Source organism: Rhizobium terricola (assembly GCF_012927355.1).
Classification (GTDB): Bacteria; Pseudomonadota; Alphaproteobacteria; order Rhizobiales; family Rhizobiaceae; genus Allorhizobium; species Allorhizobium terricola.
Genome location: NZ_JABBGK010000001.1, coordinates 1934383 through 1990157, shown reverse-complemented (window position 1 = coordinate 1990157; position 55775 = coordinate 1934383). Strand labels below are relative to the sequence as shown.

General features: G+C 64.8%; 53 protein-coding genes (2 of these 53 only partly in view). 23 read left to right on the top strand and 30 right to left on the bottom strand.

The features are described 5' to 3' along the window. From HHL25_RS09530 to HHL25_RS09490, 9 genes are all read left to right on the top strand, one after another. Positions 1–874 carry the 3' portion of a sensor histidine kinase gene (locus HHL25_RS09530; RefSeq protein ID WP_169589435.1) on the top strand. It extends 533 nt beyond the left edge of the window, so 874 of the gene's 1407 nt are visible here — the last part of the coding sequence; its start codon lies off the left edge, out of view; it ends in the stop codon at positions 872–874. Positions 875–989: 115 nt separating this feature from the next. After that, positions 990–1415, top strand: a complete 426-nt coding sequence (locus HHL25_RS09525) for a hypothetical protein (RefSeq protein WP_169589432.1) — start codon at positions 990–992, stop codon at positions 1413–1415. Between the two features lie 117 nt (positions 1416–1532). Beyond that, positions 1533–2702 carry a c-type cytochrome biogenesis protein CcmI gene (ccmI, locus tag HHL25_RS09520; protein ID WP_169589430.1) on the top strand — a complete coding sequence of 390 codons (1170 nt, stop codon included), beginning with the start codon at positions 1533–1535 and terminating at the stop codon, positions 2700–2702. Then, positions 2699–3145, top strand: a complete 447-nt coding sequence (ccmE, locus tag HHL25_RS09515; protein WP_169589428.1) for a cytochrome c maturation protein CcmE — start codon at positions 2699–2701, stop codon at positions 3143–3145. The genes ccmI and ccmE overlap by 4 nt, the downstream gene beginning before the upstream one ends. Continuing rightward, positions 3142–5133, top strand: a complete 1992-nt coding sequence (locus tag HHL25_RS09510) for a heme lyase CcmF/NrfE family subunit (protein ID WP_169589426.1) — start codon at positions 3142–3144, stop codon at positions 5131–5133. The genes ccmE and HHL25_RS09510 overlap by 4 nt, the downstream gene beginning before the upstream one ends. Positions 5134–5282: 149 nt before the next feature. Next, on the top strand, positions 5283–5780 hold the full coding sequence (locus HHL25_RS09505; RefSeq protein WP_169589424.1) for a cytochrome c-type biogenesis protein: 498 nt from the start codon (positions 5283–5285) through the stop codon (positions 5778–5780). A 154-nt stretch (positions 5781–5934) separates the two neighbouring features. Beyond that, positions 5935–7506: a Do family serine endopeptidase gene (locus tag HHL25_RS09500; RefSeq protein ID WP_169589422.1), complete on the top strand. Its 1572-nt coding sequence runs from the start codon at positions 5935–5937 to the stop codon at positions 7504–7506. Positions 7507–7652: 146 nt separating this feature from the next. Next, positions 7653–8354: a response regulator transcription factor gene (locus HHL25_RS09495; RefSeq protein WP_315853052.1), complete on the top strand. Its 702-nt coding sequence runs from the start codon at positions 7653–7655 to the stop codon at positions 8352–8354. Between the two features lie 7 nt (positions 8355–8361). Then, a complete protein-coding gene (locus HHL25_RS09490) occupies positions 8362–9792 on the top strand; it encodes a sensor histidine kinase (protein WP_169589418.1) in 1431 nt (476 codons plus the stop codon). A gap of 22 nt (positions 9793–9814) precedes the next feature. Here HHL25_RS09490 and HHL25_RS09485 read toward each other — a convergent pair whose 3' ends face one another. Genes HHL25_RS09485 through HHL25_RS09470 form a run of 4 tightly spaced genes read right to left on the bottom strand, consistent with a single transcriptional unit; the run spans position 9815 to position 12917 of the window. Further along, on the bottom strand, positions 9815–10051 hold the full coding sequence (locus tag HHL25_RS09485; protein WP_169589415.1) for a FeoC-like transcriptional regulator: 237 nt from the start codon (positions 10049–10051) through the stop codon (positions 9815–9817). Then, positions 10051–12375 carry a Fe(2+) transporter permease subunit FeoB gene (gene feoB, locus HHL25_RS09480; protein ID WP_169589413.1) on the bottom strand — a complete coding sequence of 775 codons (2325 nt, stop codon included), beginning with the start codon at positions 12373–12375 and terminating at the stop codon, positions 10051–10053. Before feoB ends, HHL25_RS09485 begins: the two co-directional genes overlap by 1 nt. A gap of 39 nt (positions 12376–12414) precedes the next feature. Beyond that, entirely contained in the window at positions 12415–12663 is a 249-nt protein-coding gene (locus HHL25_RS09475) for a FeoA family protein (RefSeq protein WP_169589411.1), read from the bottom strand. Between the two features lie 5 nt (positions 12664–12668). Next, positions 12669–12917, bottom strand: coding sequence for a FeoA family protein (locus HHL25_RS09470; protein WP_205927743.1), 249 nt, complete (start codon positions 12915–12917; stop codon positions 12669–12671). 295 nt (positions 12918–13212) lie between these two features. On the opposite strand from HHL25_RS09470, the gene HHL25_RS09465 reads away from it, so the two are divergent. Continuing rightward, a complete protein-coding gene (locus HHL25_RS09465; RefSeq protein ID WP_169589407.1) occupies positions 13213–16170 on the top strand; it encodes a bifunctional [glutamine synthetase] adenylyltransferase/[glutamine synthetase]-adenylyl-L-tyrosine phosphorylase in 2958 nt (985 codons plus the stop codon). Between the two features lie 134 nt (positions 16171–16304). Beyond that, entirely contained in the window at positions 16305–18278 is a 1974-nt protein-coding gene (locus HHL25_RS09460) for a putative bifunctional diguanylate cyclase/phosphodiesterase (protein WP_246701716.1), read from the top strand. A 40-nt stretch (positions 18279–18318) separates the two neighbouring features. Here the strand turns inward: HHL25_RS09460 and HHL25_RS09455 are convergent, their stop codons facing one another. Then, the gene (locus HHL25_RS09455) at positions 18319–20661 is read right to left on the bottom strand and encodes an ATP-binding protein (RefSeq protein WP_169589404.1); all 2343 of its coding nucleotides are present in this window, start codon (positions 20659–20661) and stop codon (positions 18319–18321) included. Between the two features lie 244 nt (positions 20662–20905). Here HHL25_RS09455 and HHL25_RS09450 point away from each other — a divergent pair, with 244 nt between their 5' ends. Next, on the top strand, positions 20906–21772 hold the full coding sequence (locus tag HHL25_RS09450; protein ID WP_169589402.1) for a DUF4344 domain-containing metallopeptidase: 867 nt from the start codon (positions 20906–20908) through the stop codon (positions 21770–21772). A gap of 59 nt (positions 21773–21831) precedes the next feature. On the opposite strand, the gene pepN is transcribed toward HHL25_RS09450, so the two are convergent. Both pepN and HHL25_RS23625 read right to left on the bottom strand, forming a co-directional pair. Beyond that, positions 21832–24483: an aminopeptidase N gene (gene pepN / locus HHL25_RS09445; RefSeq protein ID WP_169589400.1), complete on the bottom strand. Its 2652-nt coding sequence runs from the start codon at positions 24481–24483 to the stop codon at positions 21832–21834. Between the two features lie 248 nt (positions 24484–24731). After that, positions 24732–25841, bottom strand: coding sequence for a methyl-accepting chemotaxis protein (locus tag HHL25_RS23625; protein ID WP_169589398.1), 1110 nt, complete (start codon positions 25839–25841; stop codon positions 24732–24734). Between the two features lie 348 nt (positions 25842–26189). Between HHL25_RS23625 and HHL25_RS09435 the strand changes: the two genes are divergently transcribed. Then, positions 26190–27128: a DMT family transporter gene (locus HHL25_RS09435; protein ID WP_169589396.1), complete on the top strand. Its 939-nt coding sequence runs from the start codon at positions 26190–26192 to the stop codon at positions 27126–27128. Between the two features lie 14 nt (positions 27129–27142). Here the strand turns inward: HHL25_RS09435 and HHL25_RS09430 are convergent, their stop codons facing one another. Then, positions 27143–28408: an MFS transporter gene (locus HHL25_RS09430; protein WP_169589394.1), complete on the bottom strand. Its 1266-nt coding sequence runs from the start codon at positions 28406–28408 to the stop codon at positions 27143–27145. Positions 28409–28764: 356 nt separating this feature from the next. On the opposite strand from HHL25_RS09430, the gene HHL25_RS09425 reads away from it, so the two are divergent. After that, a complete protein-coding gene (locus HHL25_RS09425) occupies positions 28765–29667 on the top strand; it encodes a hypothetical protein (protein ID WP_169589392.1) in 903 nt (300 codons plus the stop codon). 49 nt (positions 29668–29716) lie between these two features. Here the strand turns inward: HHL25_RS09425 and HHL25_RS09420 are convergent, their stop codons facing one another. The 8 genes from HHL25_RS09420 to HHL25_RS09385 all read right to left on the bottom strand — a co-directional run bounded on the left by HHL25_RS09420 (position 29717) and on the right by HHL25_RS09385 (position 35083). Then, positions 29717–29875: a hypothetical protein gene (locus HHL25_RS09420; protein ID WP_169589390.1), complete on the bottom strand. Its 159-nt coding sequence runs from the start codon at positions 29873–29875 to the stop codon at positions 29717–29719. Positions 29876–29999: 124 nt separating this feature from the next. Further along, positions 30000–30191 (bottom strand): hypothetical protein, encoded by a 192-nt coding sequence (locus HHL25_RS09415; protein ID WP_169589388.1) that lies wholly within the window; start codon positions 30189–30191, stop codon positions 30000–30002. A gap of 153 nt (positions 30192–30344) precedes the next feature. Continuing rightward, positions 30345–31217, bottom strand: a complete 873-nt coding sequence (locus tag HHL25_RS09410) for a uracil-DNA glycosylase (RefSeq protein ID WP_169589386.1) — start codon at positions 31215–31217, stop codon at positions 30345–30347. A gap of 349 nt (positions 31218–31566) precedes the next feature. After that, the gene (locus HHL25_RS09405) at positions 31567–32859 is read right to left on the bottom strand and encodes an Hsp70 family protein (RefSeq protein WP_169589384.1); all 1293 of its coding nucleotides are present in this window, start codon (positions 32857–32859) and stop codon (positions 31567–31569) included. A 248-nt stretch (positions 32860–33107) separates the two neighbouring features. After that, the gene (locus HHL25_RS09400) at positions 33108–33314 is read right to left on the bottom strand and encodes a hypothetical protein (protein ID WP_169589382.1); all 207 of its coding nucleotides are present in this window, start codon (positions 33312–33314) and stop codon (positions 33108–33110) included. A 98-nt stretch (positions 33315–33412) separates the two neighbouring features. Next, positions 33413–33649, bottom strand: coding sequence for a hypothetical protein (locus tag HHL25_RS09395; RefSeq protein ID WP_169589380.1), 237 nt, complete (start codon positions 33647–33649; stop codon positions 33413–33415). Between the two features lie 143 nt (positions 33650–33792). Beyond that, positions 33793–34017 carry a hypothetical protein gene (locus tag HHL25_RS09390; protein ID WP_169589378.1) on the bottom strand — a complete coding sequence of 75 codons (225 nt, stop codon included), beginning with the start codon at positions 34015–34017 and terminating at the stop codon, positions 33793–33795. 181 nt (positions 34018–34198) lie between these two features. Continuing rightward, positions 34199–35083 (bottom strand): LysR family transcriptional regulator, encoded by an 885-nt coding sequence (locus HHL25_RS09385; RefSeq protein WP_169589377.1) that lies wholly within the window; start codon positions 35081–35083, stop codon positions 34199–34201. Positions 35084–35186: 103 nt separating this feature from the next. On the opposite strand from HHL25_RS09385, the gene blaOXA reads away from it, so the two are divergent. Then, positions 35187–36008, top strand: a complete 822-nt coding sequence (gene blaOXA, locus HHL25_RS09380; RefSeq protein ID WP_169589375.1) for a class D beta-lactamase — start codon at positions 35187–35189, stop codon at positions 36006–36008. Positions 36009–36129: 121 nt separating this feature from the next. Here blaOXA and HHL25_RS09375 read toward each other — a convergent pair whose 3' ends face one another. From HHL25_RS09375 to HHL25_RS09345, 7 genes are all read right to left on the bottom strand, one after another. After that, positions 36130–36918 (bottom strand): SDR family oxidoreductase, encoded by a 789-nt coding sequence (locus HHL25_RS09375; RefSeq protein WP_169589373.1) that lies wholly within the window; start codon positions 36916–36918, stop codon positions 36130–36132. Positions 36919–37029: 111 nt separating this feature from the next. Continuing rightward, positions 37030–37944 carry a LysR substrate-binding domain-containing protein gene (locus HHL25_RS09370; RefSeq protein WP_169589372.1) on the bottom strand — a complete coding sequence of 305 codons (915 nt, stop codon included), beginning with the start codon at positions 37942–37944 and terminating at the stop codon, positions 37030–37032. 71 nt (positions 37945–38015) lie between these two features. Next, the gene (locus HHL25_RS09365) at positions 38016–38927 is read right to left on the bottom strand and encodes an NAD(P)-dependent oxidoreductase (protein WP_205927742.1); all 912 of its coding nucleotides are present in this window, start codon (positions 38925–38927) and stop codon (positions 38016–38018) included. A 111-nt stretch (positions 38928–39038) separates the two neighbouring features. Then, positions 39039–39269: a hypothetical protein gene (locus HHL25_RS09360; protein ID WP_169589370.1), complete on the bottom strand. Its 231-nt coding sequence runs from the start codon at positions 39267–39269 to the stop codon at positions 39039–39041. Between the two features lie 80 nt (positions 39270–39349). Next, on the bottom strand, positions 39350–40102 hold the full coding sequence (locus tag HHL25_RS09355; RefSeq protein WP_169589368.1) for an AraC family transcriptional regulator: 753 nt from the start codon (positions 40100–40102) through the stop codon (positions 39350–39352). Between the two features lie 4 nt (positions 40103–40106). Further along, positions 40107–40409: a putative quinol monooxygenase gene (locus HHL25_RS09350; protein ID WP_169589366.1), complete on the bottom strand. Its 303-nt coding sequence runs from the start codon at positions 40407–40409 to the stop codon at positions 40107–40109. 146 nt (positions 40410–40555) lie between these two features. Next, complete coding sequence (locus HHL25_RS09345) at positions 40556–41965, bottom strand: FAD-binding oxidoreductase (protein ID WP_169589364.1); 1410 nt, start codon at positions 41963–41965, stop codon at positions 40556–40558. 290 nt (positions 41966–42255) lie between these two features. Here HHL25_RS09345 and HHL25_RS09340 point away from each other — a divergent pair, with 290 nt between their 5' ends. After that, entirely contained in the window at positions 42256–43917 is a 1662-nt protein-coding gene (locus HHL25_RS09340) for an electron transfer flavoprotein-ubiquinone oxidoreductase (RefSeq protein ID WP_169589362.1), read from the top strand. A 205-nt stretch (positions 43918–44122) separates the two neighbouring features. Further along, the gene (locus tag HHL25_RS09335) at positions 44123–45229 is read left to right on the top strand and encodes a branched-chain amino acid aminotransferase (RefSeq protein ID WP_169589360.1); all 1107 of its coding nucleotides are present in this window, start codon (positions 44123–44125) and stop codon (positions 45227–45229) included. 42 nt (positions 45230–45271) lie between these two features. On the opposite strand, the gene HHL25_RS09330 is transcribed toward HHL25_RS09335, so the two are convergent. Next, entirely contained in the window at positions 45272–46057 is a 786-nt protein-coding gene (locus HHL25_RS09330; RefSeq protein WP_169589358.1) for an AraC family transcriptional regulator, read from the bottom strand. Between the two features lie 145 nt (positions 46058–46202). On the opposite strand from HHL25_RS09330, the gene HHL25_RS09325 reads away from it, so the two are divergent. Next, complete coding sequence (locus HHL25_RS09325) at positions 46203–47102, top strand: DMT family transporter (protein WP_169589356.1); 900 nt, start codon at positions 46203–46205, stop codon at positions 47100–47102. A gap of 9 nt (positions 47103–47111) precedes the next feature. Here HHL25_RS09325 and HHL25_RS09320 read toward each other — a convergent pair whose 3' ends face one another. Continuing rightward, positions 47112–47507 (bottom strand): DoxX family protein, encoded by a 396-nt coding sequence (locus HHL25_RS09320; protein ID WP_169589354.1) that lies wholly within the window; start codon positions 47505–47507, stop codon positions 47112–47114. Positions 47508–47712: 205 nt separating this feature from the next. Here HHL25_RS09320 and HHL25_RS09315 point away from each other — a divergent pair, with 205 nt between their 5' ends. Together HHL25_RS09315 and HHL25_RS09310 are read left to right on the top strand one after the other, a co-directional pair. Beyond that, positions 47713–48840, top strand: coding sequence for a low temperature requirement protein A (locus HHL25_RS09315; protein ID WP_169589351.1), 1128 nt, complete (start codon positions 47713–47715; stop codon positions 48838–48840). Positions 48841–48950: 110 nt separating this feature from the next. After that, positions 48951–49565, top strand: coding sequence for a L,D-transpeptidase (locus HHL25_RS09310; protein WP_169589349.1), 615 nt, complete (start codon positions 48951–48953; stop codon positions 49563–49565). Positions 49566–49590: 25 nt separating this feature from the next. Here the strand turns inward: HHL25_RS09310 and HHL25_RS09305 are convergent, their stop codons facing one another. After that, the gene (locus tag HHL25_RS09305) at positions 49591–50505 is read right to left on the bottom strand and encodes a DMT family transporter (protein ID WP_169589348.1); all 915 of its coding nucleotides are present in this window, start codon (positions 50503–50505) and stop codon (positions 49591–49593) included. A gap of 130 nt (positions 50506–50635) precedes the next feature. On the opposite strand from HHL25_RS09305, the gene HHL25_RS09300 reads away from it, so the two are divergent. Continuing rightward, complete coding sequence (locus HHL25_RS09300) at positions 50636–51112, top strand: Lrp/AsnC family transcriptional regulator (protein ID WP_169589346.1); 477 nt, start codon at positions 50636–50638, stop codon at positions 51110–51112. Between the two features lie 2 nt (positions 51113–51114). On the opposite strand, the gene HHL25_RS09295 is transcribed toward HHL25_RS09300, so the two are convergent. The 3 genes from HHL25_RS09295 to HHL25_RS09285 form a co-directional block, all read right to left on the bottom strand. Beyond that, positions 51115–51423: a type II toxin-antitoxin system RelE/ParE family toxin gene (locus HHL25_RS09295; protein ID WP_169589344.1), complete on the bottom strand. Its 309-nt coding sequence runs from the start codon at positions 51421–51423 to the stop codon at positions 51115–51117. A gap of 1 nt (position 51424) precedes the next feature. Further along, positions 51425–51670, bottom strand: a complete 246-nt coding sequence (locus HHL25_RS09290) for a type II toxin-antitoxin system ParD family antitoxin (protein WP_169589342.1) — start codon at positions 51668–51670, stop codon at positions 51425–51427. Between the two features lie 171 nt (positions 51671–51841). Then, entirely contained in the window at positions 51842–52858 is a 1017-nt protein-coding gene (locus tag HHL25_RS09285; RefSeq protein ID WP_169589340.1) for a zinc-binding alcohol dehydrogenase family protein, read from the bottom strand. Positions 52859–52982: 124 nt separating this feature from the next. Here HHL25_RS09285 and HHL25_RS09280 point away from each other — a divergent pair, with 124 nt between their 5' ends. Next, entirely contained in the window at positions 52983–53399 is a 417-nt protein-coding gene (locus HHL25_RS09280) for a winged helix-turn-helix transcriptional regulator (RefSeq protein WP_169589338.1), read from the top strand. On the opposite strand, the gene HHL25_RS09275 is transcribed toward HHL25_RS09280, so the two are convergent. Beyond that, entirely contained in the window at positions 53388–54623 is a 1236-nt protein-coding gene (locus HHL25_RS09275; RefSeq protein WP_169589336.1) for an MFS transporter, read from the bottom strand. The two genes, HHL25_RS09280 and HHL25_RS09275, sit on opposite strands and share 12 nt — an antisense overlap. 284 nt (positions 54624–54907) lie before the next feature. Here HHL25_RS09275 and HHL25_RS09270 point away from each other — a divergent pair, with 284 nt between their 5' ends. Then, positions 54908–55775, top strand: partial view of a diacylglycerol/lipid kinase family protein gene (locus tag HHL25_RS09270; protein ID WP_169589334.1) — the 5' portion only. Its footprint extends 53 nt past the window's final position; 868 of the gene's 921 nt are visible here — the first part of the coding sequence; its start codon is at positions 54908–54910; its stop codon lies off the right edge, out of view.

Below are 55775 nucleotides of genomic sequence, written 5' to 3'. Positions count from 1 at the left end.
GCTGGCCGTGTTCGGTCTCGGTGGGCTCTTGGTCAACGGTCTGGCCATTCTCTACGGCCTGAAGCCGCTCGACCGGGCGCGCCGGGCGCTGGAAAAGATCCGCGGCGGCGAGGCCGAGCGGATCGTCGGCGACTATCCGCGCGAGATCGAACCGCTCGCCAACGAGATCAACGCGCTGATCGACAGCAACCGACGCATCGTCGAGCGTGCCCGCATGCAGGTCGGAAATCTCGCGCATTCGCTGAAGACGCCGATTGCCGTGCTGCTGAACGAGGCGCGCGGCCTGGACAAGACCCACGGCGACGTCGTGCGCAGCCAGGCCGAGGCCATGCAGGCGCAGGTTTCCACCTATCTCAACCGCGCCCGCATCGCCGCCCAGCGCGATTCCGTCCTGGCGCGCTGCGACGCGGAGCCGGCACTTGAACGGCTGGTGCGGGTGATGCGCCGCCTCAATCCGCAGATCGATATCGTGCTTGAGGTCGCCCCCGGGCTCGCATTTGCCATGGAACAGCAGGATGTCGAGGAGACGGTCGGCAACCTGCTGGAAAACGCTGCACGTTTCGCCAAGGCGCGGATCGTCGTGAGCGCGGCGCCGACCGCCCAAGGCCCCGAGGGTACCGGCGAGGGGGCACGACGCGGCTGGGTCGAGGTATCCGTCGAGGACGACGGCCCCGGTCTTGCGCCCGATCAGATCGGCGAGGCCCTGAAGCGCGGCAAGCGGCTCGACGAGAGCAAGCCGGGCACCGGTCTCGGCCTGTCGATCGTCAAGGAGATTTCCAGCGAATACCAGGGGTCCTTCGGTCTGTCGCGTGCGGCGATTGGCGGGCTCAAGGCGACGCTTGTGCTGCCGGCTGTGACGCGGGACACTGCGTAATCAATTTTGTTGTGAAAAAACAAGGCTGGCCATAAAGATGCCATCTGCGTGCCGCAGCAAGCGAGGGACTTACGTAATGATCGATCGTTCCGGGAACGAGATTGGGGCTGGTCCAATGGGTGTATCCCGCTTTCGTGGCGCGGCGGCAATCGCGCTTGCCGCATTTGCACTTTCCGCCTGCACGACGACCGGCGGGACCCGCGGCGGCGTCTTGTCCTCCCGCAAGGGCAATCCGTCCGCGCTCTACATTTCGGCCCTGCAGGGCGGCATCGTCGCCCGCTCGGGCGTAAAACTCTCGAACAGCGAACTTCAGCGTGCGCTCGAAGCCGAATATCGCGCACTTGAGGCAGCCCCAGGCGGCCAGCCGGTTGCGTGGAAGGGCGACAGCGTCAGCGGCGAGGTCGTCGCAGCAGCGCCCTACCAGGTCGGCCAGCAGAACTGCCGCCAGTATACCCACAAGCTGAACGACCAGGGACGGCAGATCTCGGCGCGGGGTGCCGCTTGCCGCAACACCAACGGCACATGGACGCCCTTGACATAAGTCAAGGCTTGACGGCGCCCACTTCCCTAGACATCAGCTTGCGGCCAAACGCCTCAACTTTGCGTCATCCGCCGTTTGTCTGTGGAATCGAGCCTCGGCTTGAAGTAATTGGGCACCATGTTGTTCTGGATCGTATCTGCTTTGCTGACGGTGGCTGTTGCCATCGCCCTCCTGCTGCCCCTGATGCGGGGTGCGGCGTCCGCACCGGTCGAAGACCTCGGTGAGGCGGCCGTCTATCGCGATCAGTTGCGCGAACTCGACCGCGACAAGGCCGAGGGCCTGATTTCCGAGGAAGACGCGGGTTACGCGCGTGCCGAGATCGGCCGGCGTCTGTTGGCGGTTTCCGGTCCCGCGCAGAATGGCGGCACCTCGGCTTCGTCTTCCGGGCGGGTCAACACCCTCGCCCAGGCCTTCGTCGTCGTCTGTCTTCCCGTCATCGCGCTCGGCCTTTATCTCAAGGTCGGCAATCCCGAGATGCCGGCGGCACCGCTTGCCGAGCGGCTGGAGAATCCGGGCAACAATATCGAACTGCTGGTCGCCAAGGTGGAACGCCATCTCGCCGAAAACCCGAATGACGGGTCGGGATGGGATGTGCTCGGTCCGATCTACTTCAAGAGCGCACGGCTGGGCGACGCCGAACTCGCCTATCGCAACGCGATCCGCATTCTCGGCACCAGCGCCGGCCGGATGAGCGGCCTCGGCGAGGTGCTCGTCGCGAGCAATAGCGGCATCGTCACCGACGACGCGCGTGCGGCCTTCGAGGAAGTGATCCGGCTGGAACCGGGCAATGCGCGCGCGCAGTTCTATCTGGCGCTGGCGCTCGAACAGGCGGGCAAGAAGCCCGAGGCGCTCGCCGCCTTCGAGGCGCTTGCCAAGGCCTCTCCGCCGGATGCACCGTGGCTGACGCTGGTTCAGGAGCACATTGCCGCCAATGCCGGTGGTGCGCCGCTTGCCGGTCTTCCGGCACCAATTGCGCCGAATGCCAATGCGCCGGGCAATCCGACCTCTGCCGACGTCGAGGCCGCAGCCGGCATGACGGCCACCGACCGCACCGCCATGATCCGCGGCATGGTCGAGGGCCTGGACGCCAAGCTCAAGGCCGACCCGAACAATTTCGAAGGCTGGATGCGTCTGGTGCGCTCCTATGCCATGCTGAACGAACAAGACAAGGCGATGGCCTCGCTGAAGGCGGGTCTGGCTGCCTTCCCCGCCGATGGCGAAGAGGGCAAGCAACTGATCGCCATGGGCCGCGAACTCGGCCTGCCGGTTGAGGAGGCACTGAAATGACCCGCAAGCAGAAACGCCTCGCCGTGATCGGCGGCGGCATGGCCTTCATCATCGCCGCCGTCCTGCTGGTGATGTTCGCCTTCGGCCAGTCGGTCGCCTATTTCTACATGCCGGCCGATCTGGAAAAGACCGCCGTCGGCCCCGGCACCCGCATCCGCCTCGGCGGCCTGGTCGCCGAAGGCTCGGTGGTGCGCGGCGAGGGATCGACGGTCAAGTTCTCCGTCACCGACGGCACGGCAACCGTTCCGGTCACCTATACCGGCATCCTGCCCGACCTGTTCCGCGAGGGGCAGGGCGTCGTGACGGAAGGCAAGTTCGAAGCCGGCGGCAACGTGTTCGCTGCCGACAGCGTGCTTGCCAAGCACGACGAGAACTACATGCCGAAGGAAGTGGCCGACCGCCTGAAGAAGGACGGTGTCTGGGTGGAGGAAAAGACCCAATGATCATCGAGCTTGGCCATTATGCCCTGGTGCTGGCGCTGGCCGCATCGGTCATCATTTCCGTCGTGCCGGTGATCGGCGCGCGGCGCGGCGACGCGGCGCTGATGGCGGTAGCGGTCTCCGGCACGGTCGCGCAGTTCGCCCTCGTGGCCTTCTCCTTCGGCGCGCTCGCCTGGGCCTACATGGTCTCCGATTTCTCGGTCTCCAACGTGTGGGAAAACTCCCATTCGATGCTGCCGGCGATCTACCGTTTCTCCGCGGTCTGGGGCAACCACGAAGGCTCGATGATGCTGTGGCTGCTGATCCTGACGCTGTTTTCGGCGCTGGTCGCCTTCTTCGGCGGCAATCTGCCGGACCGGCTGAAGGCCAATGCGCTCGCCGTGCAGTCGTGGATCGCCGGCGCCTTCCTGCTCTTCATCCTGCTGACCTCCAATCCGTTCAACCGCCTCTCTCCGATCCCGGCCGAGGGCAAGGACCTGAACCCGGTCCTGCAGGACGTCGGTCTCGCCATTCATCCGCCGCTGCTCTATCTCGGTTATGTCGGCTTTTCCGTCTGCTTCTCCTTCGCCATCGCCGCCCTGATCGACGGCCGTATCGATGCCGCATGGGCGCGCTGGGTCCGGCCATGGACGCTGACCGCCTGGACCTTCCTCACCGCCGGCATCGCCATGGGTTCTTACTGGGCCTACTACGAACTCGGCTGGGGCGGCTGGTGGTTCTGGGACCCGGTCGAAAACGCCTCCTTCATGCCCTGGCTCGCCGGCACGGCACTTCTCCATTCCGCACTGGTCATGGAAAAGCGCGAGGCGCTGAAGATCTGGACCGTGCTGCTCGCCATCCTCGCCTTCTCGCTGTCGCTGCTCGGCACCTTCCTGGTGCGTTCGGGGGTTCTGACCTCGGTGCATGCCTTCGCCAGCGATCCGAGCCGCGGCATCTTCATCCTGGCGATCCTCACCTTCTTCATCGGCGGCGCCTTCTCGCTCTTTGCGCTGCGCGCGCCGAAGCTGAAGGCCGGCGGCCTGTTCCATCCGATCTCGCGCGAAGGGGCGCTCGTCCTCAACAACCTCATCCTGACGGTGGCGACCGCGACCGTGCTGATCGGCACCCTCTATCCGCTGCTGCTCGAGACGCTGACCGGCGAGAAGATCTCGGTCGGCGCCCCCTTCTTCAACCTGACCTTCGGGCTGGTGATGGCGCCGCTCTTGATCGCCGTACCCTTCGGCCCGATGCTCGCCTGGAAGCGTGGTGACCTCTATGCCGCCAGCCAGCGCCTTCTGGTCGCCGCGGCGCTCTCGCTCGTCGTTGCGCTGGTCTTCTTTTATGTCGAGCATGGCGGACCGGTGATGGCGGTGCTCGGCCTTGCCGCCGGCTTCTTCCTGGTGTTCGGGGCGATCGCCGACCTCTGGTACCGCGCCGGCTTCCGCAAGGTTGCGACTTCGGTGGCGCTTCGCCGCCTGAACGGCCTGCCGCGTTCGGCGATCGGCACGGCGCTCGCCCATTTCGGCCTCGGTGTCACCGTGCTCGGCATCGTCGCGGTCACCACCTTCGAGACGGAAACCGTCGTCGAGATGAAGCCGGGGATGACCGTCGAAGCCGGCGGCTACAGCGTCACCTTCGACGGCATGAAGTCGGCGACCGGCCCGAACTTCACCGAGGATCGCGGCCATTTCACCATCCGCGAGGGAGGCGTCGGCCGGGGTGACGTCTGGTCGTCCAAGCGTCTCTACACCGCGCGCCGCATGCCCACCACCGAGGCCGGCATCCGCACCTTCGGCACGAGCCAGCTTTATGTCTCGCTCGGCGACATGATGGACGACGGCGGCATCGTCGTGCGCATCTGGTGGAAACCCTTCATCCTGTGCATCTGGTATGGTGCGCTGATCATGATGGCCGGCGGCTTCGTCTCGCTCTCCGACCGCAGGCTGAGGGTGGGCGTGCCGAAGCGCCACGCCAAGGCCACGGTCCCGGCGGCACTGGAGGCGGCGGAATGAGCGATCGTGATCCATCGGGCGTGGGGCTCTCCCCCCTCTGCCCTGCCGGGCATCTCCCCCTGAAGGGGGGAGATCGACCAGACAGCGCCGTCAGCCATTTGACGGACGCCGAGGTTGGTGCTCCGGTGATCTCCCCCCTTGAGGGGGAGATGTCACGAAGTGACAGAGGGGGGTATCGCGCCAGCCCCTTTCGACGCTTGCTAATAGCCCTTGTGCTGGCACTGTCGGTGTTCTCCCCCCTTCCGGCCCTGGCGGTCGATCCGGGCGAGCGGCTTTCCGACCCGAAGCTCGAACAGCGGGCGCGGGATCTTTCGGCGCATCTGCGCTGCATGGTCTGTCAGAATCAGTCGATCGACGATTCGAACGCCGAGCTCGCCCGCGACCTGCGGCTCCTGGTCCGTGACCGGATCGTCAAGGGCGACAGCGACGAGGAGGTGATGAACTACATCGTCTCGCGCTATGGCGAATTCGTGCTGCTGAAACCGCGGTTTTCGGCAAAGACGGCAATCCTCTGGGGCGCACCTGCCGTGCTCTTCGTCATCGGTCTCGGCGTTGCTTTCGGCTATGCGCGGCGCACGCTCCGCCCGGAGCAGAAGGCGCTGACGGCGGAGGAAGAGGCACGCCTCGGAAAGCTCCTCGACGAGTGATGCCTGATCGGGCCGGCAAGTCGCCGGCCAAGATTACAAAGATTTCATCTTCCGTACAGTTCGCGGTAAGGTGACGCGCCCTATATCTCCATCATCCACCGCTTCCGCCGGACTTTCCGGCCTCCAGCCAGAAGAAAAGATGAAGGTAGATTTCATGTCCACACTCAATGGTCGCTCCAAGCTCAAGACGATCCTGAAGAACTCGACCGCTGCCGGCCTTGCGGCCGTGATGCTGGCGGGTGCCCTTCCGGCCGTCGTCACCCCCGCTTATGCTGACGCGGTCAAGGTCGAAGCAGCCCAGGTGCCGAGCTTCGCCGACGTGGTCTCGGCGGTATCGCCCGCCGTCGTCTCCGTCCGTGTGCAGTCCACCGTCCAGCAGACCTCCGACGAGAGCAACTTCTCCTTCGGTTTCGGCGGTCGCGGTTTCGAGGACCTGCCGGATGACCATCCGCTGAAGCGTTTCTTCAAGGAATTCGGCATGCCCGGCCCCGACGGCGAGCATGGCCCCGACGCCAATCCGGATCGCCGCCCGCGCGGCCATGCCGACGGCAAGGGCCGGCTGCGCCCGACCTCGCAGGGCTCCGGCTTCTTCATCTCCGAGGACGGCTACATCGTCACCAACAACCACGTGGTCGATGACGGCGCCGCCTTCACGGTCGTCCTGAACGACGGCACCGAACTCGACGCCAAGCTGGTCGGCAAGGACAGCCGCACCGACCTCGCCGTGCTGAAGATCGAGAACCCCAAGCAGAAGTTCACCTATGTCGAGTTTGCCGAGGACAAGGACATGCGCGTCGGCGACTGGGTCGTCGCCGTCGGTAACCCCTTCGGCCTCGGCGGTACGGTGACCGCCGGTATCATCTCCGCCCGCGGCCGCGACATCGGCTCCGGTCCGTATGACGACTATATCCAGATCGACGCCGCCGTGAACCGCGGCAACTCCGGCGGCCCGGACTTCAACCTGTCGGGCCAGGTGGTCGGCATCAACACCGCGATCTTCTCGCCCTCGGGCGGCAATGTTGGCATCGCCTTCGCCATTCCGGCCTCGGTCGCCAAGGGCGTCGTCGCCGAACTGATGAAGTCCGGCAGCGTCAACCGCGGCTGGCTCGGCGTGCAGATCCAGCCGGTCACCAAGGACATCGCCGACTCGCTTGGCCTGGCGGAAGCCAGCGGCGCGCTCGTCGTCGCCCCGCAGCAGGACTCCCCCGGCGGCAAGGCCGGCATCAAGCAGGGTGACGTGGTGACCGCCGTCAACGGCGATCCGATCAAGGATCCGCGCGATCTCGCCAAGCGCATCGCCGCTTTCGCACCGGGAACCACGGTCGACGTGTCGATCTGGCGTGAAGGCAAGTCGTCCTCCGTCAAGGTCGAGCTCGGCCAGCTGCCGAACGACCAGGCGGCTGCGTCCACCGACGAGAACGGCAGCCAGAACGATACCGCGCCGTCGACCGAGCAGGCGCTCGCCAATCTCGGCGTCAGCGTCACCCCGGCCGAAGACGGCAAGGGCCTGACCATCGTCGACGTCGATCCGGACTCCGATGCCGGTGACAAGGGCCTGAAGGCCGGCGAGAAGATCACCTCGGTCAACAACCAGGCGGTCGCAACTGCAGCCGACGTCATGAAGGTGCTGGATCAGGCGAAGAAGGACGGCCGCACCAAGGCGCTCTTCCAGATCGAATCGGAAAGCGGCAGCCGCTTCGTGGCACTGCCGATCAACCAGGGCTGACGGCGCCGGCCTGAAACGACCTCTGAGGGGCGCCGCCGTCTTTGCCGACGCGGCGCCCTTTTCTTTTGATCGACGGAAAGGACGAGACGATGAATACCGGGCAGGGCAACGCGCCGCAGCCGGGCGATTCCGGTTGTGCGCAGGGCATGGCCGGCGCTAATGTCGCCCACATGAAGATACTTGTCATCGAAGACGATCTCGAAGCCGCGGCTTACATCACCAAGGCTTTCCGGGAAGCCGGCATTGTTGCCGACCACGCCAGCGACGGCGAGAGCGGCCTGTTCATGGGCAGCGAGAATACCTATGACGTCATGGTCATCGACCGCATGCTGCCCCGCCGCGATGGCCTTTCGGTGATCAGCGAGCTCAGGAAGCGCGGCATCGAGACGCCGGTGCTGATCCTCTCGGCGCTTGGCCAGGTCGACGACCGCGTGACCGGCCTTCGCGCCGGCGGCGACGACTATCTTCCGAAACCCTATGCCTTTTCCGAGCTTCTGGCCCGGGTCGAGGTGCTCGGCCGCCGCAAGGGCAAGCCGGAGCAGGACATGGGCTACCGGGTCGGCGACCTGGAACTCGACCGCCTGTCCCACGAGGTCCGCCGCGCCGGCAAGGAGATCCTGCTCCAGCCGCGCGAATTCCGCCTGCTCGAATACCTGATGAAGAATGCCGGCCAGGTGGTGACCCGCACCATGCTGCTCGAAAACGTCTGGGACTATCACTTCGACCCGCAGACCAACGTCATCGACGTGCACGTCTCGCGGCTGCGCTCGAAGATCGAGAAGGATTTCGACAAGCCGCTGCTGAAGACGGTGCGCGGCGCAGGCTACATGATCAAGGACGAAGGCTGAGCCTCCCATGAACGCCCGCCTCAAGCTTCTTTCCAAGTCGGCCGCCGTCCGGCTGTCGGCACTCTATATCGGCCTCTTCGCGCTCTGCGCCGGCCTGCTCGTCATCTATGTGACCGCTCTTTCCGAGCGCATCCTCTATGTCCAGACGCGTGACACGCTGAAGGAGGAGGTACAAGAAATCGAGACGGCCTTCGAGCGCGGCGGCATCAACCGGTTGCTGGCGATGATGGAGCGTCGCGCCCGCCAGCCGGGCGCCAATCTCTATGTGATCGCCGGCCCGAACGGCGAGATCCTGGCGGGCAACGTCGCATCCGTCGAGCCGGGCCTGTTCGACCGCGAGGGATGGACCGAGCACCCGTTCCGCTACGAGCGCTACAACGAGAGCGGCGACGTGCAACGGCATGTGGCGGCCGGCCATGTCTTCTTCCTCGACAACAAGCTCCGCATCCTCGTCGGCCGCGACCTCGGAGAGCCGACCAAGCTCAGGCTGCTGGTCCGCCAGGCGCTGATGGTGGCGCTCGCCATCATGGGGCTGGGCGCGGTGATCATCTGGTTCGCCATCGGCCGCAATGCGCTGAAGCGCATCGACCGGGTGTCCGCGGCCAGCAAGAAGATCATGGCGGGCGACCTGTCGCAGCGCCTGCCGGTGTCCGGATCGGGCGACGAATTCGACCGCCTGTCCTCCTCGCTCAACGCGATGCTCGGCCGCATCGAGAAGCTGAACGAGGGCCTGCGCCAGGTTTCCGACAACATCGCCCACGACCTCAAGACGCCGCTGACGCGGTTGCGCAACAAGGCCTCCGATGCGCTGGCCGAAGACGACGAGGCGGCCCGGCGTTCCGCACTTGAAGGCATCATCGCCGAATCCGACCAGCTGATCCGCACCTTCAACGCGCTTTTGATGATCAGTCGCGTGGAAGCCGGCTCGATCGCCGCAGAGCTCTCCGACATCGACCTGTCTGCCATCGCTGCCGACAGCGCCGAGCTTTACGAGCCGGTGGCGGAAGAGGCCGGCCTCGCGCTCGAGACGACGATCGCGCCGGGCCTTTCGGTGCGGGGCAATCGCGAGCTGATCGGCCAGGCGCTTTCCAACCTGATCGACAACGCCATCAAGTACGGAATGGCGGCCGCGGACGGAGAGCACGGCGAATCGGGCGGAAAGATCACGGTCACCGTCGGCAAGGTCGGCGGTGCGGTCGAGGTCGCGGTTTCCGACAACGGGCCGGGCGTCGATGCAGACAAGCGCGAGGACGTGGTGAAACGTTTCGTCCGTCTCGAAGCGAGCCGCACCAAGCCCGGAACCGGCCTCGGCCTGTCGCTGGTCGAGGCGATCATGGCTCTGCACGGCGGACGGCTCGAGCTCTCCGACACGACGGTGGACGGCGGTGCGACCCGCGGCCTGACCGCCCGCATGATCTTTCCCGGGCAGAAGATGTAAGACGGCGCCGGGTCGGCCGGCGTCAGTCCCCGAGCCATTCGAAGATGATCTGCGAGGGCGAACAGCCCACCACGCAGCCACCGCATCCGCCGCAGGCGGAGGGCGACGGCGCCGTGCGCTTGACGCGGCCCTTATTTTCCCAGATCCGCATCATCGCCTCTACCGCGCCGGGCTCGCTGTGGCTTTGCAGCGAGAGGGAGAGCAGGGAGGCGCGCGGATTTTGCCGCAGGATGTCGCGCAGTTCGGTCAGGCTGGCCATCAGACCGCTCCCGCCTTGGCGAGCACCGGGCGGCGCAGCCGGGCGGACGTGTGCCGCAGCGCGAGGATGGTGGAGGCGAAGGCCGCCAGGATCGCGGTGATCCACAGCGAGGCGCGCAGCGGTGCTTCCGCGAATGTCGCCGTCTGGTAGGCGATGACGGCAGAGCCGTAGGCGATCCCCGTCGTCCAGGCGACGGTGGCCGTCATCCAGCGGGCGCCGGCCTCGCGATAGATCGCGCCGGTCGCAGCGACGCAAGGCGTGTAGAGCAGGATGAAGAGCAGGTAGGCGAAGGCGCCGGCGCTGCCTGCGAAACGGGCCTGCATCTCGGCAAACGTGCCGGTCTTGACCTCTTGTTCGGCAGCGGCGGCCTCCGTCGAGGTGACGTCGCCGATGTCGATACCGAGCGGGTCGGTGATCCTGGTGGTCAGCGCGGCCAGGTTGGCGGGCACGGAGGCCGCGGCCCGGGCAAGGCCCTCGACGATGATCTGTGTCGTGCTCTGCGGTTCCTCGGGTGCCTCGGGGGCGGCATCGCGCGCCAGCGCCCCGTAGAGCGAATCGAGCGTGCCGACAACCGCCTCCTTGGCGAAGACACCGGTGACGATGCCGACAATGGCCGGCCAGTTGCGTTCGTCGAGCCCCATCGGCTGGAAGACGGGTGCTGCCGCCTTGCTGGCGACCGCCAGGATCGAGCGGTCGCTTTCGGCGCTGCCGAAATTGCCCTGGGTGTCCATCGCGCTGACGATGGAGAGGAAGGCCACCATCAGAACGATCACCTTGCCGGCCCGAAGCACGAAGCCCTTGAGGCGCTCCCAGGTATGCATGACCACATTGCGAAGGGTCGGCATGTGATAGGGCGGCAGTTCCATCACCAGCGGCGAAACCTGGCCGTGGGTGAGCGTCATCTTCATGATGTAGCCGGTGAAGATGGCGACCGCGATGCCCGCGAGATAGAGCCCAAAGACGAGGTTCTGGCCGTTTGCGGGGAAGAAGGCGGCGGCGAACAGCGCATAGACCGGCAGGCGTGCGCCGCAGGACATGAAGGGCGCCATCATGATGGCGGTCTTCCGGTCGCTTTCGTTGTCGAGCGTGCGGGTTCCCATGATCGCCGGCACGTTGCAGCCAAAGCCGACGATCAGCGGTACGAATGCCTTGCCCGGCAGTCCGGCCATGCGCATGAAGCGATCCATTACGAAGGCGGCGCGGGCGAGATAGCCCGAGTCCTCGAGGATCGACAGGAAAATGTAGAGGAAGGCGATGACCGGGATGAAGGTGGCCACCGTCTGGATGCCGCCGCCGATGCCATTGGCGATCAGCACTGTCAGCCATTCGGGAGAGCCGGCCGAGCGCATGGCGTGGCCGAGCCCGTCGACCAGCACGGCACCGACGCCGATGTCGAAGAAATCGATGAAGGCCGAGCCGACATTGATGGTCCACATGAACATCAGGTACATGACAGCGAGGAAGATCGGGATGCCCAGCGCGCGATGGAGAACGATCCGGTCGATCCGGTCGGTCAGCGACTGAGAGGCGATGCGCGGCCGCTCCACCGAGGCGGCAACCACCCGTCCGGCAAAGGCGTAGCGCCGATCGGCGATCAGGATGTCGAGATCCTCTCCGCATTCGTCTTCAAGTTCGGCAAGGGTTTCGGCGATCTCGGCGCCGAGTGTGCCGGGCAGGCCGTCAAGCCGGCTGCGGTCGCCGTCGAAGATCTGCAGCAGCCGCCAGCGGGGATCGGCTGGAGACTCGGGAAGGCGAGGGGCAAGACGCTCGACGGCCTTCTCGACCGCCGCATCATAGTGGCAGTAGCCGGATGGAACCCGTCCCGAGGCGGCGACGTCGGCAATGGCCTTCTGCATCGCTTCAAGGCCTGTGCCCTTTGCCGCGACGATCGGCACGACCGGGCAGCCGAGCTGCGCGGCCAGTGCCTCGATGTCGATCTTCACGCCGTTCTGGCGGGCCACGTCCATCATGTTCAGCACGACCAGCATGGGGACGCGCATCTCGAGGAGCTGGGTGGTCAGGTAGAGGTGCCGCTCAAGATTGGAGGCGTCGACGATGTTGACGAGCACGTCCGCCTCGCCGGAGACGGCAAAGTCGAGTGCGATCCTTTCATCGAGCGAGGTTTCGAGCGAGCCGATGGAATAGGTTCCGGGCAGGTCGACCAGCGTCGCCGCCTTGCCGGCGAGCATCATCGTGCCGGTCTTTTTCTCGACCGTGACGCCCGGCCAGTTGCCGACCTTCTGGCGCGAACCCGTGAGGGCGTTGAAGAGGGTGGTTTTCCCGCAATTGGGGTTTCCGACCACGGCGACGGTCATCTGTTTCATGGGATGTATCCGCAGGTTGGGGAGGTTGGGAACCAGGAGCTAGGCCGGGACGGTGTCGGCGAGTTGCTCGACGGTGATGATCCGCGCCTCTTCGCGGCGGAGGCAAAGGGCCGTGCCCCTGAGGTTCACTTCCACCGGATCGCCGAGGGGCGCCCGCCGGGTGACGGCAACCACCGCGCCCGGCGTGAGGCCCATCGACAGCAGGCGACGCCGGCATGGGTCGTTCCGGTCGCTGAAGCCGGTGACGCGCGCGACCGCGCCGATCGGGAGTTCGTTGAGGAGTGCCATGTCATCTAGTCCTTGATCGGTTCGACGGTCAGCTTCTGGGCCATGCCCATGCCGAGGCCGACGCGACTTTCATGGATCGCCACGATCATCGGCCCGGTCATCTGGTTCTGCACGATGCGGACGATCGAACCGAGCGCCAGCCCCAGATCCGTCAGCCGGCGGTCGAGACTGCGCCCGCCCGCCAGCGCCACGATGCGCACCCGTTCGCCCGGTCGGGCCATGGTGAGAGGGTAGGCAGCCGTTTGCGTCATCATGGTCATCTCCCGCATGAAGGGGCGCCGCGCGCCCAGATGCGATTGCAGTTGCGTGTCATTCCGAACAAGGCGGTGGCAAAAGGGCACCTGCCGACCTCTCGCTGCCTCCATGTGCGGATATATAGCTCTATCGAAAGATGAGTTTGATCTTCAACAAACAAAATGACGCAGGCATCGCCGCACCGCCCATTGATCCGGCGCATGGCCTTTCCGCAAAACACGTCCTACCTTCCCAGCGGGGTGCGAGATTCGCTAGAACGGTTTTCGCACATGACGCATGCGGGGGAGGCTGGCGATGGATGAAGCGAAGGCGAGGCGGTTGTCCCAGGTCGCGGACGGTGTCATCCGGCCGTTCAACCAGACGGAACTGAAGTCGGTTGTGTCCCTGCTGAAAGACGCCGGCAAGCATCATCCGGTGCTGGCCGATCTCATCGCCGGCGAAAGCCCGCTCCGCACCTTCGTCACCGCCGCACTTTCGCTCTCTCCCTATCTGCGCGACATGGCGGCCCTCGATCCGGCAACGCTGGTGCGCGCGCTCGACGAGCCGATCGAGCCGTTGCTCGAGACGCTCGTCGCCGACGCCCGCAATGCCTGGCGCGGCGAGGATGGCGGCGCGGTCGCGACCGAGGCGCAGGTGATGACCCGCCTGCGCGTCGCCAAGCGCAAGCTGTCCTTCGTCACTGCACTTGCCGATCTGGCCCGCATCTTCGATGCACGCGACACGACGCGCTGGCTTTCGGCGATCGCCGACGCCTGCGTCGCGGCAGCGATCGACCACCTGCTGATCGCCGGCCACGACGCCGGCAAGCTGGTCCTCAAGGACCGGGCCGAACCCTCGGCGGAGAGTGGCCTGATCGTGCTCGGCATGGGCAAGCTCGGTGCCTGCGAGCTCAACTATTCCTCCGACATCGACCTTGTCATCTTCTTCGAACCCGAGGCCGGTATCCTCGTATCGCCGGAAGACGCGACCGAAACCTATGGCCGGATGATGCGCCGGCTGGTGCGTATCCTGCAGGACCGTACCGGCGATGGCTATGTCTTCCGCACCGATCTCAGGCTGCGTCCCGATCCGGGTTCGACGCCGCTCGCGGTGCCGGTCGAGGCGGCTCTTCTCTATTATGAGGGCAGGGGGCAGAACTGGGAACGCGCTGCCTTCATCAAGGCGCGGCCCGTCGGCGGGGACCTGAAGGCGGGGCAGGGCTTCCTGCGCGAACTCGTCCCCTTCGTCTTCCGCAAATATCTCGACTATGCGGCGATCGCCGACATCCATTCGATCAAGCGGCAGATCCATGTGCACAAGGGCCACGGCGCGATCGCGGTCAAGGGGCACAACGTCAAGCTCGGCCGCGGCGGCATCCGCGAGATCGAGTTTTTCGCCCAGACCCAGCAGCTGATCGCGGGCGGCCGCATGCCGGAACTGCGCCTGCGCCCGACCGAGGCCGCACTTCATGCGCTGACCGCCGCCAACTGGATCGACGCTGCGACCCGCGACGAACTGATCGAGGCCTACTGGTTCCTGCGCGATATCGAGCACCGTATCCAGATGGTGCATGACGAACAGACCCATCTCCTGCCCGAAACCGAAAGCGAGCTGCGCCGCATCGCCTATATGGCCGGTTTCAGTGACACCACCGGCTTTTCCACGCGGCTGGAAAGCGTGCTGAAGACGGTCGAGAAACGTTATGCCCGGCTGTTCGAGCAGGAGGAGCGGCTGTCTTCGGCGAGCGGAAACCTCGTCTTCACCGGCCAGAAGGACGATCCGGACACGCTGAAGACGCTGAAGGGCCTGGGTTTCGAACGGCCCGAAGACATTTCCCGCGTCATCCGCATCTGGCACTACGGCCGCTACCGGGCGACCCAGTCGGTGGAGGCGCGCGAGCGGTTGACGGAACTGACGCCGCAGCTCCTGAAGACCTTCGGCGAAAGCCGGCGCGCCGACGAGGCGCTGCTGCGCTTCGACAGTTTCCTCTCCGGCTTGCCGGCCGGCATCCAGCTGTTTTCGCTCCTGACCAGCAACCCGGCGCTGCTGGACCTCATCGTCAACATCATGTCGTCCGCACCGCGGCTGGCTGAAATCATCGCCCAGCGTCCGCATGTCTTCGACGGCATGCTGGATCCGGGCCTGATGGTCGAGCTGCCGACCCGGACCTATCTCGCCCGGCGCCTTTCGTCCTTCCTGCAGGGAAGTCGCCACTACGAGGAAATCCTCGACCGGCTGCGCATCTTCGCCGCCGAGCAGCGCTTCCTGATCGGCATCCGCCTGCTCACCGGCACCATCGGCGGACCGCAGGCGGGCCATGCCTTCACCGACCTTGCCGGCCTCATCATCGAGGAGGCGCTGAAGGCGGTGGTCGCCGAGATGGAGGCCGCCCATGGCCGCATCGCCGGCGGCAAGGTGGCACTCGCTGGCATGGGCAAGCTCGGCTCCTTCGAACTCACCGCCGGCTCCGACGTCGACGTCATCCTGCTCTATGAACACGATGACGATGCGGGCGACTCCGACGGGGCAAAACCGCTCGATCCGGTACGCTACTATACGCGCCTCACCCAGCGCCTGATCGCGGCGCTCTCGGCCCCGACCGCCGAGGGCGTGCTCTACGAGGTCGACATGCGGCTTCGTCCCTCCGGCAACAAGGGACCGGTGGCGACCCGGCTCAGGGCCTTCGAAAAATACCAGTTCGAGGAAGCCTGGACCTGGGAGCACATGGCGCTGACGCGCGCCCGGCTGATCTGCGGCGACGAAGACCTGATGCAGGCGACCAGCAACGTGATCGCTGCCGTCCTCGCCAAGCCCCGCGACGCGGCAAAGACCGCGGCCGACGTCGCCGAAATGCGGGCGATGATCGACAAGGAGAAGCCGCCGAAGGACATCTGGGATGTCAAGCTCATTGCCGGCGGCCTGATCGACATCGAGTTCATCGCCCAGCACCTCGCGCTGATCGCGCGGGGGCGTAAGGTCGATGCCGAGGTGAACGGCCTGTCGACCGCCGACGCGTTGAAGCGGCTTGGCGCCGAGCTGATGGACCCGAACGATCTCGACCTCTGCCTCAACGCGCTGAAGCTCTACACGGAGCTTTCGCAGGTGATCCGCCTGTGCGTCGACGGCGGCTTCGATCCGGCAACCGTTCCGGCCGGCCTCGTCGATCTCGTCTGCCGCGCCGGCGACAGCCCGGACCTGAAGACGCTGGAAGCGGAGATCAAGCGCCTGTCGAAGGCGGTCCGCAAGGTCTTCACCAGCGTCGTGAAGGGATGAGGCGGCGGCGCTGATGGTTTTGAAAGTCCTGAAGTCCGGGGTTTTCGGTATTTTAACTTACTCTGAAGTAGAAATATGAGGTGAGGCCGCAGGGGCGCGGCCCGCCACATCGTTCGACGTCGGATATCGGAACCTTGAAACATTCGATCAGGTGGATCCTCGAGGCACTGAAGGTGCCCAACGAGAATCCGGAGCTCACACTTTCGCAGTTCGAGGCTTTCTCGAAGCAGGTTCCGCTGCTCTATTTCATCCTGACGACCAACATGCTGTCGCTGGCCTGGACGCATCGTGACATTGCGCCCGCCTATCTGGTCATCTACCTGCCGGCCGTGCTTTCCATCATCTTCGTGGCGCGAGGTATCGGCTGGTTCGTTTCCCGCAACCGCAAGGTCGATGCCGCGCAGGCCTATCACCGCCTCAAGGCCACCAACCGGCTGGCAGCGCCGATCGCCATCTTCTGTACCGGCTGGTCCGTGGCTCTATTGCCCTATGGAGATGGCTTCCAGCAGGCCCATGTGGCGTTCTTCATGGCGATCACAGTCATCGGCTGCATTTTCTGCCTGATGCATCTGCGTTCGGCGGCAATGGTCGTGACGGTTCTCGTCAATGCTCCATTCTTCCTTGCCATGGTGTTGAGCGGTGAGGAGACCTTCGTCGCGACCGGGATCAACGTGATCCTCGTCAGCATGGCGATGATCGCTGTCCTTCTCACCCATTATCGCGACTTCCATCAGCTCGCCGAACAGCGTCTGGTGCTGCAGGCGCAGAACAAGACCATGAAGGCGCTCTCGGACGAAAATCTGAGGCTCGCAAACCTCGATAGCCTGACACTCATCGCCAATCGCCGCAGCTTCTTCCATACGCTCGACCAGGCCTTTGCCCGGGCGCAGTCCGAAGGCGGTATGCTGGCGATCGGGGTGATCGATCTGGATGGCTTCAAGCCGATCAACGACATGTACGGGCATTCGGCCGGCGACAAGGTTCTTGTCGAGGTGGCCGAGCGCCTCAGCCGGTTTGCCGACGGGGCCGTCTCCGTGTTTCGCCTCGGCGGCGACGAGTTCGCACTGATCGTCACAGGCAACCATGACGAAGCCTCGGTGGTGGCGCTCGGAAACCGCGTCTGCGATGCCATCGCTCAGCGCATCAATCTCGGCGGCGGCGTAGTCCAGGTGACCGCCTCGCTCGGTTTCGCGACCTTCCCGCAGGTGGGCGCGAACGGGCAGGAGCTGTACGAACGCGCCGACTACGCCCTCTACACCGCCAAGAAGCATCATCGTGCCGGTGTCGTGGTGTTCAATGCCGAGCAGGCAGACGAACTGTCGCGCCAGAAGGTGGTCGAGGAGACGTTGCAGGTCGCCGACCTCGAAACGGAACTCTCGCTGGTCTTCCAGCCGATCATCGATGTCGCCTCGCGACGCCCTGCCGGTTTCGAGGCGCTTGCCCGCTGGAACTGTCCGACCATCGGTCCGGTGTCGCCGGCCGAGTTCATTCCGATCGCCGAGTACAACGGCCGGATCGGTCTGATCACCCGCCTGCTTCTGGAGCGCGCGCTGAAGACCGCCGCCACATGGCCGGACGATGTCTTCCTGTCCTTCAATCTGTCTCCCCATGACCTCGCGACGGCCGAAGGCGTCAATCGGCTGGTCGGCATCATCAGGGCGAGCGGCGTCGATCCGCGCCGTATCACCTTCGAGATCACCGAGACGGCCGTGATGAGCGATTTCGAGCAGGCCAACGCCTCGATCCGGATCCTCAGGCAACTCGGCTGCGGTATTGCGCTCGACGACTTCGGCACCGGCTATGCGAGCCTCAGCTACGTTCACCGACTGCCGCTTTCCAAGATCAAGGTCGACGGCAGTTTCGTGCGCGAGATCCATCGCAAGGAAACCAGCGTCAAGATCGTCAAGTCCGTCCTCGCGCTCTGCGCCGAGATGCGGCTGGAGGCGATCGTCGAGGGCGTCGAGACCGAGAACGAGATGGCGATCCTCGAAACGCTGGGTGTCGGCTCGGTTCAGGGCTACCATTTCGCCCGGCCGATGGCCGAAGCCGAAACGCACGCCTTCCTGAAAGGAACGGGTGCGTCGTTGGAGAACCGCCGGGTCTCCTGAGCGGACGAGCGACCGGCGACCTGCCGGGGCAGGCCTGACGTCAGGCCCGCTTGCGCGCCGTCTCGATAATCATAACCTCCGGGATCATCACCGAGACCACCGTGCCACAGCCTTCGCGTGAGCGGATCTTGAGGCTACCGCCGTGCATGTTGACCAGCGAGCGGGAGATGGCGAGGCCGAGGCCGGAACCGCCGGTGCTCTTCGCGTACTGGCTCTGGACCTGCTCGAAGGGCTGGCCGATCTTCGAGAGAGCGGCCTTCGGGATGCCGATGCCCGTATCGGCGATGGTGATGGCGACCTTGTCGCCGACCTTGCGGGTGCGGAGCGCGATCTTGCCGCCCGGTTCGGTGAACTTGACCGCGTTCGACAGGATGTTGAGCAGGATCTGCTTCATCGAGCGGCGGTCGGCGGTCATCACCAGTCCCGGCGAGACGCGCTGTTCGACATGGACGTTCTTTTCCTCCGCCGGAATGGCGGTGAGGCGAAGGCTCTCCTCGATCAGGGCGTCGAGGTCGATCCGCTCGCAACGGATCTTCATCTGGCCCGCTTCGATCTTCGACATGTCGAGGATGTCGTTGATGACGTTCAGAAGGTGCTTGCCGCTGTCGTGGATGTCGCGGGCATATTCCTCGTATTTCGGTGAACCGATCGGGCCGAACATGCCGGCGAGGAGAATTTCCGAGAAGCCGAGAATGGCGTTGAGCGGCGTCCTGAGCTCGTGGCTCATATTGGCGAGGAATTCGGACTTCGCCCTGTTGGCGGCTTCCGCACGCTCCTTTTCCGCCTGGTAGTTGGCATTGGCGACAGAGAGTTCGGCCGTCTGCTTTTCGAGCTTCTTCTGCGACAGCGAGAGGTCGCCGATGTTGCACATCAGCCGGCGCTCCTGTTCGCGCAGGCGATCCTGGTGGCGCTTGAGAAGCGTGATGTCGGTGCCGACCGAGACGAGACCGCCGTCGCGGGTGCGGCGCTCGTTGATCTGCAGCCAGCGTTCGTCGGCGAGCTGAACTTCGGTGGTGCGCGATGCGCTGCCCTGGTCCGGGTCGGCGACGCGCCGCTGGATGATCGGCTTCTGCGCGGCGGCCTGCACCACCCAGCGTTCGGTGCCCGGCACCAGGATGCTGTCCGGCAGGCCGTAGACCTTCTGGAAATGCGCATTGCACATGACGAGCCGGTCGTTCTTGTCCCACAGGACGAAGGCTTCCGAGGTGCATTCGATGGCGTCGGCGAGACGCTGGTCGGCTTCCGCATAGCGCTGGGCAAGCCGGTGCTGCTCGGTGACGTCCATGGCGATGCCGATGACATGCAGCGAACCCGTCGTCGAGCGGATCACCTGGGCGCGGGCGCGCATCCAGACGTAGTGTCCCTGGGCGTGGCGCATGCGGAAGATCTGGTCGATCTGGCGCGAGCCGCCCCGTCCGACGGCGCGGGCGAGTGCAAAGAGATTGCCGTCGTCCGGGTGCATCAGGCGTGCCGCATCGGCAAAGGCGAGCACTTCGGTCGATGGCGGCAGGCCGAGCATCTCGTACATCGAGCGCGACCAGAATAGCTTGCGGCTGGCAAGGTCGAAGTCCCACAGGCCGCAGCGACCGCGCGACAGCGCGGCCTCTACGCGCATGTTGGATTCGAGCGAGACGTCGTCCGCCTCGCGGGCCCGCTTCACCTGCTGGAAATAGGCGTAGAGGATGACGAGAAGGATCAGCGAAATGCCGGAGAACAGCGTGACGTTGAGGGCGATCTCGGCGCGCCAGAAGTCCATCATGCCCTGGAGCGAATGGGCGCTCAGGATCATGGCGCCGTCGCTGCCGACCGGGGTCATTACCGCGAAATGGCGCACGCCGGCGATGTCGGTCTCGATGCCGCCGCCCTGATCGGCGAAGCGGCGGATGGCGGCGACCTGGGGCAGAAGATTGGCAAGCGGCAGGCCGACATAGCCGGCGCCGGACGGAGACGAGGCGAAGACACGTCCGTCGGTATCGGTGAGCAGCACGAAGGCGCCGTTCTTCAGGTGATCGCTGGACAGATAGCGGGTGAGGATCGCCTCGGCGGCAGCGCGGTCGCCCGTGGCGAAGAGGTCAACCTTCTCGCCGATGGCAGCCTCCGCCGTGGTCGCCATCAGGGCCGTCATCTGGCGGATCCCTTCCTCGAAGCGCCCATGTTCGCCGAGCATGCCGATGCCGCGTGCCAGCGCCACGACGCCGAGGAAGGCGATGATCAGGATCGGGATCGAACGGCGCAGGATCGTCTCGAGGCGCCGCGACGGCTCGTTTTCGGAGCCGTTGACTCCGCCGAAGCCGTCGCGCAGTTTCGTGAAAAAGGCCGCAATGCCAGAAATATTGAGTCGCAGCCGCTCATCGGCTGCGGTTGCCCGCCGCGCGTTCGACATCGTCCCTGCCTCGATCCCTCGTGTGATCCGAAGCGCCGCTCGCCCGAATCTGACTCAATGAATCACCGGTGATTCGCCTTGTCCAGATGGGGGTGGTGAACAAAATCTTAACCCATTCTTCCGAATCGGCTTTTTTTGTACGAACTTCGCCAAAGGCTTGAATCTGATTGAAAAGATGGCCGCCTCTCGCTTATCGAAGACGGGATTTCCATAGCGGGTGACGTGGTCCAGGGGGAATGTACTAATGTCTGTAATGCCCATGCGCGGGACGCCGGTTCGGGCGGGAGCCGCCGCGTTGATGATGATGCTTGGCCTGATGGTGGCCGGGCCGTCGAAAGCTGCCGAGCCGGCGCCGCCGAGCCTCTATGACGAGCTGTCGGAGGAGCAGGTCGAGGAAGCCGATCAGTTCGCCCTTCACAACGCGATTGCTACCGTGTTCCACGAGGCCGGCCACATGCTGGTCTCCGAGTTTTCCCTGCCGGTGCTCGGCAAGGAAGAGGACGCCGTCGACGGCCTCGCAGTCCTCCTTCTGCTCGAGGCGGAGGACGAGAACTTCAATACCGCCGTCGAGGACTTCGCCAATGTCTGGTTCCTCTCGGCGGGCCAGGCGGCAGAGGACGACGAACTCGCTTTCTGGGACAGCCACGGCCTCGACGAGCAGCGCGCCTACAGCACGGTCTGCCTGATGCTCGGAAAGAACGAAAAGCGCTTCAAGGACTTCGCCGATTCGCTCGAGTTTCCCGACTATCGCGCCGAGGAGTGCCCGTCCGAATACGAAAGCCTGCTGACCAGTTGGAGCAAGCTGCTCGAACCCTACGAGGCCGGCAAGAACGACAAGACGAATTTCGTCATAAAGTACGAGGAAACGAAGAATCCGCAGCTCGCCTATTTCCGCAAGAAGATCATGGACCTGGAGGTGTTGGAACTGGTGGAGGCCGCCTTTTCCGGCACCTACAAGCTGAAGGACGGGATCAAGCTGACGGCAACCGAATGCGGTGTCGCCAACGCCTTCTGGAGCCCGGACGACCGCGAGATGACGCTCTGCTACGAGGATGTGCTGAACAGCGCCGAACTCGACGCCCAGTGGTACATCGACAATCCCGACGAATAAGGCCCCGACGAGTAAGGCCTGGGCTGGCGCGGGGTTGGCCCGCGCCAGATAGGAACCTCTCAGCCCTTCAGGATGCGCTCGACGATGTCGGCGACGTCGGAGGAGAGCTGCGGGGCGGCTCGCTCGATCGTCATCAGCGCCTCGCGTGCCTGTTCGGCACGGACGGGCTCAAGCAGACGCCAGGAGCGCAGCGCGGTCAGAAGGCGGGCGGCGAGTTGCGGATTGCGCTTGTCGATCGCGAGAATTTCTTCGGCGAAGAAATGATAGGCCTTGCCGTCCGGACGGTTGAAGCCCGTCGCGTTGGCGAAGGCGAAGGTGCCGATCAGCGAGCGGACCCGGTTCGGGTTCGAGGCGGCGAAATGCGGGTTCTGCATGAGCCGCATGACGCGCTCGAGCGAGCCTTCGCCCGGGATCGTCGCCTGGATCGCGAACCATTTGTCGAGCACCAGCGCATTCGAGGCGAAGCGGCTCTCGAAGGCGGCGAGCGCCGCATGGGTTTCCGGAGCCTCGGGGAAGCGATGGGCAAGCACCGTCAGCGCCTGGGCGAGGTCGGTCATGTTGTCGGCCTTGGCAAAGGCTTGCGCCGCACCCGCAGGGCTCTTGTCGCTGAGCGCGAGGAAGCCGAGGGCGGCGTTGCGCAGGGCCCGGCGACCGGCGCTTGCTGCGTCCGGGGTGAACGATCCGCCTGAGGCAAGGCTGTCATAGAGCGAGCGGAACGTGTCCGCGCCCGCGGTGGCGATGGCGGACAGGATAGCCTGCCGGCCCTTGTAGATGGCGTCCGGATCGTTGTTCGAGCCGAGTTCGCGGGCAATATCGGATTCGCTCGGCAGCGCCAGCGCCTGGGCGCGGAAGGCGGCCTCGAGCGTCTCGTCCGCAGCGATCGCGAGCAGCGCGTCGCTAAGCCCGGCGTCGCATTCGATTGCCTTGCCGGCGGCTGCGGCCTTGGCTGCCGCCATCAGGTTCGGCAGGGCGAGATCGGTGATGGCCTGCCAGCGGGCGAACAGGTCGCTGTCATGGCGGGCGATGTGGGCGAGGTCTTCCTTGCTCTGGGCGAAATGCAGAGTGACCGGAGCAGAGAAGCTGCGATTGAGCGAGACGACCGGACGCGCGCCGATTCCGGTGAAGACAAAGGTCTGACTGCGCTCCGTGAGGTGCAGCACGTCGCCGGTCACCTCTCCGCCGCTGACGGCTGCGGGCGAGGCTTCCGAACCGTTCTCGCCGATCAGCGCGAACTTGAGCGGAATGTGCATCGGTTCCTTGGCGGTCTGGCCGGGCGTTGCCGGGACCATCTGCTCGAGCGACAGGCTGAGTGTCTTGGCGCCCGCGTCATAGGTCGACGAAACAGTGATCTGCGGCGTGCCGGCCTGATGGTACCAGAGCGAGAACTGCGTGAGGTCTCGGCCGTTGGCATCCTCGAAGCTCTTGACGAAGTCCTCGACGGTCGCGGCTTCCCCGTCATGGCGCTCGAAATAGAGGTCCATGCCCTTCTTGAATCCGTCGCGGCCGAGAATGGTCGCGATCATCCGGGTGACTTCGGAGCCCTTCTCGTAGACGGTCGTCGTGTAGAAGTTGTTGATCTCACGGAACTTCGTCGGGCGCACCGGATGGGCGAGCGGGCCGGCATCCTCGGGGAACTGTTCCGAACGCAGATGGCGGACCTCGGCGATGCGCTTGACGGCGCGCGAACGCTGGTCGGCGGAAAACTCGTGGTCGCGATAGACGGTTAGGCCTTCCTTCAGGCACAGCTGGAACCAGTCGCGGCAGGTAATGCGGTTGCCGGTCCAGTTGTGGAAATACTCATGCGCAATGATCGCCTCGATATTGGCATAGTCCTGGTCGGTCGCGGTCTCCGGATCGGCAAGCACGTACTTGTCGTTGAAGATGTTGAGACCCTTGTTCTCCATCGCGCCCATGTTGAAGTCGGACACGGCGACGATCATGAAGATGTCGAGATCGTATTCGCGGCCGAAGACTTCCTCGTCCCACTTCATCGAACGCTTCAGCGCATCCATGGCATAGGCCGCGCGGGCTTCCTTGCCGTGCTCGACATAGATCTTCAGCGCGACTTCGCGCTCCGACATGGTGACGAAGGTATCTTCGACCACGCCGAGATCGCCGGCGACGAGGGCAAAGAGGTAGGACGGCTTCGGATGCGGGTCGAACCAGGCAGCGAAGTGCTTGCCGGGGCCGTAACCTGCGCCGCCGAGGAAGTTGCCGTTCGACAGCAGCAGCGGGTTGGCGTCCTTGTCGGCGATGATGTTGACCGTATAGACGGCCAGCACGTCAGGCCGGTCGGGGAAGAAGGTGATGCGGCGGAAGCCCTCGGCCTCGCACTGCGTGCAGTAGATGCCGTTCGACCGGTAGAGGCCCATCAGCTGGGTGTTGGCCTCGGGATTGATCAGCGTCGTGACCGTGATCTCGAACGGGACCGATTCCGGCAGGTCGCGGATCGTCAGGCTGTCTGCCGTCTCGGTATAACGCTCCGGTGCCATTTCGATCTGGTCGAACAGCAGGCCGGTCATGTTGAGTTCGTCGCCGTCGAGCACCAGCGGCGCGTTCAAATCGGCGCCTTCGCGGCGATGGAAGATCAGGCGTGCCTCGACCTTGGTTTCTGTCGGGTCAAGTTCGAATGTAAGGTCTACGCGTTCCAGGACAAAGTCGGTAGGTCGGTAGTCTGCCAGATGAATGGTCCGGCCCGTATCTGTTCGCATGATATGTCCTGATCGCCAATTAGGTGAGGCAGCAATCCGCGGGGGACGGTCCTGTCGCCCCGGCATCACGGCCTAATCATTCAAGATGATTGCATCAATTTCTGAACGATTGTTAAAACACGAACAAATTTGGGCAGATCATCCGCAGTTTTCTCACGCAGCGCGACTTGAACCGCGGGCATGGTAAAAGGAACCGAAGTCGTCTCGAATAGAACGCTTCCGATCCGGCAATATTATTCAAGCGAATGCTACTTGAGCCCGAGCGTGGCGCGGATCGCCTCGTCGCTCTCGGTCTGCTGGACGATGACACCGTACCAGCCCAGACCGTCATAGTCCTCGTAGCCCAGGGTCCGGGCAAAGGCGACGATCGACCCGCTGTTGTCATAGTAGCTGCCGCGCATGACTTTTTCTGGATTGGCGAGCGCGAAGTGGGTGTAGCGTCGCGCCGGGTTGCTGGACGCAATCACCTTCAGGGCGCCGTCGAGCAGCAGGACTTCGGTCCGGTCGGCCACCTGCGGCGGCAGGTTGGCCTCCTTCTCCACGATGGCCTGCCCCTGGGCCTGCCAGTCGAAATAGACGCCGAGAGTGCCGATCAGGCGCCCGTCGGACCGGCCGCCCTCGCGAATGCCGGTCGCGTATACGAGGGTGTCCCGGTTCTCGTGAGCGACGCTGGGCTTCACCTCGTCGACGATGTAGTCGTCGCCGCTGCCGCACTGGCGCGCTGCGACGAACCACGGTTCGGCGGCAAGCTTGCGGTCCTTCAGGCCGCGCTGGTAGCGCGGATTGGCCGAGGCCACGACCCGACCGTCGACATCCGTCATCACGAGGTCGAGATAGACCGTGTAGAAGCGGTTGATGACGCCGAGCCGTTCGGCGGCATAGGCGAAGCGCTCCGGCGACGGATCGCCGAGCGCCTGCCAGAGCGCCGGGTCGGTCGCCCACCAGCGGACGTCTGCGGTGCGCTCGAAGAGATTGCGGACGATGAACTGCACCAGCGTCTGGGCAAGGTCTGTGAGGCGCGCGCCCTCCATCTCGCTGACCAGGGCATCGGCCATGGACCGACCGAGGTCCACGCGGCCGAGCACGTTTTCCTGGAAACGGTCGGTGATGTCGGCCGCTTCCTGCGCCAGCCGCTGCACCTCGTTGGCGACCACCGCAAAACCCTTGCCCGCTTCGCCGGCACGGGCCGCCTCGATGAGCGCGTTGATCGCCAGCAGCCGGATCTGCCGCACCACATGGGTATTGTCGGCGCTGAAGCGTGCGAGATCGATGCCAATGCCCTCGGTGACGAGACGCATGGACCGCGGGGTCGCGACCTTCGGCGGGGCGGTGTTCTGTTTCGACAACGGGTCGCTCATTGGAAATCACCATCAAAACGGATGAATGCCGCATCGTTCGCGATATCCCGGCGGGCGATGCGGCTGAAAGAGGCGCAATCAATGGAAATATGATCTTCGCGATTGGTTAACCATGGATGAAGCGAACTCACCGGAACCCATGATTCTCAGGGACTCTCGTGCCTTTCTCAGGGCAGTTTGCCTAAACTTGAGTCACTTGCCGGCGATCGACTGCGCCCTTGTCTCCTCCTGCGCGAAGTGCCAGTCTTCGGACACGGGATTCTGTCGTTCGCGTCTGCAGGCGACTGCCCGTTCCATGGCGGACTGCTCCGTCGATCCCGTCTCATCTCGCCAGTCACGAGCCCCCCGATGGCAGATCCCGCCTCCAATCCGCTCCGCGGCATTGTCATGAAGATCATGTCCGTTGCTGTCTTCGTCGGCATGCAGAGCTCGATCAAGCTCGCCGGTGCCGGCATGCCGTCCGGGCAGATCACTTTCTACCGCTCGGCCTTCGCCATCGTGCCGATCCTGATCTATCTCGCCGTGCGCGGCGACCTTCGCGCCGCCTTCCAGACGAACAACCCACTCGGCCATGTGAAGCGTGGCCTGATCGGTGTGGCGTCGATGGTGGTCGGCTTCTACGGACTGGTGCTGTTGCCGCTGCCGGACGCGATCGCCATCGGCTATGCGATGCCGCTCCTGGCCGTTGTCTTCGCGGCTGTCTTCCTGCGGGAAACCGTGCGCGCCTATCGCTGGACGGCTGTCTTCGTCGGCCTGATCGGCGTGCTGATCATCTCCTGGCCGAAGCTGACCCTGTTCGAGGAACAGGGGCTCGGTTCGGCTGCGGCGACCGGCGCGGTCGCCATCCTCTGTTCGGCGGCGCTCGGGGCTGCCGCCATGCTGCAGGTGCGCCAGCTGGTGCGCGAGGAGAAGACCGCGACCATCGTCCTCTATTTTTCTCTGACCGCCTCGGTGCTGTCGGCGACCACCTGGTTCTTCGGTTGGCAGGTGTTGAGCTGGCCCTCTCTCGGCCTCATGGCGCTGGCCGGTTTCTTCGGCGGCCTCGGCCAGATCCTCCTGACCGAGAGCTACCGCCATGCCGATGTCTCGACCGTTGCGCCCTTCGAATACACCTCGATCATCCTGGGCTCGGTGATCGCCTATATCCTGTTCGGCGAGGTGCCGCCGCTGACGACGATGGTCGGGGCGGCGATCGTCGTCGGGGCCGGCATCTTCATCATCTATCGCGAACACCAGCTCGGCCTCGAGCGTCGGGCGGCACGCAAGGCCTCGACCCCGCAGGGGTGACGGGCGGCTGGCGGTTAGTCGCGCCGGTCGGCGGGGGCGGCAGGTTCTGACGCTGCGTCGCTCAACGGCGAGCCCGCCGCATCTGTCCCCTGCATCGGCAGCGGCATCGAATGGAATCCGGTCTTTTCGGCCGGTCCCTCGCTCGGAGGACGGCGCAGCATGCGCCAGCCCGCATAGCCGGCATAAAGGGCAAAGGCCGTCGCGATGAACCAGATGAGGCCATTCGGCCCGAAGGCCTGCATCAGCGTGCCGGCCATCAGCGGTCCGGTGACGGTGCCGAGGCCGTAAAGGATCATGATGGCGCTGGATATGGTGACGAACTCGTCCGGTTCGGCCATGTCGTTGGCATGGGCGACATTCAGCGCATAAACCGGATAGAGCACGGTGCCGACGAAGAAGCCGGCGATATAGAGCGCGACCGGGCTGCCGCCGAAGACCAACATCGCCAGGCATGACACCACCCCGAACACGCCGGAGCCGACCATGACGAGACGGCGGTCGATGAAATCGGAAAGCCGGCCGATCGGCATCTGCGCGATGGCGCCGCCGGCGAGGAAGGCCGCCAGCAGCGTGGCACCCTGGGCCGTCGTCATGCCGACATTCTGCGAATAGACGCCGCCGAGGCTGCCCCAGGTGCCGGAAAGCGCGCCGGACAGCAGCGAACCGAAGAAGGCGACGGGAGAGCGTCGGTAGAGGCGGGAGAGATCGAACTTCGCCGCCGCGATGGGAGCCGGGGACTGCGCCGTCGAAAGCGTGGTCGGAAGCAGCGCGAAGCAGAAGATCAGGGCGCAGAGGATGAAGAGCCCGGCCTGGTTGGGATCGCCGAGCGGCACGAGATACTGGCCGCCGATCGAGCCGGAAAGGCTGGTGATCATGTAGACGGAGAAGAGCGCCCCGCGGTTCTCGTTGGTCACGCGTTCGTTGAGCCAGCTCTCGATCACCAGATAGGCGCCGGCGATGGCAAAGCCGGCAATGCCGCGGAACAGCATCCAGGCGCGCCAGTCGACCACCAGCGCGCAGAGCAGGATCGAGACGGTGAGCAGCGTCAAAAGCGCGGCGAACACCCGGACATGTCCCACGCGGCGCACGAAGAGCGGGGTGATGATGCAGGAAATCGTGAAACCGAAGGTATAGGCGGTGGCGATGATCGAGATGGTGAAGGTCGACCAGCCCTCGGCAATCGAGCGGATCGGCACCATGAAGTTCATCAGTCCGAAGCCCATCATCATCAGAAGGGTGGACAGCATGAGAGTGGCGATCGAAGCGAGGCTGGCCAGCATCGGAGAACCTTCCGGGATGTGAATTGAAGCATGCCCTTAATCAATTCGGGGTAAGCTGTCGATTGCGACATGCAGTGCCGCAAACTTTGATCGGCGTGACAACCGATCCCTTTTCTTTTGTTGCGTCAAAGTGATAAAGAAGGAAACGAAGGGAAGGATGGACGTTCGGTCGCCCGGCCGGTTGATGTCGGCACAGCGATGGAAGATCCAAACAGGCGATGAAGATTGCATGAAGAGCGAATACGACAGACATCAGGGCTGCCGAGCATCGCGGATCACGCATCGCCTTGCCGTGGCACCACGGTTTCCGGTCTCTGTTCGGCGGCAAGCGGCGTTGCCCGCAGGGAGGGCGGACCATGGCCCTCACTGCTGAAGAGCTGCGCGGGAGCTGCGCCTTTCGCGAGGCGTTGAGGGACTATTCGGTCGAGCTTCAGGGTGAATATGACAGCAATCCGCGCCTGGCGCGCCTGCTTGCGTCCCACCAGCGCTGGCTGCTCAGCCAGTCTGCCTTCGCGCTGCACCTCGAATATGATCCGGCTGTTCCTGGAAGCGGTTTGACGACCACGCGCCTGCGCGAAGTCATCACCTCCGTCAATGCCGCGAGCCGCAACACGGTCTTGAACTTCCTCGACCAGTTGCTCACCTATCGCTTCATCCGCGTCGCGGGGGATCCGAGCCGCCGTCCGCGCCGTTTCGAGGCGACGGAAATCAGCTACAATGCGATGATGCGCTGGACGGTTGCCAACCTCGCCGTGCTGGACCGCCTCGACGGCGGGACACGTGCACCGACCCTGATGGCCCATCCGGAGCTCTTCCGCCTGATACAGCCCCACGTCGCGCGGCGCTCGTTCGAACACGAAGGCTGGCGCGAGCCGCCACCGCGGGTCGCGATGTTCCTCTGGACGGAGGCGGGAGGACTCGTGATGGACGAACTCGTGCGTCGCATCAAGGCGACGGATCCGTCCGTCGACCGATACGACATCGGCCGCGTCGACGCCCGTGCTATGGCCGAACATTTCATGATGTCGCGCACGCATCTGCAGCGGCTGCTGCGCCGTGCGGTGGAAGAGAAGAGCCTGCAGTGGCAGGATCCGGTGAAGAAGACCCACCTGTGGTTCATGGCCGATCTGCTCGACGAATATTGCGGCTGGCAGGCGATCAAGTTCGCCGTCGTCGACGAGGCCTATGAGAAGGCTTGCGCGCGGCTGTTGCCGCAGCCTGAAACGCAATTGCGGCCCGCAGCCGGAATGGAAGGCTGAAGACCGCAGGGGCAGGGCTTGAGGGCACGTGGCCGCGGCGCCCAATCCATCAAAGCGGAATGTGACGGACGAGCGCGTTTTCGGCCCGCGACGGCTGCTTGTATTTTCCGGAAAGCGCACGGCTGTAAGCCTCGGACGCATCCACGGCCGTGCCGATCTGGCTGACGGCGGCCTTGAGGCTGCGGAGCGGGTGGAACATGGCGGTCATGGCTCACTCCTTTGCATTTTTTGCAGGGTTATCTTCACGGTGGTAACAGTTCCATGGGTCGGGAAATTGTGCAATGCACAAGCGTGCGGGGCTGGCATGCGCCACCCGCATGAGCCCCCGGGTCTCAGGCCTCGCGGAAATCGCAGAAGAGAGAGGTGGGGCGGGTGATCGGGCCCAGCCGGCCGAGCACGCGGGCGCTCAGCTGTTCATTGGTGGCAGAGCCGAAGCGATGATAGGGCTGGCCGCTGCGCTGGCGCTCTGCGGCGAGACGCAGGGTCTCGAACTTGCAGTGTATCGGGCGGGCACGAACGGTCATGACGTCTATCTTCCTGTCTCTCGGATCCTCCCTTGGATGAGTCCATATATCGCAGCGCAACATAAATCATACAAGAGGCGGAACGCGAGGCAGGTCTGCGCAAAATGCATGGCTGCGTCATGATTCCGTAATATCTGCCGAAATTTTGCCCAATTAGGCGTCGGCGAGCCGCGCGGCAAAGGCCTGAAGGTCACGCCAGGCGAGCGCCTTGCTGGCCGGTGCCGTCAGGAGTTCCTGGGGATGGAGCGTCGCGATCGCCGGTACGCGATGCCCGCCGCCGCCGATCTCGCGCCACTGGCCGCGCAGCGCGTGGATCGTGCCGGTCTCGCCGAAGAAGAAGCGCGCGGTGAAGTTTCCGAATAGAAGAACCACCTTCGGCTCGGCAAGCTCGATCTGACGCTCGATGAAAGGGCGGCAGATCGCCGCTTCGGGCGCCGACGGCGGCCGGTCGCCCGGCGGGCGCCAGGGAATGACGGTGGTGATCAGGATCGCCTCGCGCTTCAGGCCGATCGCGGCGAGCATCCGGTCGAGCAGCAGGCCGGCGCGGCCCGAAAAAGCGAGCCCCTCGCGATCGTCGTCGGCGCTCGGCATCGGGCCGATCACCATGATGCGGCTCGCCGTGTCGCCGGCGGCGAAGATCGTCGAGCGCGCCGAGGTCTTGAGGTTGCAGCCGCCGAAGGCTTCGACGGCCGTCTTGAGTTCGGCGAGCGAGCGCGCGCTTTCGGCGGCAAAGCGCGCCTCGGTGATCGCGTGTTCGTCGGGAATGGCCGGCAGTGCCGAGGCCGAAACCGGCTTGGGCGGCGGCGCCGTCGTCGGCCGCGTGCGGCTGGCGGAGGGCTGCCCGCCCTCCGGCTGGGCGAGTGCCGCAGCCGCCGGCGCCCGCACATTGCGCGCCGCGCGCTCCTCGGCAAAGGCCGCGACCCGGTCGATCGGATCGTCCTCCGTCAGCCATTCCACCCCCGCTTCGGCATGGAAATGCAGAAGCGCGGCCAGTTCGGCAGGCGTCATGTCGCGGGCGGAGATCATGGCCCTGTTCTAGTGCAGTGCCCGGCAGAAGCAAACAGTTTCATTTGCGAGAGGGGGCGTTGCGAGGCCCTCCTTCGTCTGCCCAAGGGGAGAAGGTGGTTCGAAGGGCCAGAGGAGGGGGCGAAGCCATGCCTTGGTGCGCGCGGCTTCCCCCTCACCCCGCCTCCGCTTCGCTCGGCGGACCTCTCCCCGCTGGGGCGAGGGGCCGGAAGCGTCGAGGCCTTTCCACCTCCCCCTTGAGGGGGGAGGTCGCGCGGAACGCGCGGGTGGGGGTGACCCGTTGCCGATGAGGAGGATCACCCCACCCCGGACCTTCGGTCCGACCCTCCCCCTCAAGGGGAGGGTGCCCTCACGCCACCCATTGCGCGATGTCGTCGCGCTCGCCGATCAGGGCCAGGCCGTGGGCGATTGACACCAGCTCGCCGCCGGTCTCGATGCGGCTCGCGTCGAAGCGTTCGGTGAAGATCCTGCGCACGGCCGGCACGAAGGAGGTGCCGCCGGTGAGGAACACCTTATCGATCGTGCCGGCTTCGGTGTTGGTGCGCTGGAGCACGTCGTCGAGCGCGTCCTCGATGCGGGCGAGGTCGTCGGCGATCCAGCCCTCGAATTCGCTGCGCTTTACCGTCTTTTCGCCGGCACGCCCGAGCGGCGAGAAGCGGAATTCGGCCTCGTCGGCGGAGGACAGCGCCATCTTGGTCGCCGAGACCGCCTGATAGAGCGGATAGCCCTCGTCGTGTTCGACGAGATCGATGAAGAGCTCCAGCTTGTCCGGCTCGAGGCTCTGGCGCACCAGCGATTTGAGGTCCGCATATTCGCGACTTGTCTTGAACACCGACAGCTGGTTCCAGCGCGAGAAGCTGGTGTAATAATTGCTCGGTACGTCGAGCACCTTGTCGAAACTCTTGAACCGGCTGCCCTTGCCGATTTCGGGCGCCACCAGGTGCTCGATGATGCGGGCGTCGAACTGGTCGCCGGCAAGGCCGACGCCGGAATGCCCGACCGGCACGGCCGAGAGCTTGCCGCCCGTCGTCTCGAAGCGGATCAGCGAATAGTCGGTCGTGCCGCCGCCGAAGTCGGCGACGAGAACGGTCGCGTCCTGCTTGAGATGCTGGGCGAAGTAGAAGGCGGCCGCCACCGGCTCGTAGACATAGTGGATCTCCGGAAAGCCGAAGCGGGTGAGCGCCTCGTTGTAGCGGCGGATCGCAAGCTCCGGATCCGGGCTCGATCCGGCGAAATGCACCGGCCGTCCCGCGACGATGCGCGGCGCGTCGGCCGGCCAGCCTTCGCCGGCATAGGCCTCCAGACGCTTCAGGAACACCTCCATCAGGTCCTCGAACTGGAAGCGCCGGGCATGGATCAGCGTGCCCTGGAAAAGCGGCGAGGCGGCAAAGGTCTTGATCGACTGCAGGAAGCGGCAATCGCCGGGATTGTCGATGAAGGCGCGGATCGCCGCCTGTCCGGCCTCGACCTTGAGCGCCCCCGCGCCGAGCTGCGCGTCCTTCATGAAGGAGAGCGCGGTGCGCATGCTGTCGGTGGTGCCGGCGGTGGAGGTGAAGGCGACCGAATGGGTCTCGGCGCCCGTGTCGGACAGTGCAAGCACGGTGTTGGTCGTGCCGAAATCAAGCCCCAGCGCATGCGCCATTGCCGCTCTCCCGCGAAGATCTGTCGTTTGCTGAAACCGGGCAGGGCCCGAACGCGAAAGAGGCGCGGTGACCGCGCCCCGAATGAAGAGCGCGCCTAATGGCATGAAGGGGCGGGGGAAGGCAAGGTTAAACCTCAGGCGGACTTCGCTGTTGCGCTGTCCGTGGGCAGGTGTTGACTACGACGTCAAGTCGGCTGGCCTTGGGGAGCGTGGTCCGGCCGCGGACGAAGCGACTGCCGCGGTCAACATCACCTCAGGAAACGCTGGGCGGTCCAGACGAGGCCGAGGCCGACGATCGTGGTGAGCGCGCCATAGGCGATCCACGGGCTCTGGTTGATCATGAAGCTCGAGGCCGGATAGGGAAAGAAGCCGGACCCCTGTCCTGCCCAGACGAGTCCGATAAGGGCCAGCACCAGGCCGACCGACGTGAGCAGCAGACGCGCCCTTGCAAGCATTGCCTTCCTCCCGTTCCTCCCGACGGATCATAGGGCGCGTGCCCCAATCCGTGAAGCGAATTCTTGTCCGGGGCGGTCGGGCGCCGCCTGCGAAAACCTCAGACGTCGCCGTAATAGCGCTGGACGAGATTTTCGTTGGCGGGCGCTTCCGCGCCGCCCGGGGAGGCGATGGCGCCGAGCAGGCTGCCGATGATCAGGCCCTGCGAAACCGTCGTAAGCCGCGGCACGGCGGCGGATACCTGAAGCGCCGCGCGCCCGCGCAGGCTTCGCTCCACGCGATGTCTCTCGTGCTCGTTCCGGATATCATGTCCGGAGGCATCGACCATATCGGGCATCGTTCATTTCCCGCATTCTCATTGTCAGCGAGAATAGCGGGAGGATCTTGCGTTTTGGTCGATATTTCCCGGAGAATTTTAGCGAATGCTAACAGGCGTCCGCGCCCATGCGGACGACTGCATTCCCCTCAAGGAAAGGATGATCAGGCGGCTGGCTTGTCGTGGTCGCGCAGCAGCCGGCGGGCGCCGACGAGTGTGACGAGCCCGAAGATCACGACCAGCGATCCGTTGATCGTCCAGACGCTGTCTTTTGGCATGAAGCCGGTGAAGGGAAGGTGGATAGTCCCGGTGCCGTGGGCAACCCAGACAAGGCCGACGACAAGGGTCAGAACCCCGACGGCGGTAAAGAGGTGGCGAATCTGCTCCAAAGTTTCTCCTCCCATGGAACAATTTGTCGCACCCACTATAGTCGAGTCTGAGCCGGACGCCAGCGAAATCCTGTTCTGCTTGCATAATGACTAAAATGGCGAAAACTCCTCGCGCCCAAAGCTTTGCGAGGTCTTTCCCGAGCGGGAGCAAGGCAGGGGTGCGGCGAATCGACGGCGCGGTCTAGTCGCCGGCCCGTGTCTGCTCCGCCATCTCGCTGATCCACTCGAAAAACAGCTTCATCGCCGGCGTCGGCGTGCGGGACTTGAGCCGGGTCAGCCAGTAGCTTCCCTTCGAGACATAGATGGGGAAGGGCTGTTCCAGAGCGCCCGAGGCGAGGTGGCGGGAAAACATCAGCGGCGGTGCGAGCGCGACCCCGGCGCCCTGCAGCGCCGTCTCCACCATCAGCACGGAGGAATCGAAGACCGGACCGGTGATCGGCGGGGCGGCGATGGCGGCCGCCTCGAACCAGCCCGGCCATTCGTCGGTGCGATAGGAGCGCAGCAGCGTCTCGCGCCCGACATCCTCCGGGCTCTTCAGCCGCCTCGCAATCGCCGGCACGCAGAGCGCCGACAGCGGTGCCCCGAACAACGCTTCCGCTTCGGTGTCGTGCCACGCGCCGTTGCCGAAGCGGATGGCGAAGTCGAGACCCTCGGCGGCAATGTCGACGCGGTTGTTGTTGGTGGAGAGCCGCACGTCGATGAAAGGGTGGCGGGCGTGGAAATCGGCAAGACGCGGGAGAAGCCAACCCACGGCAAAGGTGCCGACGGCGCCGAGCGTCAGCACCTCGCGCATGTGCCCGCCCTCGAAGCGTTCGAGCATGTCGGCCATGCGATCGAAGCTGTCCCTGAGCGTCGGCAGCAGCGCCAGACCCTCCTCGGTGATCATGAGGCCTCGCGGCAGGCGGCGGAAAAGCGTGACGCCCAGGCGCTGTTCGAGCAGCTTTACCTGGTGGCTGACGGCCGCCTGGGTGACGCAGAGCTCGATCGCCGCCCGGGTGAAGGACAGATGGCGCGCGGCGGCCTCGAAGGCGCGCAGCGCGTTCAGCGGAAGATGCGGCCGGACCATGACATGCCCAAATTTAAGTTATGCCTCGCGCCAGTTATCATCGTTTGTCGCGCATCCGCAATGGCGCCTAAAACAGGCCGATCGAAACCAAGGGAGCAATGTCATGATCCTTGAAAGACGCGACCTGCTGGCCGTCGCCATCAGCATTTTTGCCGCATTCTCTGCCGCAGGCCCCGCATTTGCGGTCGATCCGATCCGCTGCACCGTCGTTCTCGACGCGCAGAGCGGAGAGGCGATCCACCGCGAGGGAACCTGCGACCGGCGCGTCTATCCCATGTCGACCTTCAAGCTGCCTTTGGCCATGATGGGCTATGATGCCGGCATTCTGAAGGACGAGACGACACCGCGCTGGGACTATCAGGCGAAGTTCGGCGGCCCGGAGCGGGTGAAGAAGGCCTTCGATCCGACCGGCTGGGAGAAGGAATCGATCGTCTGGTATTCGCAGGAAATCACCCGCCGCCTCGGCGCCGAACGCTTCGGCGACTACGTCCGCCGCTTCGCCTATGGCAACAACGACATTTCCGGCGGCCCCGGCGGTTCGGACGGCCTGACCGAATCCTGGCTGATGTCGTCGCTTGCCATCTCGCCGGACGAGCAGGTGGAGTTCCTGCGCCGCTTCCTCGACGGAAAGCTGCCGGTCTCGGACCGTGCAAAGGCAATGACCCAGGCCATCACCCCGCGCTTCGAGGCCGCGGGCGGCTGGGTGATCCATGGCAAGACGGGTAGCGGCTGGATGCGGGACGCGAAGGGCGCACGCGACGACAATCGCCCGATCGGCTGGTTCGTCGGCTGGGCCGAGCGGCAAGAACGCAAGGTGGTCTTCGCGCGGCTGCACGTGGCCAACCGCCCCTATCAGGAGCCGATCAGCTTCGAGACACGGGACGGGCTGATTGCCGACTTGCCGGGGATCCTGGCGGATCTATAGACGGAGCGGACGGGCGTGGCATTCAGCGTCGCCAGTCCGGCATTGGCCAAGATGGCGAAAACCCCGCACGCATGGCGCGTCGCGGGGTTTTGCTTCAGAAGATCGTCGGCTGCCGATCGGATCAGATCGATTTCGCCGCGCCGCCGTCGACGCGCACCATCGTGCCGGTGATATAGCCGGCCTGCGCCGAGCAGAGGAAGGCGGCCGCGGCGGCGAACTCCTCGACCTTGCCCAGCCGGCCGGCCGGGATCGACTTTAGTGCCCCCTCGCGGATTTCCTCGATCGGCTTGCCGGAGCGCTGGGCGCGGTCGGCCTGCAGTTCGTCGATCCGGTCGGTGTGGATGCTGCCGGGCAGGAGCATGTTGGCGGTCACGCCATAGGAGGCGACCTCGGTCGCAAGCGTCTTGCTCCAGCCGACCAGCGAGCCGCGCAGCGTGTTGGACAGTGCGAGATTGGGGATCGGCTCGAAAACGCCGGATGAGGCAACCGTCACGATGCGGCCAAAGCCTTGCGTCTGCATCAGCGGCAGCAGCGCATTGGTGAGCGTGATGACGCGCACCACCATCGACTGGAAGAAATTATAGAGCTTCTCCGCCGTCATTTCCTCGACGGTACCGGGCGTCGGGCCGCCGGTGTTGTTCACCAGGATGTCGATGCCGCCGAGCTTGTGGTGGACGGCGGCGAGCATCGTGTCGACAAAGCCGGCGTCGGCAAGATCGGCCTCGACCCAGTCCGCCTTGCCGCGACCGGCGGCGTTGATCGCTTCCGCATTGGCCTTGAGCTTGGCGGCGCTGCGGCCGCAGAGCAGCACATGCGCCCCCTCGTCGGCGAGTGCCTTGGCGATGCCGAGGCCGAGGCCGCGCGACGAGGCGAGCACCAGTGCCCGCTTTCCCTTGATGCCGAGATCCATGATGAAAATCCTTCCCTGAAACGAATGCCGTTGCGGCCAGTCTACAGGCCACGATGCGGTGAAGGAAAGGCGGGGTGACCGCCTATCCACGGTGACGCCGGATCAGCCTGTCTAGCGGACCGCCTCGGCCCTGAGCCAGGCCTTGAAGGCATTGGCTTCCGGCGAGATGCGGGGCCTGCCCTCGGGTGTTGCGAAAAAATGTGACTCGCGGATCGGCAGCGCGGTTTCGAGTGCGCGCACCAGCAGCCCGCGGCCGAGATAGGGCTCGGCGAACTGCTGCTCGACGATGGCGGGTCCCATGCCGGCGGCAGAAAGCTCCAGGGCCGCCATCGTGGTATCGACGTTGATGCCTGCCGTCATGCGCGGCAGGGCGGTGCCGAAGGATGCGGCGAGACGTTGCCAGAGATCCTCATAGCCGGTGACGTGGATCAGCGAACCGTTTGCTGCGATATGCGCCAGCCGTTCGGCATCCACCCCGGAGGGTGCGTTTTCGGGGCGGCAGACGACGATCGCGGCGGCCGGCATCAGCGGTTCCACCTTGTGGCCGGGCCAATGGCCGTCGCCATAGCGGATGTCGACATCGACCGGTTCGTCATAGGTGGTCTGCGCCCAGACGACCGAGGCGATGCGGATCGAGATGTCGGGCCTCATTTCGGCAAATCGCCCGAGGCGCGGCGCAAGCCACAGCACGACGAAGGAGGCCGGCGCGCGGATTGTCAGCGTCTTCGTGCCCACCGGGCCGAACAGCCCGTCGGTCGCAGCAGCGAGATCCTCGAAGGAGCGCCGGACCGGGGGCAGATATGCGGCGCCGGTCTCGGTCAGCTTCAGGCTGCGGGCCAGCCGCTCGAACAGCTGGACGCCGAGCTGACGCTCGAGGCTCCTGACCTGGTGGCTGACGGCGGCCTGGGTGAGGTTGAGTTCCAACGCCGCCCTGGTGAAGCTCAAATGCCTGGCCGTCGCCTCGAAGGCCCGGAGCCAAGCGAGCGGCGGCAGTCGGTAGGCGGGCGCGGCAAGGGTGTCGGTCATCGGGATCGCTTGGTTCGTGCCCGATGCTAGCCGCATCGACGAACGAGGGAAAGCCGCAATCCGCCACCCGGTTACAGTTCCGCCGGAAAGCCCGGTGCGCGCAGATCGGTGCCGACCGTATCCTCCAGCAGCTTCACCACCTGCGACGACCACGCATCGCCGCCATAGACCGAGCGCGCCCGGATGAAGGTCTGCAGGGTGTGCGAGGCAAGGTCGAGCGGCACCCCGAACTCGCGGCCGAAACCGAGCGCGAAGCCCAGATCCTTGACGGCGAGATCCATGGTGAAGTTGATGTTGTAGCTGCCGTTGAGGATCACCTGGCCCTCGGTCTCGTGCACGAAGCTGTTGCCGGACGAGGCCTTGATGATGTTGAAGGCATCGGTGAGGTCGATGCCGCCGGTCTTTGCCAGCATCAGGGCCTCGCCGGTCGCCACCAGATGGATGAAGGCGAGCATGTTGGTGATGACCTTGATCACCGCCGCCTTGCCGAGCGGACCGGCGCGGAAGATCCGGTTGCCCATCGCCTGGAAGGCCGGCAGATGCCGTTCGTAGAGATCCGCATCGCCGCCGGTGATCACCGAAATCTGCCCGGTCGCCGCCAGATGCACGCCGCCGGTCACTGGTGCTTCCATCATCCGCACGCCATGGGCCGCGGCAATGGCGCCGAGCCTCAGCACCTCCTTCTCGTCCAGCGTGCTCATCTCGATCCAGGTGCCGCCGGGCTTGAGCCCTGTGAGGATGCCGCGCTCACCGGTCAGCACTCGTTCGCTGACGGCGGGTGAGGGCAGACAGGTGATCACCGCATCGACGGCCTCGGCGACGCTTTTCGGATCGTCCGCCCATGCGGCACCGGCGTCGATCAGCTCCGACGCCTGCTGCTTGTCGAGATCGTTGACCGTCACGTCAAAACCGTGCGCGACAAGGCTGCCGGCGAGATGCCGCCCGAGATTGCCCAGCCCGATGAACCCGTAGCGTATCGCCATCGCCGCATCCTTTCCCCGTTTGATGGGACAAGCCTGCTTGCGTCGATGACATCGTTCAAACGAAGAAAACGGAGCCTGAGGCCACGTTTCATTTGTGCGTTGCCCGGGAGGCTAGAACGGCGCCTTGCCCGAATTGAACATGCCCTCGGGATCGATCACCTGCTTGATCACCAACGCCAACGCCCGCTTCGCGGATGTCGGTATGGAGGGCCGTTTCGACGGCCATCGGTTCCGTATCGCGGCGTCGAGGTAGGTCGGCGTGACGAAGATGTCGAAGCAGGGGGCGTTCGGGACAGCGGAAGAGCAGCAGCCGGGACCCTCGCGGATCTCCGATGCAATCATCGATGTCCGTGACTGGATCTTCCGGCAGAGCCTGTCAGGGAATGATGGCAGACTGGGCCGATGGTACCCGTTGGGCTTGGTCAGTCCCGAAAGCTGGCGCGATAGTCGCGCGGGGTCTTGCCCATCAGGTCGCGAAACGCGGCATTGAAGGCCGACAGTGAATTGTAGCCGACGCCGAGCGCGATCTCAGTCACCGGTGCGTCGCTCGAAGCGAGCGTTTCGACGGCACGGATCAGGCGGATGCGCCGAAGTGCCTCGCGCCAGGTCATCCCCATTTCTGCCGAGAAACGGCGGGCGAGTGCTCTCGGAGACTGGCCGGTGGTTTTGGCGATTTCGGCAAAGACGGGCGCACCATCGGCCAGCTCTTCGGTGAGCGCGAGCGCCCGCGCAAGGGCCGCACTCGTCGGAGTGGGCATGGCGCATGGGTTCGGCGTTTCCGCAAGTTTCAGGCTGACCGCCACCAGCGCTTCGAAGATTTTTCGCGCATAGGGTCCAAGCGGGCCGCTTTCGGGGCCCCAGTCACGGCATTCGGCGATCAGTTCCCGTGCCAGCGGGGAGACGTCGAAGACCGAGAGCGCTTGCGGCGGAGCGGGCGCGAAGCCGGAGGCGTAAAGGACGGAGGCCGAGGTCAGCCGGGACAGGATCGTTATCTTCACCGGATGACCCGCGGCGATCAATGCCGCGCGGGCCGGCGGCAGGGTCCAGCGACGGCCTTCCGCTTCCAGCCGCATGGTGCCTTCCATCGCATAGAGCAGATAGTGCCGCTCCATCCGGAACTCGGACGGGCCGGCAGGCTCGAAGCTCTTGTGAAAACAATAGGCATCCGGTGTCATTTGTTCAGTTTAACGTCTCGATCAGTCGCGCGTCAAAGCGGCGGCTGAGCGGCGGCTCGGTCATCAGGGGCCGCAGGATGGCAGACGTTTCGGCAAATCCCGGCGAGACGGCATAAGCCGCAAAGTCCTCGCCGGTCTGCCATTCGTGCAGCACGCCGATGCCTCGCCCGTCTGTCGGATCAAGAAAGGGGACAAAGGCCAGGCAACCCTTCATGGCACGGGTGACGGGTGCATTTGCCATCAGGGCGTCGAGGGCCCTCTGGCGATCGTGTTCAGCAACGCGGAAGCGAACATGGACGACGAGCATTGGCGGTCCTATCGGTGTCAAGCAGCAACGAGAGGAAGGTGCGTGAGGCGATCCTTCCGATGTCTTGTTGTTGCCAGACGGCCATCGGGCATGCCAACGCGTACAGGACAATTATCGGCCCGGAACGGTCAGTTCCACATACAGGTTCAGAACGGCACCTTGCCGGGATTGAACAGGCCCTTGGGGTCGATCGCCTGCTTGATCACCCGCGCCAGCGCCTGCTTTTCCGGTGCGGCGAAGGCCTCGAAGGCGTGGCGCTTCTCGAAGCCGACGCCGTGTTCGGCCGAGAACGAGCCGCCGGCTTCCCGGATGCCGGTGTAGATGGCCGTCTCGACGGCGAGGAGTTCATCCTCGGGCAGGGGGCCGGGCTTGATGAGGGTGAGGTGCAGGTTGCCGTCGGCGATGTGGCCGTAGACATAGGCCGCATAGCTCGGATCGATCGCCTTGAGGCGTGCCTCGAGGCCTGCGACATAGGCGTCGAGATAGGTCGGCGGGACCGAGATGTCGAAGGACGGGGCATTCGGAACTGCGGGATAGTAGAAGCCGGAATCCTCGCGGATCTCCCAGAACTTGCGAGCCTGGTCGAGCGACTGGGCAATCACGCCGCCCTTGAGAGCGAGCGGTTCCCAGAGTGTCTCCAGTCCCTCTTCGAGTGCTGAGGCAGCCTTCTCGACGGTCTCCGCCGAGACTTCGATCAGAAGCGCCGCGGCACCGTCCTCGAGCCAGGACAGATCGAAGCCCTTGAGCGCCGCCGCGTCGTGAATATAGCGCGGCCACATCATCTCGGCACCCTCCAGCGTGATCGCCGGAAGGCTGCGGAAATGGCGGATGACGGAGAGAGCCGAAGCTGCGTCGGTCACGCCGAGAAAGGCAGTCGCGCGATGGGCACGCTGCGGTTCGAGTTTCAGGACGACGTGGGTGACGAAGCCGAAGGCGCCTTCGCCGCCGATGAACAACTGCTTGAGGTCGGGGCCGGCCGACACCTTCACCACGCGGGTCATGTCGGAGAAGACGGCGCCGGAGGGTAGCACCGCCTCGATGCCGAGGACCTGGTGGCGCATGACGCCGTTGCGGAAGGCGAGAATGCCGCCGGCATTGGTAGAGACCATGCCGCCGATGGTCGCCGAACCCCGCGAGCCGAGATCGATGCCGGTCGTCAGCCCGTGAGCGGCGGCGGCATGCTGCAGGGCCTCGAGCGGAACACCGGCTCCGACTTCGACCGTCATTTCCGCCGGATGGATGGCGACGATCCGGTTGAGGCGCGCCGAGGACAGGATCACCTCGCCCTGGTGGCTGACATTGCCGCCGACGAGGCCGGTGAGGCCCCCCTGCGGCACGATCGCCACGGCATTCTCGTTGCACCAAGCAACAAGCGCGGCGGCGGCGGCGGTCGATGCCGGCTGGGCCATGACGCCGCAGGCGAGATTGTCGGGATGTTCGCCGGGATGACGCCCCGCAAGTTCCGACGGACCGAGCACGACAAGGTCCGGATGAAGGCCGGAAAGTCTTGCTGCCAGTTCGTCCGGTGTGAACCTGCCCGTCTTGCCGCCTGCCATGATCTGCTTCCCCGCTGTTCGGCCGTGATGTCGGCTCGATCTTTAGTGCGGCGGGAGGCCTTCGACAATCCGTTGACGGCTTGCGGACGGTCGCATGATAGGCTAGCGCAGACGAATGAATTCTAACGGGTGTTACATTGACGTTAACGTAAGCGTTAGATATTCTGTTTCGGAATGTTGGTAAGCCATAATTTCGGGCCATTGGTTGTCGCATCCCGGCTCGACAAGGCGCTTGTGTTTTGACAAGGAAGAAGCCGAAGAACCGGGGATCGGCCGAGCGGAGAAAGATAATGAGCGAGATGGAACTGCCCGAACGCGAGAGCATGGAATTCGACGTCGTGATCGTCGGCGCGGGGCCTGCGGGTCTTTCGGCGGCAATCCGGCTGAAACAGGTCAATCCGGACCTGACGGTCGTCGTGCTCGAAAAGGGCTCGGAAGTCGGCGCGCATATCCTGTCAGGCGCCGTCGTCGACCCGATCGGTATCGACAAGCTGCTGCCCGACTGGCGCGAGGAAGCCGACCATCCGTTCAAGACCGAGGTCACGGACGACCACTTCCTGTTTCTCGGGCCTGCCGGCTCCATCCGCCTGCCGAATGCCTTCATGCCGCCGCTGATGAACAATCACGGCAACTACATCGTCTCGCTTGGCAATGTCTGTCGCTGGCTCGCCACCCATGCCGAAGCGCTGGGCGTCGAGATCTATCCGGGATTTGCCGCGACCGAAGTGCTCTATAACGACGAAGGCGCCGTCATCGGCGTCGCGACCGGCGACATGGGCATCGAGAAGAACGGCGAACCGGGTCCGAACTACACCCGCGGCATGGAACTGCTCGGCAAGTACGTGCTGATCGGCGAGGGCGTGCGCGGTTCGCTCGCCAAGCAGCTGATCGCCAAGTTCGACCTCTCGAAGGATCGCGAGCCCCAGAAATTCGGCATCGGCCTCAAGGAACTCTGGCAGGTCAAGCCGGAACACCACAAGCCGGGCCTCGTGCAGCACTCCTTCGGCTGGCCGCTCGACATGAAGACCGGCGGCGGTTCCTTCCTCTATCACCTGGAAGACAACCTGGTTGCCGTCGGCTTCGTCGTCCACCTGAACTACAAGAACCCCTATCTCTTCCCGTTCGAGGAATTCCAGCGCTTCAAGACTCATCCGGCGATCGCCCCGGTCTTCGAGGGCGGCAAGCGTCTCTCCTATGGCGCGCGTGCGATCACCGAAGGCGGCTACCAGTCGGTGCCGAAGCTCTCCTTCCCGGGCGGCGCCCTGATCGGCTGTTCCGCCGGCTTCGTCAATGTGCCGCGCATCAAGGGCAGCCACAATGCCGTGCTGTCGGGCATGCTCGCCGCAGACAAGATCGCCGCCGCGATTGCCGCCGGCCGTGCCAATGACGAGCCTGTCGAGATCGAGAACGAATGGCGCTCCACCGACATCGGCACGGACCTGAAGCGGGTCCGCAACGTCAAGCCGCTGTGGTCGAAGTTCGGCACGGCGATCGGCGTGGCGCTCGGCGGTCTCGACATGTGGACCAACCAGCTGTTCGGCTTCTCGCTCTTCGGCACGCTGAAGCATGGCAAGACCGATGCCGCCTCGCTCCAGCCGGCGGCCAACTTCAAGCCAATCGCCTATCCGAAGCCGGATGGAGTGCTGACCTTCGACCGCCTGTCGTCGGTCTTCCTCTCCAACACCAACCACGAGGAAGACCAGCCGGTCCACCTCAAGGTCAAGGACATGGACCTGCAGAAGCGCTCGGAACTCGGCGTCTTCGCCGGTCCCTCGACCCGCTACTGCCCGGCCGGCGTCTATGAATGGGTGGAGAAGGACGGCGAGCAGGTCTACGTGATCAACGCGCAGAACTGCGTCCACTGCAAGACCTGCGACATCAAGGACCCGAACCAGAACATCAACTGGGTCCCGCCGCAGGGCGCGGAAGGTCCGGTCTATCCGAACATGTGATGGCGAAAGGGCGGCCCCAGGGTCGCCCTTTTTCTTTCGTGCTCAGGTGTTTGCCGGCTGGGGAATGGCCGGGCGAACCGATCGCCTTGAATTTTGCGCGCCGACCGGCGGCTTCTGCCCGATCCGGCCTTTTCGCGGCTTGAAAAATGCCCGCCGAAGAGGCAGTTTGCGCCCCACCTGAAAGGTCAGCTGAAAGATCAACGCAATGCAAGCCGAAACACCCCGACTTCCCTTCGACGTCAAGCCCAATGCCAACCCGCTGCCGGAAACCGATCGCCTGAAGGCCTTCGAGAACCTGGGCTTCGGAACACTGTTTTCCGACCACATGTCGGTGATCCGCTGGACCGAGGGCAAGGGCTGGCACTCCGCCGAAGTGACGGCGCGTGCGCCTTTCCCGATCGATCCCGCTGCAAGCGTCCTGCACTACGCCCAGGAAATCTTCGAAGGCATGAAGGCCTACCGGACGGCCGACGGCCGCGCCGTTCTCTTCCGCCCGGAAGAAAACGCCCGCCGCTTCAACGAATCGGCCCGCCGCATGGCCATGCCGGAAATTCCCGAGGGTGATTTCCTTGCCGCGGTCGAGAAGCTGGTCGAGATCGATGCGAAGTGGATCCCGGCCATGGAAGGCGCGAGCCTCTACCTGCGTCCCTTCATGTTCGCCAGCGAGACCTTCCTCGGTGTGCGCCCGTCGAAGGAATACATCTTCTGCGTCATCGCATCGCCGGTCGGCCCCTATTTCAAGGGCGGCGCCAAGCCGGTCAGCATCTGGGTCTCCGAGCACTACACGCGCGCAGCGCCGGGCGGCACGGGTGCTGCCAAGTGCGGCGGCAACTATGCGGCAAGCCTGGTCGCCCAGGCCGAGGCCTATGCCAAGGGCTGCGACCAGGTTGTCTTCCTAGATGCAGCCGAGCACAAGTGGGTCGAGGAACTGGGCGGCATGAACGTGTTCTTCGTCATGGAGGACGGTTCGATCACCACGCCGCCGCTCGGCGGCACGATCCTGCCCGGCATCACCCGCAAGTCGCTGATCCAGCTCGCCCGCGACGAAGGCATCACCGTCAACGAGAAGCCCTATTCCTTCGACGACTGGAAGGCTGATGCGGCAAGCGGCAAGCTCAAGGAAGCCTTCGCCTGCGGCACCGCGGCCGTCGTCGCCGCGATCGGCACCGTGAAATTCCCGGAAGGCGAGTTCAAGATCGGCGGTGGTGAGACCGGTCCGTTGACGAACAAGCTTCGCGATGCGCTGGTGTCCATCCAGCGCGGCCAGAGCAACGACCGCCACGGCTGGATTCACGCCATCGACGGCATCTGAGGCGCCTCGCGCTTTCAGTCTTGAAGTCTGCAAGGCCCGCCCTCAACGCGGGCCTTTCTCTTGGGCGCCCCTCAACTGCGAAGGGCTGGCGCCGGTCAGCCGCCGGACCATGGCGATATAGGCCGACGGGTTGTTGTAGCCGAGCCGTTGCGACACCGCCCGAACGCTCGCGCCGTCCTCCAGAAGGGCGAGCCCCGTCACCAGCTTCAGCCGCAGCCGCCAGTCGTTGAACGACATTCCGAGCCGGTCCTGGCAACGCCGTGAGAAGGTGCGCTCCGTCGTGCCCGCCGTCCGCGCCCAGTCCGCCGCCGAGCGTCGGTCGCCGGGATCCGCTTCCAGGGCCCTCAGCACCGGCGCGATCATCGGATCGTCGGTCGAAGGCAGGTAGTGGGCGAAGCGCGGCGCCGCGCGGATCTGGTCGACGATGACCATGGCGAGCCTGAGGTCGGCCTCCGTCTTCGGATGGCGAATGCCGCGCGCGTCGAAATCGGCGAAGATCGCCTTGAGCAGCGGGTTGAGCACGAGCGTGCAGGGCTCGGCCGGCAGGCCGTCGCAGAGCGATGCGGCAATGTAGGCCGAGGCATAGCGGATGTCGTGGCGGTTGACGCCGGTGTGCTCGAAGCCCGGCGGAATCCACACCGCATATTGCGGCGGTGACATGTAGGTGTCTCCGGCGATCTCGAATTCGGCCACGCCCTGCAGCGCGAAGTTCAGTTCGCCCCAGATCTGCCGGCGCGGCGGAAAGACGGTTCCGGCGCGGAAATGCTCGGTGCGCAGGAACACCGGATCGGGCGGCTCCCCATCGACATCGCCATAACGGATCGGCATGACGGCTCCTCGCAATGCATTGTCCGAAATTCGTTATATTGCGAAAATTGGACGTCTGCTAGGGGTGTGCCATCAAGGACGATGCGAGGCGGCGATGGCGAACGGACGGCAGATTGACAGAGTGGCGGGGACCGGATCGGCGGAAATGGCCATGCTGACGCCGGCGCTGCTGGCCCTGCTGACGATGCTCATCTGGGCCGGCAACACCATTGTCACCAAGGCGTCGGCCGGTGTCATCGCGCCGGCCTCGATCGCCTTTTACCGTTGGCTGATCGCCTTCGTCGTGCTCACCCCCTTCGTCGCCCGGTCGGTCTGGCGCCATCGCCAGGAGGCCCTGCGCAAGGCACCGCAACTCTTCGTGCTGGGCATGCTCGGAATGGTCGTCTACCAGAGCCTCGCCTATGAGGCGGCGAAGACCACGACGGCGGTCAACATGGGCGTGCTGGTGGCGCTGATGCCGCTGCTCACCGCCGTCGCCGGATCGATCTTCGCCAACGAACAGCTGACGCGGGCGCGCGTGGCCGGCGCGTTTGTCTCGCTTCTCGGCGTCGCCTACCTGGTCACCCGCGGCGACCCCTCGGTGCTGACGGATGGCGGCTTCCATGTCGGCGACGGCTTGATCCTGATCGCCGTCGTCGCCAACACCTTCTATGGTGTCCTCCTGCGCCGCTGGACGATCAGCCTGCCGATGTGGCCGCAATTGTGGTGGCAGATCGGTTTCGCGACGCTTGTGCTCCTGCCGCTCTGGCTGGCGAGCGACATCAGCCCGATCACCGCCACGAGCCTGCCGCTGGTGCTTTTCGCGGCGCTGCCGACCTCGCTGCTCGCGCCCTATTGCTGGATCCTTGCCGTACGCGGCCTTGGGGCCGGCCCGAGCGCCCTCTTCATCAACGTGCTGCCGATCATGGTCGCCGTGCTGGCGGTGCCGCTCCTGGGCGAGAACCTGCATTCCTATCATCTGATCGGCGGCGGGCTGACGCTTTTCGGCGTGCTGGTCGGTCTCCGGCCGGCAAGGAAGCGGGACGCCGAGGCGCGTCCCGCCTGAGGTTGAAATTCAGCGAGCCGATTTCCAGGCGACGACCATCAGTCCGCCGATCACAGTGAGGTGCTCCATGACGACATGGAACTCGATCGTGCGGAAGGGATCGTCCATGGTCCAGAAGCTGTGGGCCACGGGGATGGTCAGCGCGGTGAAGACGCCGAGCGCGCCGGCGCCGAGCCAGGTGTAGCGATCGAGGATGATGAGGGCTGAGCCTGCGAGCTGAACGACGATCGTGGCGATTGCAAATGCCGCCGGCGGGTTGAGGCCGAAATGGGTCATTTCGCCGACCGCTGCCGGGAAATCGACGATCTTCGCGATGCCGCTCGCCCAGAACATGTAGGTCAGCAGGATGCGGGCGATGTAACCGAACAATGGCTTGGCGGTGAGCGAAGTAACGAAGCTGTTCATGAAAATGTCCTCTCGTTAAATGGGACGGAGTGTCGGCATTCCGGCACTATTGGCAATGGTCAAATCTTGCATTTTGCAGTCCGCTCGTCATGGTTGAAGGGGTTTTCACCAGACATTTTCGCCGAGCCGCCGAAGTGGTGGACAATGGACGTTGAATCCTGCTCTCTTGCGCTGCAACCAGAAGAGCCACGGCCAAGGATCAGGCATGCACGACGCCCCGAAGCAGGAATTCCGCGCGCAGACCATCGAACTCTTCTTCGACCTCGTCTTCGTGTTCGTCATCACCCGGCTGACCCATCTTGTGGAACATGTCCACGCTACGCTCGAATACCTCCACGCGCTCGCCGTTCTGATGCTCGTCTGGTGGATGTATGGCGGCTTCATCTGGCTCACCAACCACGCCCACACGCCGAAGGCGATGCGCGCCGTGCTGGTGGCAGCCATGGCCGGCTTCATGGTGCTCGCCCTGTCGGCGCCCGTGGGAGAGGGCGGTGACCCGCTGGTCTTCGGCTTTGCCTATCTCTTCATCGTGATCCTCCATTTCGCGGCCTTTGTCGCGCGCGGCGGCAGGCCAGCCGCCATCGCCATGCTGCGTATCGTTCCTTTCAACATGGCCGCCGCCCTGCTGGTCATCGCGGCCGGCCTGATCGAGGCGGAATGGCGCTGGGTTCTCCTGCTCGCGCCGGCGGCCCTCTATGCGCTTGTCGCGGTGATGAACACCGGCGAGGGGTTCGCCCTCGATCCGGTCCACTTCGTCGAACGCCACGGCCTGCTGCTCATCATCGTGCTCGGCGAGACGATCATCGCGATCGGCAACGGGCTCGCCGATCGCGCGCTGGACGTGGCGACCATCCTGCGCCTTGTTCTCGCCGTCGCGCTGATCGCCGCCTTGTGGTGGAGCTATTTCGACGCCGACGACCAGCGCGCCGAGCATCGGATGCAGCAGGCGGACAATCGCCGTCGCACACGCATCGCCCTGTTCGGCTATACGATGGGCCATCTCGCCATGGTCGCAGGCCTGATCCTCGTCGCAGCGGGTTTGAAGGCGGCCGTCGCCTACGGCGGTGAAGGCGAGGCGGGCCACGGCGCGGAGTTCCTGCTCCTCATCGGCGCCGGCGGCTACCTGCTTGCCGATGCCGCCTTCCGCCGGATCAGCGCGATCGGACCGGTCGCGGTGCGCCTGGTGGTCGGGGTGCTTCTTGCCGGCCTTGCCTTTGCCCATCTGCCGCTGCACGGCGCGGGGCTGATCGGTCTGACCCTCGGCGTGCTTGTCCTGCTGCTGGTGATCGAGGGGCTGGTCTTTCCAAGGACCGCGCAGGCCCCGGCGGCATGACCCATCCCCGCCGTCATGGTTAACCGCCTTCCGGCCGGTTTAACCGAGCATTAACCATAAACTCCCTAACCTGCGCCCCGATATTCGCACATTGCTTTGGGGGCACCTGAATGACCATTTCCCGCCGCGGCCTGTTGATCGGCCTGCCGTTGATGCTTGCTGGTTGCCAGTCGATGCCGAGCCAGCAGGCCATGTATGGTGACCGGCCGGAGGAGCCGCATCCGCTGAAGAAGGTGCCGCTCGACAAGATCAAGCCGGAACTGCGCCGGCAGGAAGTCGCCTACGAAACCAGCGAGCCGGCAGGAACCGTGGTCGTCGATACGCCCGCCCGGCGCCTCTACTATGTGCTCGGCGATGGCCGCGCGATGCGCTACGGCGTCGGCGTCGGCCGCAACGGCTATGCGCTGGCCGGCGTTGCCTATGTGGGCCGCAAGGCGGAATGGCCGAGCTGGACGCCGTCGCCCAACATGCTGCGCACCAACCCGGAAAAGAACATGAAATATGCCGGTGGCGTCCCCGGCGGCATCAACAATCCGCTCGGTGCCCGCGCCATGTATCTCTACCGCAGCGGCAACGACACCATGTTCCGCATCCACGGCACCAACCAGCCCTGGTCGATCGGCCAGGCCATGTCTTCGGGTTGCGTGCGCATGATGAACCACGACGTCATCGACCTCTACGAACGCGTCAAGGTCGGCAATCGCGTGGTCGTGCTGCAGGCCTGAGCCTGCAGCGTCCGGACGCGCATGGTCAGCGGGCCGCACGCCCCGACAGCAATCCCGTCGACAGGAGAACGCCCGCGCCCGTGACCAGCGTGGCGATGATCGCCAGCGCGCCGAGCGGTTCGCCGAGCAGGACGGCACCGCCGATCGCCGCCGCAACCGGCGTGACGGCTGTATAGGCCGCGGCCTGCGTGCCGCCGAGGATGCGCACGGCGGAGCCGTAGAGCACGGTGGCGAGCAGGCCCGACAGAAGCCCCTGTGTGATGACCTGCAGGCCGATCTCGGAGACTGGCGCGCTCGCCAGATGCGTGCCGAGAAACGGGATGAGCGCGAGGTTGATCAATGTCGACCAGGCGCAGATCAGGCCGCCCCCTTCGAAGGCGGTAAGACCGGACTTGCGGAAGGCATGGGTGTAGATCGCCCAGAGCGTCGCGCCGGCGGGCAGGATCGTGTAGCTCACCCAGCTCAATTGCCCCGACGACAGATTGTCGATCAGCAGAAGTGCGGCGCCCGCGGCGATCGCGACCATGCCGAAACGGCGCATCCGGTCGGGGCGTTCGCCCAGGATGACGATGCCGATCAGCGCCACGGCAAGCGGCATGACACCGGGGAGCAGCACGCCTGCGGCGGAGGCCGGCGTTGCTTTCATGCCGAAGCCGACAAGCTGGAAGAACGGCGCCCCGGACCCGAGCACCATCAACACCAGTGCCCATTTCGGCGTGTCCTTCGGCCAGAGCCCGACCCGCAGCCAGTAGGGTGAAAGCAGGATGGCGGGAATGCCGTAGCGCAACAGGCTCAGATCGAGCGCCGAGAGGGACGTCCCGACGCTGTGCCGGGTGGAGATGAGCCATGCAGCCCAGATCAGAACGACCGAAAGCGCCGAGATTGCGCCCATGCCGGCGGAGAGGGGCGGCTTTTCAGTATGGGTGGTGGTGATGGGCATGGCGCGGCTCCCGCTTGAATACAGGGCGTCAATGTAGCGCGTGAGGCCGTGGCGTGTCCTTGCCAATTATGCCGTTGGAGCATACTCTATTGGCAGAAACATGCGCTAAATGCTCCAAGATATAGTGATCATGCCAAGTTTGGACAAGTTCGATATCGCCATCCTCGAAGCCCTGCAGGACAATGCCCGCGCGACCAATGTCGAGATCGCCGAGCGGGTGAACCTCTCGCCGTCGCCCTGTCTGCGGCGCATCCGCATGTTGGAGGAGGCGGGCTACATCCGTGGCTACCGGGCCGACATCGACCGGCGCACGGTCGGTCTGGAACTGACGGTCTTCATCGCGTTCAAGGTGGCCCATCACACGCGCGAGCACGCCCACGCCTTCCAGCAGGCTTTGCGGGACCTTCCGGAAGTCGTCGCCTGCTACATGATCTCCGGCCACTCCGACTTCATGGCCGAAGTGGTGGTGGAAAATCTCGCGGCCTACGAGGCGCTGCTCACCGACCATCTTCTGGTCCTCCCGCATGTCACCGACATCCAGTCCAATTTCGCCATCCGCAGCGTGAAGACCGGTGGACGGCTCAAGTTGCCGCGGGCGAGGGGGTGAACCTATTCGTGGTCGCCAAAATGCTGTTCGATGTCGCGATGGCCCTCCAGTATGTTGACGATCTGGAAGTTGTCGCCGACATAACGAAAGAAGATGACATAGGATCCGAAAGCGGCACTGCGAATATCCGGTCGCAATTCCGGTCGCGGTCGCCCCATCTGCCCCGGTAGCCCTGCGAGATGTCGGCAATGGGCGCGCAGCTTGTCGACGAACTGTCTCGCGGTAGAAATGTCTCCACTCACCTGATGCACATAGGTGAGGATTTCCAGAAGATCGGCTTTGGCGCTTTCGAGATAGCGAAGCCGCGCCAAGTCAAGCGCCCTTTGCCTCAAGTTCCTCGGCTCGTCTGTCGAGCAGCGAGTCGAGTTCTTCGTCGCCGACGTCGCCTCCGGCGGCGATCGATCTGTCGAGAGTGTCGCGCAGCGCCGTCAGCTTGACCTCTCGTTCCTCGACCAGCCTCAGACCTTCGCGCACCACCTCGCTGGCCGAGCCATACCGTCCGGACTGTACCGTCCGCTCTACGAATTTTTCCCAGCGCTCGCCCAACGAGACATTCATTTCAGGCTCTCCAGTGTCAGAACTCCATTCTAACTGTGTAACAAAAAAGGCGCAATATTTGACATTGTCTCCGCCTTGCTTCAGTCATCTCGTACCCAAAGGTACGACGATGGCGCGTATGTCGCGCCTTTCCGGACGCGAGGCAGCGCGTGCGCTGCCTCGTTCCGTTCCTCAGAAGCCTTCAAGAACGAGCTTACCCTTGGTCCGGCCGGATTCGATCAGCGCATGGGCCTTCTTCAGGTTGGCGGCGTTGATCGTGCCGAGCGTTTCGGTGAGCGTCGTGCGGATCCGTCCGGCGTCGACCAGTTCGGCGACGTGGCTCAGGAGCTTGTGCTGGGCGATCATGTCGGCGGTCTGGAAGACCGCGCGGGTGAACATCGATTCCCAGTGGATCGACACCGACTTGCCCTTGAAGGGCATGACGTCGAAGCCGCCCTTGATATCGTCGATTATGCCGAAGCGACCCTGCGGCGCGACGATCGCCTGGAGGTCGCCGACATGCAGGTCGCTGCGGGTGATCGAGAAGACGAAAGCGGGGGCGCCGATGCCGAGGGCGGAAAACTGCGGAGCCAGCGCATTGCTGTGATCGAGCACGTGGTGGGCGCCGAGATCCTTGACCCATTGGCTGGTCTCGGGCCGGGAGGTCGTGGTGATGATCGTCAGGGCGGTGAGTTGGCGGGCGAGCTGGATGGTCATCGAGCCGACGCCGCCCGCGCCGCCGGTGACCAGCAGGGCATGGTTCACGCCTTCGACCTTGTCCTCGACCTTGAGCCGGTGGAAGAGCATTTCATAGGCGGTGATCGAGGTCAGCGGAATGGCGGCTGCCTCGGCGAAGCTCAGGCTTTTCGGCTTCAGGGCAACGATCCGCTCGTCGACCAGGTGGAACTCGCTGTTGGTGCCCGGCCGGTTGATGACGCCGGCATAGAAGACCTCGTCGCCCGGCTTGAACAGCGTGACGTTCTCGCCGACCGCCTTGACGACGCCGCTGGCGTCATAGCCGAGGATGCGGTGCTGGCCGGGCTCCGGCTGGGCGGCGCTGCGCACCTTGGTGTCGACCGGATTGACCGATACGGCCTTCACTTCCACCAAGAGGTCATGGCCCTTGGCTTCCGGCACGGGAAGCTCGATGTCGATCAGGGAGGTCTCTGCGGTGATGGGTTGGGGGGCCAGATAGCCGACGGCGCGCATGGCATGTCTCCTTGGAATGGTTTGCACGCCCTTCAATTGATACGTATAAACGGATTACGCAAGAATGCACATTTTGTGTCTATAGTGACGGAAAGTGTATGTAGTATCAAAAAGGATACCGTTAATGTCCCGACCGCGTGCCAAGCTCACCAACAATTTTCCCGGCTGCCCGGTCGAGTCGACCCTGAGCCTGCTCGACGGCAAGTGGAAGGGCGTAATTCTCTATCATCTGCTGACCGACAAGACGCTGCGCTTCAACGAGCTGCGCCGCCGGCTGTCGGCGGTGACCCAGCGCATGCTGACCAAACAGCTGCGCGAGCTTGAAGAGGCGGGGATCGTGTCGCGGACGGTCTTTCCGGTGGTGCCGCCGCGCGTCGACTATGCGCTGACACCGCTTGGGCTCAGCCTCGAACCGGTCATCAGGGCGCTCGATGCCTGGGGCAAGACGCATGTCGTCTGCAAGAACGGCACGCGCACCATCTCGATGCCGGCGGATGAAGGCTCAGCCGAAGGCGAGGCAACGGTGCGCTCAGCGGCTTGAGCTGCGCTTCTCCGCGAGCACCGAAACGAGGAAGACCACGAGGCCGAGGGCGGAAAGGGCCGCGCCGACATAACCCGTCGAGCCGTAGCCGTAGCCCCAGCTGATCACTAGTCCGCCGAGCCAGGCGCCGAGCGCATTGGCGATGTTGAAGGCGGAGTGGTTGGAGGCAGCCGCGAGCGTCTGAGCGTCCGCTGCCACGTCCATCAGCCGCGTCTGCACGGCCGGGCAGGCGGCAAAGCCGCAGCCGGTGAGGAAGACGCAGATGCACAGCATCACCGGATCGGCGGCCGTCAGCGAAAAGACGGTCATCAGGATCACGTTGAAGGCGAGCATGCCGCCGATCGTGCCCTTCAGCGAATAGTCGGCCATGCGGCTGCCGACCACGTTGCCGACATTCATCCCGATGCCGAATAGCGCGAGCACGATCGCCACCATGCCGACCGGCAGGCCGGCGGTGTCGGTGGTGGTCTTGGCGATGTAGCTGAAGATCGAGAACATGCCGCCGAAACCGACCGCGGCGACGCCGAGCGTCAGCCACACCTGAAGCCGGCCGAAGGCGCCGAGTTCGCGACGGATGCTGGCACCTTCCGCCACCTTGTCCTTCGGCAGGTAGAGCGCGATCAGCACGACGGTGAGCACGCCGATTGCCCCGACCATCAGGAAGGCGGCTCGCCAGCTCATCAATTGGCCGATGAAGGTGGCGACGGGGGTGCCGATCAGCGTCGCGATCGTCAGGCCGAGCATCACCCGCCCGACGGCGCGGGCGCGTCGATAGGGCGGAACCATCGAGGCGGCAACGAGCGCGGCCACGCCGAAATAGGCGCCGTGCGGCAGGCCGGTGACGAATCGCAGCGCGGTGAACGACCAGAAATCCGGGGCAAGCGCGCTCGTCACGTTGCCGATGGCGAAAACCCCCATCAGCATCAGCAGAAGCGTCCGGCGTGAGAGCTTGGCGGCCAGCACGGCGATGATCGGAGCGCCGATCACCACGCCGAGCGCATAGGCGCTGATGACGCGGCCCGCCTCGGGAACGCTCACCCCGTAGGTGGTCGCGACGTCGGGCAGGAGCCCCATGATGACGAACTCGCCGGTTCCGATGCCGAAGCCGCCGGCGGCAAGGGCGATCTCGATCAGGATCATCATCAGCGGTGTGAGCGACTGCGTGCCGTTGGCCGGAAGGAAGTCTGTCCCGCGATCGGAGGGGAGGGCGCTGCAATCGGTCATGGCACTACCTGTGGCCGGTCGCCTGACACGACCGCAAGAAGAGGATACGGGAGACTGTCGGTGAGGGAGGCGGAGCGGCGTTGCCGGCAGGCGTCCCGGTGTTGACGTGATTTGACAGTTATCATGTCTTTGTGCGTCGCAGTAAAGAGCATTTGCGCCGCAACTTGAATTTTGCCCGCAATATGCCGATTTCAGAGGGCGTGGTGAAACCTTGAGCCGAGCGATGCGTTGTAAAGCGCTGGCGGCCCTGGACGCCACCGGGCGATCGACGGAACGAGGTGGCGATGAGGCTGAAGGCAGTATTCAATCGGGACGGCGGAACATTCCGGACGACCGAAATGGACGCCTATTGTGCCCAGGCGGAGGAGATCTTCCGTGCTGCCGGCCACGAGGTTGCCTTCGCGATCGTCGCTGGGAAGGACGTCGTCGAGACGCTCGAGAGGACTGCGCGAGAGGATGGCGTCGAGGCTTTGATCGCAGGCGGCGGCGACGGCACGATTTCGGCCGCAGCCGGCATCGCCTGGAAGGCCGGCCTGCCGCTCGGCGTCGTGCCCGCCGGGACGATGAACCTCTTTGCCCGGTCGCTGAAACTGCCGCTCGATATCCGGGCAGTGCTGCAGACGCTGGCCGAAGGCGAGGTCCGTTCGGTCGACATCGCGACGGCCAACGGCCGGCCCTTTGTGCACCAGTTCTCGGCGGGGCTGCATGCCCGCATGGTCCGCATGCGCAATGCGATGAACTATGGCTCGCGCCTCGGAAAGATGCGCGCCAGCACGCGCGCCGCGCTCGGCGTGATGCTGCGCCCCTCCCGGTTCGAGGTGATCTTCGACATCGACCACGACGGCCGAAACGAGCATCGCGTCGTCTCGGCGATCTCGGTTTCCAACAATCCCTTCGGTGACAATCCGCTGTTCTTCGCCGACGACCTGACGACCGGCAAGCTCGGGGTCTATCTTGCCGACCCGCTGGAGCCGGCCGGCGTGGCAAAACTCGCCTTCGACATCGTTCGCGGCAAGATGAAGGACAACGGGGCCGTGACCGCCTCAACCGCCGAGACTGTGCGACTGCATTTCCCCAAGCGCCGGAGCGGCGCGCTCTGCGTGTTGGACGGAGAGCTGTTGCGCATGCCGCGCGACGTGGAGATCCGCCTGC

Bases quoted from the DNA above. Each gene is read 5' to 3' on its own strand.
- blaOXA (WP_169589375.1), top strand. From the start codon at position 35,187: ATGATCCTTGAAAGACGCGACCTGCTGGCCGTCGCCATCAGCATTTTT.
- HHL25_RS09400 (WP_169589382.1), bottom strand. From the start codon at position 33,314: ATGCTTGCAAGGGCGCGTCTGCTGCTCACGTCGGTCGGCCTGGTGCTG.
- HHL25_RS09325 (WP_169589356.1), top strand. From the start codon at position 46,203: ATGGCCATGCTGACGCCGGCGCTGCTGGCCCTGCTGACGATGCTCATC.
- HHL25_RS09485 (WP_169589415.1), bottom strand. From the start codon at position 10,051: ATGGCCAGCCTGACCGAACTGCGCGACATCCTGCGGCAAAATCCGCGC.
- HHL25_RS09500 (WP_169589422.1), top strand. From the start codon at position 5,935: ATGTCCACACTCAATGGTCGCTCCAAGCTCAAGACGATCCTGAAGAAC.
- HHL25_RS09415 (WP_169589388.1), bottom strand. From the start codon at position 30,191: ATGACCGTTCGTGCCCGCCCGATACACTGCAAGTTCGAGACCCTGCGT.
- HHL25_RS09510 (WP_169589426.1), top strand. From the start codon at position 3,142: ATGATCATCGAGCTTGGCCATTATGCCCTGGTGCTGGCGCTGGCCGCA.
- HHL25_RS09525 (WP_169589432.1), top strand. From the start codon at position 990: ATGGGTGTATCCCGCTTTCGTGGCGCGGCGGCAATCGCGCTTGCCGCA.
- HHL25_RS09430 (WP_169589394.1), bottom strand. From the start codon at position 28,408: ATGCTGGCCAGCCTCGCTTCGATCGCCACTCTCATGCTGTCCACCCTT.
- HHL25_RS09305 (WP_169589348.1), bottom strand. From the start codon at position 50,505: ATGCCCATCACCACCACCCATACTGAAAAGCCGCCCCTCTCCGCCGGC.
- HHL25_RS09385 (WP_169589377.1), bottom strand. From the start codon at position 35,083: ATGGTCCGGCCGCATCTTCCGCTGAACGCGCTGCGCGCCTTCGAGGCC.
- ccmE (WP_169589428.1), top strand. From the start codon at position 2,699: ATGACCCGCAAGCAGAAACGCCTCGCCGTGATCGGCGGCGGCATGGCC.
- HHL25_RS09300 (WP_169589346.1), top strand. From the start codon at position 50,636: ATGCCAAGTTTGGACAAGTTCGATATCGCCATCCTCGAAGCCCTGCAG.
- HHL25_RS09470 (WP_205927743.1), bottom strand. From the start codon at position 12,917: ATGATGACGCAAACGGCTGCCTACCCTCTCACCATGGCCCGACCGGGC.
- HHL25_RS09365 (WP_205927742.1), bottom strand. From the start codon at position 38,927: ATGGCGATACGCTACGGGTTCATCGGGCTGGGCAATCTCGGGCGGCAT.
- HHL25_RS09465 (WP_169589407.1), top strand. From the start codon at position 13,213: ATGGATGAAGCGAAGGCGAGGCGGTTGTCCCAGGTCGCGGACGGTGTC.
- HHL25_RS09290 (WP_169589342.1), bottom strand. From the start codon at position 51,670: ATGAATGTCTCGTTGGGCGAGCGCTGGGAAAAATTCGTAGAGCGGACG.
- HHL25_RS09395 (WP_169589380.1), bottom strand. From the start codon at position 33,649: ATGCCCGATATGGTCGATGCCTCCGGACATGATATCCGGAACGAGCAC.
- HHL25_RS09275 (WP_169589336.1), bottom strand. From the start codon at position 54,623: ATGACCGATTGCAGCGCCCTCCCCTCCGATCGCGGGACAGACTTCCTT.
- HHL25_RS09435 (WP_169589396.1), top strand. From the start codon at position 26,190: ATGGCAGATCCCGCCTCCAATCCGCTCCGCGGCATTGTCATGAAGATC.
- HHL25_RS09355 (WP_169589368.1), bottom strand. From the start codon at position 40,102: ATGACACCGGATGCCTATTGTTTTCACAAGAGCTTCGAGCCTGCCGGC.
- HHL25_RS09335 (WP_169589360.1), top strand. From the start codon at position 44,123: ATGCAAGCCGAAACACCCCGACTTCCCTTCGACGTCAAGCCCAATGCC.
- HHL25_RS09410 (WP_169589386.1), bottom strand. From the start codon at position 31,217: ATGATCTCCGCCCGCGACATGACGCCTGCCGAACTGGCCGCGCTTCTG.
- HHL25_RS09285 (WP_169589340.1), bottom strand. From the start codon at position 52,858: ATGCGCGCCGTCGGCTATCTGGCCCCCCAACCCATCACCGCAGAGACC.
- HHL25_RS09345 (WP_169589364.1), bottom strand. From the start codon at position 41,965: ATGGCAGGCGGCAAGACGGGCAGGTTCACACCGGACGAACTGGCAGCA.
- HHL25_RS23625 (WP_169589398.1), bottom strand. From the start codon at position 25,841: ATGAGCGACCCGTTGTCGAAACAGAACACCGCCCCGCCGAAGGTCGCG.
- HHL25_RS09360 (WP_169589370.1), bottom strand. From the start codon at position 39,269: ATGATTGCATCGGAGATCCGCGAGGGTCCCGGCTGCTGCTCTTCCGCT.
- HHL25_RS09370 (WP_169589372.1), bottom strand. From the start codon at position 37,944: ATGACCGACACCCTTGCCGCGCCCGCCTACCGACTGCCGCCGCTCGCT.
- HHL25_RS09495 (WP_315853052.1), top strand. From the start codon at position 7,653: ATGGCCGGCGCTAATGTCGCCCACATGAAGATACTTGTCATCGAAGAC.
- pepN (WP_169589400.1), bottom strand. From the start codon at position 24,483: ATGCGAACAGATACGGGCCGGACCATTCATCTGGCAGACTACCGACCT.
- HHL25_RS09475 (WP_169589411.1), bottom strand. From the start codon at position 12,663: ATGGCACTCCTCAACGAACTCCCGATCGGCGCGGTCGCGCGCGTCACC.
- HHL25_RS09350 (WP_169589366.1), bottom strand. From the start codon at position 40,409: ATGCTCGTCGTCCATGTTCGCTTCCGCGTTGCTGAACACGATCGCCAG.
- HHL25_RS09420 (WP_169589390.1), bottom strand. From the start codon at position 29,875: ATGACCGCCATGTTCCACCCGCTCCGCAGCCTCAAGGCCGCCGTCAGC.
- HHL25_RS09280 (WP_169589338.1), top strand. From the start codon at position 52,983: ATGTCCCGACCGCGTGCCAAGCTCACCAACAATTTTCCCGGCTGCCCG.
- HHL25_RS09490 (WP_169589418.1), top strand. From the start codon at position 8,362: ATGAACGCCCGCCTCAAGCTTCTTTCCAAGTCGGCCGCCGTCCGGCTG.
- feoB (WP_169589413.1), bottom strand. From the start codon at position 12,375: ATGAAACAGATGACCGTCGCCGTGGTCGGAAACCCCAATTGCGGGAAA.
- HHL25_RS09320 (WP_169589354.1), bottom strand. From the start codon at position 47,507: ATGAACAGCTTCGTTACTTCGCTCACCGCCAAGCCATTGTTCGGTTAC.
- ccmI (WP_169589430.1), top strand. From the start codon at position 1,533: ATGTTGTTCTGGATCGTATCTGCTTTGCTGACGGTGGCTGTTGCCATC.
- HHL25_RS09310 (WP_169589349.1), top strand. From the start codon at position 48,951: ATGACCATTTCCCGCCGCGGCCTGTTGATCGGCCTGCCGTTGATGCTT.
- HHL25_RS09375 (WP_169589373.1), bottom strand. From the start codon at position 36,918: ATGGATCTCGGCATCAAGGGAAAGCGGGCACTGGTGCTCGCCTCGTCG.
- HHL25_RS09425 (WP_169589392.1), top strand. From the start codon at position 28,765: ATGGCCCTCACTGCTGAAGAGCTGCGCGGGAGCTGCGCCTTTCGCGAG.
- HHL25_RS09315 (WP_169589351.1), top strand. From the start codon at position 47,713: ATGCACGACGCCCCGAAGCAGGAATTCCGCGCGCAGACCATCGAACTC.
- HHL25_RS09405 (WP_169589384.1), bottom strand. From the start codon at position 32,859: ATGGCGCATGCGCTGGGGCTTGATTTCGGCACGACCAACACCGTGCTT.
- HHL25_RS09340 (WP_169589362.1), top strand. From the start codon at position 42,256: ATGAGCGAGATGGAACTGCCCGAACGCGAGAGCATGGAATTCGACGTC.
- HHL25_RS09455 (WP_169589404.1), bottom strand. From the start codon at position 20,661: ATGTCGAACGCGCGGCGGGCAACCGCAGCCGATGAGCGGCTGCGACTC.
- HHL25_RS09505 (WP_169589424.1), top strand. From the start codon at position 5,283: ATGTCACGAAGTGACAGAGGGGGGTATCGCGCCAGCCCCTTTCGACGC.
- HHL25_RS09450 (WP_169589402.1), top strand. From the start codon at position 20,906: ATGTCTGTAATGCCCATGCGCGGGACGCCGGTTCGGGCGGGAGCCGCC.
- HHL25_RS09330 (WP_169589358.1), bottom strand. From the start codon at position 46,057: ATGCCGATCCGTTATGGCGATGTCGATGGGGAGCCGCCCGATCCGGTG.